This window comes from Streptomyces sp. 12E (assembly GCF_055633275.1).
Genome location: NZ_JBVNCJ010000001.1, coordinates 2,932,501 through 2,989,003, shown reverse-complemented (window position 1 = coordinate 2,989,003; position 56,503 = coordinate 2,932,501). Strand labels below are relative to the sequence as shown.

Here is a 56,503-nt window from a genome sequence, read left to right as displayed (position 1 = left end):
CTGGTCACCAACGACCCCTCCCCGGGCGACTCGTCCCCCCTCGGTCTGGTCCGGGACGCGGCCGTCGTCATCGAGGGCGACCGCGTCGTGTGGACCGGTGGATCAAGCAAAGCACCCGCCACTGACAACCGGGTCGACGCCGGGGGCCGGGCGGTCCTGCCGGGCTTCGTCGACTCCCACTCCCACCTGGTCTTCGCCGGTGACCGCACCGAGGAGTTCAACGCCCGGATGTCCGGCCGCGCCTACAGCGCCGGCGGCATCCGTACGACCGTCGCCGCCACCCGGGCCGCCGGCGACGCGGAACTGGAGGCGAACCTCGTCCGTCTCCTCGACGAGGCGCTCCGCCAGGGCACCACGACCTTCGAGACCAAGTCCGGCTACGGCCTGACCGTCGAGGACGAGGCCCGCGCCCTGCGCCTGGCCGCCCGCCACACCGACGAGGTCACCTACCTCGGCGCCCACGTCGTCCCGCCCGAGTACGCCGGGGACCCGGCCGGATACGTGGCCCTGGTCACCGGCGAGATGCTGGACGCCTGCGCGCCGCACGCCCGCTGGATCGACGTCTTCTGCGAGGAGGGCGCCTTCGACGGCGACCAGGCCCGCGCGATCCTCACCGCCGGGAAGGCGAAGGGCCTGCACCCGCGCGTCCACGCCAACCAACTGTCGTACGGCCCCGGCGTCCGGCTCGCCGTCGAACTCGACGCGGCCAGCGCCGACCACTGCACCCACCTCACCGACGCCGACGTGGACGCCCTCGCCGGCGGGAACACCGTCGCCACCCTGCTCCCCGGCGCCGAGTTCTCCACCCGTGCCGAGTGGCCGGACGCCCGCCGGCTGCTGGACGCGGGCGTCACCGTCGCGCTGTCCACCGACTGCAACCCCGGCTCGTCCTTCACGTCCTCCATGCCCTTCTGCGTCGCGCTCGCCGTGCGCGACATGGGCATGACGCCGGACGAGGCGGTCCGGGCGGCCACCGCGGGCGGCGCCGCGGCCCTGCGCCGTGACGACATCGGCCGGCTGACCCCGGGCGCCTACGCCGACCTCGTCCTTCTCGACGCACCGAGCCACGTCCACCTCGCCTACCGGCCCGGTGTCCCGCTGGTCGCGGGGGTGTGGCGACGGGGCGTACGCAGGGTGTGAACGGTCCGGCGCTCCCCGGACGCGCCGAAGGGGGCGGCCCGGCCGCGGACCGCCCCCGCAGGACGAACGTCACCCGGTGGGGGTCATTCCTCGACCGTGAGTCCCTTGCGCAGCTTCACCAGCGTCCGTGACAGCAGGCGGGAGACGTGCATCTGGGAGATGCCCAGTTCCTCGCCGATCTCGGACTGGGTCATGCCCGCGACGAAGCGCAGGGAGAGGATCCTCCGGTCCCGCGGCGGCAGTTCGGCGATCAGCGGCTTCAACGACTCGACGTACTCGATGCCTTCGAGCCCGTGGTCCTCGTAGCCGATCCGGTCCGCCAGGGCGCCCTCGGTGTCGTCCTCCTCCGGCTGGGCGTCCAGCGAGGAGGCGGTGTAGGCGTTCGACGCCGCCATGCCCTCGATGACCTCTTCGGCGGTGATGCCCAGACGCTCGGCCAGTTCGGCCACCGTCGGAGCCCGGTCCAGCTGCTGGGCCAGCTCGTCACCGGCCTTGGCCAGGTCGAGCCGGAGCTCCTGCAGCCGGCGCGGTACGCGCACGGACCACGAGGTGTCGCGGAAGAAGCGCTTGACCTCGCCGATGATGGTGGGCATCGCGAAAGTGGGGAACTCCACACCGCGCGACGGTTCGAAGCGGTCGATCGCCTTGATCAGGCCGATGGTGCCGACCTGGATGATGTCCTCCATCGGCTCGCTGCGCGAGCGGAAACGGGAGGCGGCGAACTTGACCAGGGCGAGGTTGAGCTCGACGAGCGTGTTGCGTACGTACGAGTACTCCTGGGTGCCTTCCTCCAGCGACTCCAGGCGCTCGAAGAGGGTCTTGGAGAGGGCTCGCGCGTCGACCGGGCCCACCTCGTCGTACGGGGGGATCTCAGGGAGTCCGGCGAGTAGGTCGTCCGGGACGACGCCCGGGTCGTCCTGCTCGATGGGATCCAGATGTTCCGGAGGGAGTGTCGACGTCGCTTTCGGGGTACGCGATGCGTCGAGCCGGGGTGACATGATGTCCTCCATCGTTCTCGGCATATGGCTGCCGAAGCCGATACGTGCACTGCGGTGTGCGGCGCCTCCAAAGCCGGCCGTGTCGGTTGCGTGTCCTTACTAGCCCTACCCGCTTTCCCGAGCCGACCGCAAGTGCGCTCTATTCGCATATGTCCGTTTGCGCGCGATTGTTCGGCTGTCGGAGCGTGGCCATAAGGCGTAATGTTCGAGGACGTCAGCAGGCAGCCACGACGTCGGGAGAGAGAGACGGCATGGACCGCGGGACGGTCGGCAGCGCACAGTCTGGCCGGCTTCTGGTCGAGGTGCGAGAAGAGGGCCCCAGTGCCGTCGTGACTCCGGCGGGTGAGTTGGATCACCACACCGCCGATCTGTTGCGGGAGCCACTGGAGGACTGCCTCGCCAAGGGATTCAAGCGGCTTGTCATCGACTGCTCCCGGCTGGAGTTCTGTGACTCCACGGGGCTGAACGTGCTGCTCGGTGCCCGGTTGAAGGCCGAGGCGGCCGGAGGCGGGGTGCATCTCGTGGGGATGCAGCCCGTCGTCGCGCGCGTCTTCGAAATCACGGGAGCGGACGCGGTGTTCGCCGTCCACGACACGCTCGAGGCGGCGCTGGCCGACGATTCCGCGTGACGCGCGCGGGCAGGCCCGGCCGGGCCCTCGCGCCGCCCTCACGGACGGAGGGCCGCTTCCGCCGCGCCTTTTCGTGCGAATACGGGGGTGTCCCCTCGGCCCGCCCGGGCAGGAGACACCCTGAACGTGTCGGACACGGTGGTCGTGAGGGCTCCGGGAACCGGATGGGCCGTCCACGCGTGACCGATCTAGTACGGGAACTTTTGAATCGTGAACTGGTGACACGGTGAGGTGAAGCGCTGATGAGCACCACCCGGCCCTACTCGCCGGGCGACCGCGGTCCGGAGCCCAGCGGCGCTTCCGGGACGCCCGGGGGCGGCGCGCCGGCGGGGAGCGCCCCCGTCGAGGGCGCCGCCGTGCCCACCGAGCCGTCGGGGTCTTCCGGGCCGCCGGGCGACGGCCAGGTCTACCGGCTGAGTTTCGACGACCAGAGCGGCGTCGTACCGCTCGCCCGTGACTTCACCCGCCAGGCGCTGTACGCGTGGGGCTGGCTGCCCGCCGCCACCGCCGATCGGCGGGCCGCCGCCGAGGACGTCCTGCTCGTCGTCTCCGAACTGGTCACCAACGCCTGCCTGCACGCCGAGGGGCCGGACCATCTGGCCATCACCTGCGACAAGAAGGTGATCCGGATCGAGGTCACCGACCGGGGCACGGGCCAGCCGGCCCCGCGCACCCCGCACCGGGCGGGCCGCCCCGGAGGCCACGGCATGTTCATCGTGCAGCGGCTCTGCCTGGACTGGGGAGTCGTCCGGGCCGCGGACGTCGCGGGCAAGACGGTCTGGGCGGAACTCGGGGCGCCGGCGTAAGCCGGACTCGGGGCACCGCGCACGCCCGGGGCTTCACGAGGGCCGGGGCGTGCACGGCCCGGACCCGGCGCGCCCCGCCGCACCGACCCGCAGCACCCGGCGTCCGAGCCCGTCGCAACGCCCGAAGGCCCCTGGAAACCGGCGGTTTCCAGGGGCCTTCGCGTCGAGCCGTGGGGGGAAGGCTCAGCGCACGTCGCCCATGAGGGCCTTGACCTTGTTGCGGTACATCCACACCGCGACACCGGCGACCACCGCGAGGCCCGCCTCCATCGCGACGATGCCCGTCTTGTTCAGGTCGACACCGGCGATGGAGAGCAGACCGGTCGTGGCGTCACCGGCGGTGACGGCCAGGAACCAGACGCCCATCATCTGCGAGGCGTACTTCGCGGGCGCCATCTTCGTGGTGACCGACAGGCCCACCGGGGAGAGCAGCAGCTCACCGACGGTCTGCGTGAAGTAGATCGCCACCAGCCACAGCGCCGCGGCCTTGTGCCCGCCCTCGGCGATCGACAGCGGGGCCAGGAAGAGGAAGAAGGACGCGCCGACCAGCACCAGGCCGGAGGAGAACTTCACGATCGTGCTCGGCTCCTTGCCGCGCCGGTTCAGCGCCAGCCAGAACCAGGCGAAGACCGGGGCCAGCGCCATGATCAGGACCGGGTTGACCGACTGGTACCAGGAGACCGGGAACTCCCAGCCGAGGACGGTGTTGTCGGCCGACGCGTCGGCGAAGATCGACAGCGTCGAGCCGCCCTGGTCGTAGATCATCCAGAACACGGCCGCGGCGACGAAGAACCAGATGTACGCGGACATCTTCGACTGCTCGGCGCGGTCGAGCTCCCGGTCGCGCTTGATGCGGACCAGCACCATCACCGGGATGATCACACCGAGCAGCGTCAGCGGGACCAGGACCCAGTTCAGCGTGTAGTGGCCGGAGAGGCCGAGGGCGGCGTAGGCGACGACGGCGATGCCCGCCCAGAGGGCGGCCTTGCGCAGGGTGGAGGACTTCTCCGCGGCCGACAGGGGCTTCGGTACGACGCTGGAGTGCGCGTCCAGGTGACGGCTGCCCAGCAGGAACTGGACCAGGCCCAGACCCATGCCCAGCGCGGCGAGCGCGAAGCCCAGGTGCCAGTCGACGCTCTCGCCGATGGTGCCGATGATCAGCGGCGCGGCGAAGGCGCCCAGGTTGATGCCCATGTAGAAGACGGTGAAGCCACCGTCCCGGCGCGGGTCGTCCGGACCCTTGTAGAGGTGGCCGACCATGGTGGAGATGTTGGCCTTCAGCAGGCCGGAGCCGATGGCGACCAGACCGAGGCCCGCGTAGAAGGTGCCGGAGGACGGCAGGGCCAGCGTCAGATGGCCCAGCATGATGACGCCGCCGGCGACGGCGACGGTCTTGCGGGGACCCCAGACGCGGTCGCCGAACCAGCCGCCGGGCATGGCGAGCAGGTACACCAGCGACACGTACACCGAGTAGATCGCCGTCGCGGTGCCGGCGCTCAGGGCCAGGCCGCCCGGCGCGACGAGGTACAGCGGGAGCAGAGCCCTCATGCCGTAGTAGGAGAAACGCTCCCACATCTCGGTCATGAAGAGAGTGGCCAGTCCGCGGGGGTGGCCGAAGAAGGTCTTCTCGGAGCCGGGGGTGCCCGGTGTGACCGAGTCCTTCGTCAGGCTGGACGCCATGGTCGATCCTTGCTGGTCGGGACGCGTCGCGCGAGCGTGTACGCGCCCGGTGGGGGGCGGCCGGCACCGGCGGGTCCGTACCGTCCACCCCACGCCCGGGGGAGGCCGTTCCGGGTCGCGGAACGGCGGACGGCGACCACCGGGATCCACGCCTCCACGCGCGTCAGTGCGCGGTGAGGCCCGGCCACAGGTCATTCCTTCCGGAGCCGGCGGAGAAGCCGGCCCGCACGCAAAAGAGACCCTCGGCGTCGACTGCGCCAAAGGCCCCCGTGGTGCAACAGGCGTTGATTCACCATACGGCAGGACAGTGCCGGATATGGAAGGACTTGAGACACGGATCACAGGTTTCACTGGAACCGCGGTCACCCATTCGAAGGTCCTTCCCAGGTTCGCACCTCACAGCCGCAGGCGCGAACCGGGAGCGCCGTGGGTGAGAAACGGGTATGCCGGAGGTAAGGGACAACGCCCGCGATCACACCCCGGGCCCCCGGGCGGCGGGACTACCATCACTGCATGACCCGTGTACTGCTCGCCGAGGACGACGCGTCCATCTCGGAGCCGCTGGCCCGCGCCCTGCGCCGGGAGGGCTACGAGGTCGAGGTGCGTGAGGACGGACCCGCCGCGCTCGAAGCGGGCATGCAGGGCGGGGTCGACCTGGTGGTGCTGGACCTCGGACTGCCCGGCATGGACGGTCTGGAGGTCGCCCGTCGGCTCCGCTCCGAGGGGCACACGGTTCCCCTGCTGATCCTGACCGCGCGCGCCGACGAGGTGGACACGGTCGTCGGCCTGGACGCGGGCGCCGACGACTACGTCACCAAGCCGTTCCGGCTCGCCGAGCTGCTGGCCCGGGTCAGGGCCCTGCTGCGGCGCGGTTCCGCCGAGCCCCAGCAGCCGACCGCCACCCACGGGGTGCGCATCGACGTCGAGTCGCACCGGGCGTGGATGGGTGACGAGGAGCTCCAGCTGACCGCGAAGGAGTTCGACCTGCTGCGGGTCCTGGTGCGGGACGCGGGCCGGGTCGTCACCCGCGACCAGTTGATGCGCGAGGTCTGGGACACCACATGGTGGTCCTCCACCAAGACCCTCGACATGCACATTTCCTGGCTGCGCAAGAAGCTGGGCGACGACGCGGCCAACCCCCGCTACATCGCGACCGTGCGCGGCGTGGGCTTCCGGTTCGAGAAGAGCTGACCCCCGTCCGTCGGGGTCCGCCAGTGAGTAAGAGGACATGCGCCGCCGTCTGATCCAGTCCACGCTCGCCGTGGTGCTCGTCGTGATCGCCGTCTTCGGCGTCTCCCTGGTGATCGTCGAGACCCGCACCATCAGTGAGAGCGCCAGGGAGCGGGTGGAGTCCGAGGCGGTGCGGCTGGCCAGCATCGTCGACAGCCGGCTGATCGTCGAGGACCAGGTCACCGCCGAGATCCTCAGCAACCAGGTCACCGAGGACCGGTACGCCGTCATCCGGATCCCCGGCAAGCCGCCCATCGAGGTCGGCACCAAGCCGGACGGGGACGTCATCAGCGGCTCGGCCCCCGGCGAGGAGGGCGAGACGGTCACCGTCCAGGAGCCGCGCTCCTCGGTGACCCGGGAGGTCGGCCGTACGCTGCTGATCATCGGCCTGGTGGCGCTGCTCGCGGTGATCGCGGCGGTGCTGCTGGCGGTACGCCAGGCCAACCGGCTCGCCTCCCCGCTGACCGACCTCGCGGAGACCGCCGAGCGCCTCGGCTCCGGCGACCCGCGCCCCCGCCACCGCCGCTACGGCGTTCCCGAGCTGGACCGGGTCGCGGACGTGCTGGACCGCTCCGCCGAGCGCATCGCCCGCATGCTGACCGCGGAGCGGCGGCTGGCCGCGGACGCCTCCCACCAGCTGCGCACGCCCCTCACCGCCCTGTCCATGCGGCTGGAGGAGATCACCCTCACCGACGACCTGGAGACGGTGAAGGAGGAGGCGACGATCGCGCTGGCGCAGGTGGAGCGGCTGACGGACGTGGTGGAGCGGCTGCTGACCAATTCCCGCGACCCCCGCACCGGCTCCGCGGTCACCTTCGACCTCGACGAGGTCATCAAGCAGCAGCTCGCCGAGTGGCGTCCCGCCTACCGCAGCGCGGGCCGGGCGATCGTCACCTCCGGCAAGCGGGAGCTGCGGGCGGTGGGCACGCCGGGCGCGGTCGCCCAGGTGCTGGCGGCGCTGATCGAGAACTCGCTGATGCACGGGGGCGGCACGGTCGCCCTGCGCACCCGGGTCACCGGCAACCAGGTGGTGGTCGAGGTCACCGACGAGGGTCCGGGCGTCCCCGCCGACCTGGGCTCGCGGATCTTCGAACGGGCGATCAGCGGTCACAACTCCACCGGCATCGGCCTCGCCGTCGCCCGCGACCTGGCGGAGGCGGACGGCGGACGGCTGGAGATGCTCCAGGCCAGTCCGGCCGTCTTCGGCCTGTTCCTCTCCCGCACGCCGCCGCAGAAGTCCCCGGAGGACGAGTCCCGCCGGACGGTGCGCTGACGGCTACGGCACGCGCTGCGTCGTGCGGGAGCCCTCGGGGCGCGCGGCGCCCCGCGTCACCGGCTCCCGGACCGGCAGCGCGCGGAACACCCAGGTGCGGTACGACCAGAAGCGGAACAGGGTCGCCACGCCGATGCCGAAGAACTTGAAGATGTTGCTCTGCAGTGGGCTGTCCCAGCCGAAGCCGTACGTCGCCGTGTACAGCACGCCGTTCTCGATCACCAGGCCGACCGCGCTGAACAGCAGGAACAGCGACATCTCCCGGGTGCGCCCGGACTTGTCGCGGTCCCGGTAGGCGAAGTAGCGGAAGCCGATGTAGTTGAAGACGATCGCGACGACGGTCGCTATGACGCTCGCCCGCACCACCTGGAGGTCCGTCACCTGCCGGACCAGGTTGAACACGAGGAGGTTGACCAGCAGACCGGCTCCGCCGACCGCGCCGAACTTCGCCACCTCACGGACGATCCGGTCGATCCGTTCCCGCACGCCGCCGCGCGGCGGTGCCGGGGCCGTGGCCGGAGGTCCTGAGGAACCGCGTCCCATGGTCGTGCTGGCCCCCGTCCCTGGGTCGGCGTCAATCAGACCATGCTAACCACCCGTCCCCGTGATCTTCCTGCGGACGAGGATCCCGGCCGCGGACGGTCCTGGGGAGGCCGGTAAACCGGCCACGGTGGCCCGGCCGATACCCTGGGGGCGTGACGTTCCCGGTAGTCGGCATGGTCGGCGGTGGCCAGCTCGCTCGTATGACACACGAGGCGGGCATCCCGCTCGGCATCAGGTTCAAGCTCCTCAGTGACACTCCGCAGGATTCCGCGGCGCAGGTCGTCGGCGACGTCGTCGTCGGCGACTACCGCGACCTGGAGACGCTGCGCGCGTTCGCACGCGGCTGCGACGTGATCACCTTCGACCACGAGCACGTGCCCACCGAGCACCTCAGGGCCCTGGAGGCGGACGGCATTCCCGTCCGTCCGGGCCCCGACGCGCTGGTGCACGCCCAGGACAAGGGCGTGATGCGCGCGAAGCTCGACGCGATCGGCGTGCCGTGCCCGCGGCACCGCATCGTCGCCGACCCCGAGGACGTGGCCGCGTTCGCGGCCGAGGGGGAGGGCTTCCCCGTCGTCCTCAAGACGGTCCGCGGCGGTTACGACGGCAAGGGCGTGTGGGTGGTCGACTCCGTCGAGGAGGCGGCCGAGCCGTTCAAGGCGGGTGTCGCCGTCCTCGCCGAGGAGAAGGTCGACTTCGTGCGCGAGCTGGCCGCCAACGTGGTCCGCTCCCCGCACGGGCAGGCCGTCGCCTACCCCGTCGTCGAGTCGCGGCAGGTGAACGGCGTCTGCGACACGGTGATCGCGCCCGCCCCCGGCCTCGACGAGGACCTCGCGCTGAAGGCCGAGGAGATGGCGCTGAACATCGCGGGGGAACTCGGCGTCGTCGGCCACCTCGCGGTCGAGCTGTTCCAGACCCGCGACGGCCGCATCCTCGTCAACGAGCTCGCGATGCGCCCGCACAACTCCGGGCACTGGTCCATGGACGGCGCGATCACCTCGCAGTTCGCCAACCACGTCCGCGCCGTCCTCGACCTCCCGCTCGGCGACCCCCGCCCGCGCGAGAAGTGGACGGTCATGGTCAACGTCCTCGGCGGCGACTACCCGGACATGTACTCCGCGTACCTGCACTGCATGGCCCGCGACCCCCAGCTGAAGATCCACATGTACGGCAAGGACGTGAAGCCCGGCCGCAAGGTGGGTCATGTCAACACCTACGGCGACGACCTGGACGACGTGCTGGAGCGCGCCCGTCACGCAGCCGGCTACCTGAGAGGCACGATCACCGAATGAGTCCCGCCCACCCGTCGCCCGGCCACCACCCCTCGACGAGCGCTGACGCGCGCCCCCTCCCTTCGGTGGGCATCGTCATGGGTTCGGACTCCGACTGGCCCGTCATGGAGGCGGCGGCCAAGGCCCTCGACGAGTTCGAGGTCGCCTACGAGGTCGACGTCGTCTCCGCGCACCGCATGCCCCGCGAGATGATCGCGTACGGCGAGCAGGCCGCGGACCGCGGGCTGAAGGTGATCATCGCGGGCGCGGGCGGCGCCGCCCACCTGCCCGGCATGCTCGCCTCCGTCACCCCGCTGCCCGTCATCGGTGTGCCCGTGCCGCTGAAGTACCTCGACGGCATGGACTCCCTGCTGTCCATCGTGCAGATGCCGGCCGGTGTCCCGGTCGCCACCGTCTCGGTGGCCGGCGCGCGCAACGCGGGCCTGCTGGCGACCCGGATCCTCGCCGTCCACGACGAGGAACTCCTCGACCGCATGCGGGAGTTCCAGCAGGAGCTGAACGACCAGGCCACCGAGAAGGGCAAGCGGCTGCGCGCCAAGGCCGAGGGGTCCGGCGGCGGCTTCGGCTTCGGCAAGTGAGCGGGGTGGGTGCCATGACGTCCCTCGACGACGCCCGCGCGCTGCTGGCCGAGTTCCCCGTCGTCGACGGACACAACGACCTGCCGTGGGCGCTGCGCGAACAGGTCCGCTACGACCTCGGCGCCCGCGACATCGCCGCCGACCAGTCCGCCCACCTGCACACCGACATCCCCCGGTTGCGCGCGGGCGGGGTCGGCGCGCAGTTCTGGTCGGTGTACGTCCGCGCGGACCGGCCCGACCCGGTGCCGGCGACGCTGGAACAGATCGACTGCGTACGGCAGCTGCTGGCCCGTCACCCGCGGGAACTGGCGCCCGCGCTGACCGCCGCCGACATGGAGGCCGCCCGCGGTCAGGGCCGTATCGCCTCCCTCATGGGGGCGGAGGGCGGCCACTCCATCGCCGACTCCCTCGGCACGCTCCGCGGATTGTACGACCTGGGCGTGCGCTATCTGACCCTCACCCACAACTTCAACGTGGCGTGGGCGGACTCGGCGACCGACGAGCCCGGCGTGGGCGGCCTGTCGGCCTTCGGCCGCGAGGTGGTGCGGGAGATGAACCGGCTCGGCATGCTGGTCGACCTCTCCCACGTCGCCGCCACGACCATGCGGGACGCGCTGGACGCCACCTCGGCGCCGGTGATCTTCTCCCACTCCTCCGCCCGCGCGGTCTGCGACCACCCGCGCAACATCCCCGACGACGTGCTGGAGCGGCTGCCCGCCAACGGCGGTGTCGCGATGGTGACGTTCGTGCCGAAGTTCGTGCTCCAGGCGGCCGTCGACTGGACGGCCGCGGCCGACGAGAACATGCGCGCCCACGGCTTCCACCACCTCGACACCACCGCCGAGGGGATGAAGGTGCACCGCGCCTTCGAGGAGGTCCACCCGCGCCCGGTCGCCACCGTGTCCACCGTGGCCGACCACCTCGACCACATGCGCGAGGTCGCCGGCGTCGACCACCTCGGCATCGGCGGCGACTACGACGGCACGGCCTTCACCCCCGACGGCCTGAACGACGTCTCCGGCTACCCGAACCTGATCGCCGAGCTCCTCGACCGCGGCTGGTCGAAGGCCGACCTGGCCAAGCTCACGTGGAAGAACGCGGTACGGGTCCTGGGCGCCGCGGAGGACGTGGCCCGGGACCTCCGGGCGGTCCGGGCGCCCTCCAACGCCACGCTCGAGTCGCTGGACGGCTGAAGGGCGGCCGGGCGCAGCCGTCCGGTCCCGGCCAGGGGTGCGTTGCGGCGGGGCACGAGGGCCTTTCTGGTGCTGGTGCGGATGTCGCGATCCACACCGGGCCAGAAGGCCCTCACCCACTTCGGGACCGATCAGCCGTGAGCCCTGTCACCGTCCACGACCTCCCGGGACGGAACAGCTAGGGCTGTTCGATCCGGCAGAGGCAGAACGGATGCCCCGCCGGATCGGCGTACACCCGGAAGCCCTTGCTCTCGTAGTCCTCCCGGTCCAGCACCCGCGCCCCCAGCGCCAGCACCTTCTCCTCGGCCGCGTCGACCTCCTCCCAGGTCCCGCCGGCGTCGAAGTCGAGGTGGAACTGCTGGGAGTCGTGGTCGGCGCTCGGCCACTTGGGCGGGGTGTGCCCCGGCGCCCGCTGGAAGGCGAGCCGGGGTCCCGCGGGGACCTGCAGCACCACCCAGTCCGGATCCTCCTCCACGGGCGTGCCGCCGCCGACGGCCGCGTAGAAGACGGCCAGTTCGCGCGGGTCGGGACAGTCGAGAACGACGGAACGGAAACGGGCCACGGGGGCCATGGGTCATCCTCCGGGAATCAGCGGGTCAGCAGGCGCACAGGCAGAACGGGTGCCCGGCCGGATCCGCGTAAACCCGGAAGGTCCGCGTGCGGTCGTCCGCGTCCAGCGGCTTCGCGCCCAGCGCCAGCACCTCCTTCTCGGCCGCGTCCAGGTCCTCGACCGTCAGGTCCAGGTGGAACTGCTGCGAGCCGTCGGCCGACGGCCACCGCGGCGGCACGTACCCGGGGGACGACTGGAAGGCGACCACCGGGCCGCCGGGCACCTTGAGGTCCACCCAGTCGCCCTCGTCCACCACCGTGCCGCCCACCACCCCGGCGTAGAAATCGGCCAGTGCGCGCGGATCCGGGCAGTCCAGGACGATGGAGCCCACCTTGGCAACGGGCATGACTTCCTCCTTGTCGTTACCGGTAGAGCCGGTCAACCGGTATCCGTTACCGCATGCTGCCGCACTGGGGGTAACGTCGCAAGGGGAAAGCGGGAGGTACGGTCCGGACATGAGTGAGAGAGCGGCCCCGCCCGGGAAGCTGGCCCTGGTCCAGGCCCTGGTCAACACGCTGGACGTCGAGTCGGGCGCCGACGCGCTGGACACGGCGGACGGCCGCGCGCCCTTCGGGCTCACCGAGGAGACCGCCGCCCCCGCCCGCGAACTGCGCGAGTCCCTGCGCGCCACGCTCCTCGTCCACGCCGGACACCCGCCCCACCGCGCGGTCACCCCGCTCGGCGAGCTGCTCGCCCGGGCGCCCCTGGTGGTCACCGTCGACCCCGCGGACGGCTCCGCGGCCCTCGCCCCCGTCGACGACGGACCCCTGCTCTCCCGCGTGGCCGCCGCCGTCGCCGAAGCGGTCACGGCGGGCACCTGGAACCGGCTGAAGGCCTGCGAGGCCGCCGACTGCCTCTGGGCGTACTACGACCGCAGCCCCGCCGGACGCGGCCGCTGGTGCTCCATGCAGGTGTGCGGGGCCCGCGCGAAGATGCGCCGGTACCGGGCGAAGGGCGCCTGAGCGCTCCGCCGGAGGTGTGTCGCCGGTCGTCCGCGGCGCCTCGTGGCCGGTCGCGCCCACGCGGCGGCAGCCGCACGCCGGTACGGTCCCGTGCCCCTTCGGGGCGTAGCCCCACCGCGCCCGCGCCCGGTGGGGCAGAATGCGGCAGGACGCCGGTTCGGCCGACTGAGCCTCGGCCGAACCGGCGTCACCTGTCCTCGTCTAGGCGGTGGGACGCCCCATCGCGCGGTAGCGCCAGCCGGCCCGCCGCCACGCCTCCGGGTCGAGCGCGTTGCGCCCGTCGAGGATCAGCCGCCGGGCCGCCACCTCGCCCAGCGCCGCCGGGTCCAGCTCGCGGAACTCCCGCCACTCCGTCAGGTGCAGCACGACGTCCGCGCCGCGCACCGCCTCCCGCGCCGAGCCGGCGTACCCCAGGGTGGGGAAGAGGCTGCGGGCGTTGTCCATGCCCTTCGGGTCGTACACCGTGACCTGGCCGCCCTGCAGGTGGATCTGCCCGGCCACGTTCAGCGCCGGCGAGTCCCGGACGTCGTCCGAGTCCGGCTTGAAGGTCGCGCCCAGCACCGCCACCCGCCTGCCCAGGAACGACCCGCCGCCCAGGGCCTGCCTCGTCAGCTCCACCATCCGGCCGCGCTGGCGCATGTTGATCGAGTCGATCTCCCGCAGGAACGTCAGCGCCTGGTCAGCGCCCAGCTCCCCGGCGCGCGCCATGAACGCCCGGATGTCCTTCGGCAGACAGCCGCCGCCGAAACCGATCCCGGCCCGCAGGAACTTCGCGCCGATCCGGTCGTCGTAGCCGATGGCCTCCGCCAGCTTGGCGACGTCGCCGTCCGCGGCCTCGCACACCTCGGCCATCGCGTTGATGAACGAGATCTTCGTGGCCAGGAAGGAGTTCGCCGAGGTCTTCACCAGCTCCGCGGTCGCGAAGTCGGTCACCACGAACGGCGACCCCTCCTCGACCGGCGTGGCGTACACCTCCCGCAGCACCTTCTCCGCCCGCTCGCTGCGCACGCCCACCACGATCCGGTCCGGGTGCAGCGTGTCGCGCACGGCGAACCCCTCACGCAGGAACTCCGGGTTCCACGCCAGCTCCGCGTCCTGGCCGGCCGGGGCGTGCTCGGCCAGGTAGGCGGCCAGCCGGTCGGCCGAGCCGACGGGCACCGTCGACTTGCCCACGACCAGCGCGGGACCCTTCAGGTGCGGCGCGAGCGAGGCGATCGCGGAGTCGACGTACGACATGTCGCACGCGTACTCACCGTGCCGCTGCGGGGTGTTCACGCACACGAAGTGGACGTCGCCGAACTCACCGGCCTCGGCCCAGTCCATCGTGAACCGCAGCCGCCCGCTGGACCCCTCGATCCCGGCGACGTGCCTGCGCAGCAGCTCCTCGAGCCCCGGCTCGTACATCGGGACCTCACCGCGCCGGAGCTTGTCGATCTTCTCCGGAACGACATCGAGACCCAGCACCTCGAACCCCAGCTCCGCCATGGCCGCCGCGTGGGTCGCACCGAGATAACCGGTGCCGATCACGGTGATCTTGAGGGCCATGAGTGCTCCAGGGGTGTGCGGCATGCAGTGCGGGCCCGAGCATAACCGGGGGTCCCGGAGCGCCGGCGGCGGCCTGTCGTCCAGCTCACCTATCCACGAGCGCCGGTGAAGGCCTAACATTTGAGTTACTTAACGGTAGTTAGCGTGATCAGCATCGCAGCGTTTTGGAGCGTGAGAGACCTTGGCCGGATCGGCTGACTTCGACCTGTACCGCCCGTCCGAGGAGCACGACATGCTCCGCGACGCCGTCCGCTCGCTGGCCGAGGCGAAGATCGCGCCGTACGCCGCCGCGGTGGACGAGGAGGCCCGCTTCCCGCAGGAGGCCCTCGACGCGCTGGTCGCGAACGACCTGCACGCCGTCCACGTCCCCGAGGAGTACGGCGGCGCCGGCGCGGACGCCCTCGCGACGGTCATCGTGATCGAGGAAGTGGCCCGCGTCTGCGCGTCCTCCTCCCTCATCCCCGCCGTGAACAAGCTGGGCTCGCTGCCGGTCATCCTCTCCGGCTCCGAGGCGCTGAAGAAGAAGTACATGGCCCCGCTCGCCAAGGGCGACGCGATGTTCTCGTACTGCCTCTCCGAGCCCGACGCGGGCTCCGACGCGGCCGGCATGAAGACCAGGGCGGTCCGCGACGGCGACACCTACGTCCTCAACGGCGTGAAGCGCTGGATCACCAACGCCGGCGAGTCCGAGTACTACACGGTGATGGCCGTCACCGACCCCGCCAAGCGCTCGAAGGGCATCTCCGCCTTCGTCGTCGAGAAGTCCGACGAGGGGGTCTCCTTCGGGGCCCCGGAGAAGAAGCTCGGGATCAAGGGCTCCCCGACCCGCGAGGTCTACCTCGACAACGTCCGCATCCCCGCCGACCGCATGATCGGCGAGGAGGGCACCGGCTTCGCCACGGCGATGAGGACCCTGGACCACACCCGCATCACCATCGCCGCACAGGCCCTCGGCATCGCCCAGGGCGCCCTCGACTACGCCAAGGGCTACGTCAAGGAGCGCAAGCAGTTCGGCAAGCCGATCGCCGACTTCCAGGGCGTCCAGTTCATGCTCGCCGACATGGCCATGAAGATAGAGGCCGCCCGCCAGCTGACGTACGCCGCCGCGGCCAAGTCCGAGCGCGTCGCCGCCGGAGGCGGAGAAGGGGACCTGACCTTCCAGGGCGCCGCGGCGAAGTGCTTCGCCTCCGACGTCGCCATGGAGGTCACCACGGACGCCGTCCAGCTCCTCGGCGGCTACGGCTACACGCGGGACTACCCGGTCGAGCGCATGATGCGCGACGCGAAGATCACGCAGATTTATGAAGGTACGAATCAGGTCCAGCGGATCGTGATGGCCCGCAACCTGCCGTAAGGGCCGGCGGGCCGACGGGGAAGGGCGTCCGCGGGCCGGGCGCCCTTCGCCCTTCCCGGCCGCCGCGCGCCGTCACAGGAAGTGGCGGATCGGCGTGACCGCGGCCTCGGCGAGGCGCGCGGGCAGGGGGCGGCGGCGCCAGCGGGCCGGGTCGACGGGCTCGCTCAGCTCGCGGTCGGCGTCGAAGTCGGCGTCCAGCGCGGCGGTGAAGTCCTCGTCGAGGACGGCCAGCATGACCTCCTCGTCATGCTCCAGGGAGCGGCGGTTGAAGTTGGTGGAGCCGATGAGGGAGCAGACGCCGTCCACGGTGATGATCTTCGTGTGCAGCATGGTCGGCTGGTACTCCCGCACCTCCACGCCCGCGTCGACCAGGGTCTGGTAGTGCTGTCGTCCGGCCAGCAGGCAGGCCCGCTGGTCGGTGTGCGGGCCGGGCAGCAGGATCTCGACGCGCACCCCCCGGCGGGCGGCGTCGGCCAGCAGGCCGATGAAGTAGGGGTCGGGCGCGAAGTAGGCGGTGGAGAGCCGGAAACGCTCCCGCGCCGAGGTGATCACCACGCGCAGCAGCGTCTGCATGTCCTGCCAGCCGAAGCTGGCCGATCCCCGCACCACCTGCACCGTGGCGCTGCCCGGCTGCTCCTGGGCGGTGAAGCGGTCGTGCTCGTCGTACAGGTCGTCGTGGCACTCGGCCCAGTTCTGGGCGAAGGCCGCGGCTATGCCGTCCACGGCGGGTCCCCTGACCTTCACGTGGGTGTCGCGCCACTCGCCCGGGTCGCGGGCGTCACCGCACCACTCCTCGGCGATGCCGACGCCCCCGGTGAAGGCGGTGTGCTCGTCGGTCACCAGGACCTTGCGGTGACAGCGGTGGTTCTGCCGCATCGGGGACACCCGGGCGGGCTTGCGGAACCAGGCCACCTGGACGCCGGCGTCGTCCATGGCGTCCAGCAGCTCCGGCTCGATCTCCTTGGCGCCGAAACCGTCCAGCAGCAGCCGCACCCGGACCCCCGAGCGCGCCCGCTCGGCCAGGGCGTCGGCGAACTCCCGCGCTATGTCGCCGCGCCAGTACACGAACGTCATCATGTCGACGGTGTGTTCCGCGGCGCGGATGGCCTCCAGCATCGCGGGGAAGATCCGGTCGCCGTTGCGCAGCGGCACGAGTTCGTTGCCCTCGGTCGCGGCGATGCCGATGAGCCGCTCCAGCCGTCTGCGCAGCCGCTGTCGCTCCTCCTGTGGTGTCACGTGTGCTCTCCCCTCGGTCGCTCGTCCCGCCCCGTGGCGCGGCCGGCGCGGTCCCGGCCGCCCCTCCTCTCTTTGCCGCTGCCGGAGGTTCCACGCGGGCGCCCCGTGTGTCCTGCCCGACAGGAGGGGGCGGACCGGCGGGCGTCCCGTCTCCTGTGGTGCTCATGGGGCCGGGGGCGTAGGACGGAAGGGCGGGGCCGGAAGCGGTCCCCGCCGTCCCCCGGGAGGAACCATGACCCAGCAGCAGCCGACCATGGAACCGATGAGCAAGGAGATGCAGGACTGCGTCCAGGCGTGCATGGCCTGCCACGGTGTGTGCGAGGAGACCATGAGCTCCTGTCTGCAGATGGGCGGCCAGGCCCAGATGCAGATCATGCGGCCGCTCATGGACTGCTCGGAGATGACCCGCATGTGCGCGGACATGATGATGCGCCGCTCGCCGCTGGCGAACGAGATGTGCACGATGTGCGCGCAGGCCTGCGACATGTGCGCCGAGGCGTGCATGTCCATGCCGGACGACGAGAGGATGACGCGCTGCGCCGAGTCCTGTCGCCGCTGCTCCGAGATGTGCCGCGCCATGGCGGACGCCACGATGTGACGCCGCCGGGCACGTGCGTGGGCGCCCCGCGGGGTGCCCACGACCGGTTCAGTCGCCCTTGACGGTGACCTTCTCGTCGTTGTTCAGCTGGCTCACCAGCTGCTTCACCTTCGCCTTGTCCCAGAGCAGGTTGCCGCCGGTGGAGCCCGCGACCGGCATGTTCATGGACGTGCCCTCGCCGCCGCTGACGCCCTTCATCGACCAGAACATGTCGGCGAGGTCGAACAGGCCCATGTCCTCGTCGACGATCAGGGAGTCCAGGCCGGCGCCCATGGTCGGGTAGAGCTTGAAGGGGTTGAGGACCGTGCCCGGCGTGGCCACCTGGTTGGCGAGGGCGGAGAGGAACTTCTGCTGGTTCTTCGTACGGTCCAGGTCGGAGCCCGCCAGCGCGTAGCGGGTGCGGACGAAGGCCAGGGCCTCCTCGCCGTTCAGGGTCTGCTTGCCCTTCTTGAGGTCGGCGCCGGACTTGGTGTCCTTGATGTCCTGCGGGATGTCCATCTCCACGCCGCCGACCGCGTCCACGATGCTGGCGAAGCCGCCGAAGCCGATCTCCACGTAGTGGTCGATGTACAGACCGGTGTTGAACTCGACCGTGCGGACCAGCAGTTCGGGCCCGTCCTCGGCGTACGCGGCGTTGAGCTTCACCTGCCGGCCGGTCCCCGGGTAGGACTTGCCCGACTCGGAGCCCACGAAGGACGGGATCTCGACGTTGGAGTCCCGGGGCAGCGAGATCAGGGTGGGACCGTTGTCGCCGGTGTGCAGGATCATCATCGAGTCCGTGCGCTTGCCCTCGGCGGACCCGGTGTGCAGCTTCTTCTTGTCCTCGTCGGACATCCCCTCGCGGCTGTCGGAGCCGACGATGAGGTAGTTGGTGCCCTCGCCCTGCTCGGGCCGCTCGATCACCTTCGACAGGTCGACCTCGCGGTTGAGCTTGGAGTCGGCCCAGAAGTAGGTGCCGACGGTCGTCACGACCAGCACCGTCGCCACGGTGATCGCCGTCCACTTGGCGCGGCGGCGCCAGTCCGGCGCGGGGCGCTGCGGGCCGTGGCCGTCCCTGCCCGGCCCGGCGGGTCCGCCGCTGCCGGGAGTGCCGTACACCTGGCCGGTGTTGTAGCCGCTGTCGTAGCCGCCGCCGCTGCCGTGGCCGTCCACGTACGACGGCTGCTGCGGGACGCCGCCGTACGCGGCGCCCTGCCCGGGAGGGGCCGCCGGGCCGCGGCGGACCTGCCGCATGACGCGGGCGCCCTCGGGCTGGGGGCTGGCGCTGCCGCGTCCGTAGCGTCTGCCGCGGTTGTCGTCGGACGGTGCCTCGGGCCAATCACTCATGGGAGACAGTGTGCAGGTCCCGGCCGTGCGCCACACAAGGGTCGTCGGAAAATCAGGTCACCGCTGTTGCGAATCTGACACAAATTCCGCGGGCGCGGCCTCGGCATAAGGTGGAGGCCATGACAGATCAGGCCCCCGCCGCAGCCACGGAGAGTCCGGACATCCCGGGCAAGCCAACCTCGGCGTCCCGTACCACCCTCAGCCACATCATGACCCACAGCGACACCAACCTGCTGGGCACGGTGCACGGTGGGGTGATCATGAAGCTGGTCGACGACGCCGCGGGCGCCGTCGCCGGACGGCACTCCGGAGGGCCTGCCGTCACCGCCTCCATGGACGAGATGGCCTTTCTCGAGCCGGTCCGCGTCGGCGATCTGGTCCATGTGAAGGCCCAGGTCAACTGGACCGGGCGGACCTCGATGGAGGTCGGGGTGCGGGTGCTGGCCGAGCGCTGGAACGAGTCCGCGCCACCCACCCAGGTCGGCTCGGCGTACCTCGTCTTCGCGGCCGTCGACGCCGACGGCAAGCCGCGCCGGGTGCCGCCGGTGACGCCGGAGACCGAGCGGGACCGGCGCCGCTACCAGGAGGCCCAGATCCGCCGCGCCCACCGTCTGGCCCGCCGCCGGGCGATCATGGAACTGCGGGAGAAGCGGGCCGCCGAGGGGTTCGAGGACTGACGGAGGTCAGGAGCAGCCCACCTCGTCGCCCCGCACCACCCCGAACTCGCCCCGCTCCGGGTCCTGCGCCCGCACCTCGCGGACCTTCTCGAAGTCGGCGCCCACGATCACCCTCAGCGTGGCGCCCTGGTCCTCCACCGCGCGCAGCTCGCTGCCGGGAAGGGCCGCCGCGAGGGACTTCGCGGAGCGGTCCCAGCGGGGGTCGTGGACGACGACCGTCCGCCGCACGTCCCGCTCCGCCGCGTTGACCGGGGCGCGGGTGGTGTCGAACCCGGTCGCCGCCAGCGCGGCGTCCACCCGCCGGCCGAGGCCCGTGGTGCGGGTGCCGTTCTCGACCTGGACGCGGATCCGCCGGGGGTCCACCGGGACCGGGAGCGCCGGGTCGGGGGGGCGGTGCGCGGAGAGCGGCTCGTCCCGGCGCAGCGCGTCGAAGACGCGCTCGGACTCGTCGGCGTCCCACCTCAGCGTCGTGCCGACACCCTTCACGGCGTACTTCATGTCGGCGATCGGCACGGTGGCGAACTCGGAGGAGGAGGGCGAGAAGTTCCGCATCGCCCGGCCGAGGTCGAGGAGTTCGCCGGTGCCGAAGCCCTCGTCGGCGCGGACCGAGCCGAGCACCGCCCGGGTCACGTCCCGGAACCTCATCGGGTTCAGCAGGACGCCGGAGGAGGTGACCCGGTCCACCAGGGCCGCCATGAAGTGCTGCTGGCGCCTCATCCGGCTGAGGTCGGAGGCGCCGTCGACGTGCCGGGAGCGGACGTACTGCAGGGCCTGGCCGCCTTCCAGGGTGTGCCGGCCGGCGGGCAGGTCGAGGCCGGTCCGGTCGTCCTTCAACGGCCTGCCGGTGCAGATCTCGACGCCGCCGACCACGTCCACGGTCCTCATGAAGCTGGTGAAGTCGACCTCCAGGTAGTGGTCGATCTTCACCCGGGTCATCTTCTCGACCGTGCGCACGGTCAGCTGCGGCCCGCCCTCCGCGTACGCCGCGTTCAGCTTGAGCGGGTGCCCCTCGTGCCGCTCGCCGCTCACGCGGTCGGTGTGCGGGGGCGTCACGGCGTAGGAGTCGCGGGGCAGGCTGACCACGGAGGCGCGGTCGCGGTCCGCCGAGATGTGCACGATCATGATCGTGTCGGTGCAGTGGCAGGGCACCCCGCCGAGCCGGTACTTCTCCCGCTCCTCCGCGCCGATCCGCTCCCGGCCGTCGGTGCCGACGAGCAGGATGTTCATGCCGTGACCGGCCTCGGGGCGGTTCTTCATGTCGCGGAACGGGTCGACCCGGGCGATGTCCTCGTCGAGGCTGCTCACCACCGCGTGCCCGATCCCCGCGGCCGCGAGCACCACGACCGAGAGCGTGGTGACGGTGCGCACGACCCAGCGCGGCTTGCCGCGCGGCGGCGCGGGCGGTCGCGGGGGACGCTGCGGTGCGGTGCGGGGCCGGGGGGACCGCGACGGCGTGGGCAAGGGGGGACACCTCCGGACGACGGCCGTGCGTGGGATCGTGAGCACGGTAGGCCGATACGATCTGCGGTCCGGCGCATCGTCCCCGGCGCGCGCGTCGGTGTCCCCCGTTCGCGGTAACGTGAGCCCTCTATGAACGCCAATCCCGACGTGCGGCTCCCCGCCGTTTCCGTGATCATGCCCGTCCTCAACGAGGAGCGGCACCTGCGCGGCGCCGTCCGCGCGATCCTCGCCCAGGAGTACGCCGGCGAGATGGAGGTCGTGATCGCCCTCGGTCCGTCCACGGACCGCACGGACGAGATCGCCGCCGAGCTCGTGGCCGAGGACCCGCGGGTGCACACCGTGCCCAATCCGACCGGCCGCACCCCGGCCGCCCTCAACGCGGCGATCCAGGCCTCGCGCCATCCGATCGTGGTCCGCGTCGACGGGCACGGGATGCTCTCCCCGAACTACATCGCGACCGCCGTGCGCCTCCTGGAGGAGACCGGCGCGCAGAACGTCGGCGGCATCATGCACGCCGAGGGGGAGAACGACTGGGAGCACGCCGTCGCGGCCGCGATGACGTCGAGGATAGGCGTGGGCAACGCCGCCTTCCACACCGGTGGCGAGGCCGCTCCCGCCGAGACGGTGTACCTGGGGGTGTTCCGGCGCGAGGCGCTGGAGCAGCAGGGCGGTTACAACGTGGAGTTCATCCGCGCCCAGGACTGGGAGCTGAACTTCCGCATACGCGAGGCCGGTGGGCTGATCTGGTTCTCGCCGGAGCTGAAGGTGTCGTACCGGCCCCGGCCGAGCGTGCGGGCGCTGGCCAAGCAGTACAAGGACTACGGCCGCTGGCGGCACGTCGTGGCCCGCTACCACTCCGGTTCCATCAACCTGCGCTATCTGGCCCCGCCGACCGCGGTGTGCGCGATCGCGGCCGGGATCGTGGTGGGCGCGGTGCTCACCCCGTGGGGCTTCGTGGTGCCCGGCGGCTACCTCGCGGCGATCGTGCTGGGCTCCGTCCCCGCCGGCAAGGGGCTGCCGCTCAAGGCGCGGCTGCAGATCCCGGTGGCGCTGGCCACCATGCACATGTCGTGGGGCTGGGGCTTCCTGACCAGTCCGAAGGCGCTGGCGCGCAAGGTGATCGCGAGCCGGCGCCCCCCGGTCCGCGCGGACGCCGCCCCGCACTGACCGGACGCCGCCGACGGGCCCCTCTCCCCTCCGGAGAGGGGCCCGTCGGCCGTTCTCACCAGGTGAACGCGGGGTTCACCTTCATGCAGGCCTCGTCGTCCGCGCCGTTGAGCGCCTCGGCGGACTCCGGAACCTCGTCGTCCTCCTTCGGGGCCCGGTACGTCGTGCCCTCGCGCCAGTCCGCGCCCACCACGAGCGTGACCCCGGAGACGTCGGTCGACCTGCGCACCGCGCCCGGCTCGAGCCCCAGCGCCTCGGCGACCGCCTCGGCGTCGCCCTCCAGGTCCGCGCTGGGGTAGCGGACGACGGTCGTCTTCTCGCTCAGGGACGCGCCCGGATCGGCGACCGCCTTGGCGAACCCCTCGTCCACGAGCAGATCCGCCACGTCGCCGGCCTGTCCGCTCGCCAGGCCCAGCGTGTCGGTGCGGGTGCCGTTCTGCACCAGGACGGCGATCTCGGCGATCTCGGCGTCCTCGGCCGCCGGGGCGTCCGGGCCCCGGTCCTCCGGCGCCGGGGCGGTCTCCTTCTCCGTGTCCCCGCCGTCCAGGGCGATGTCCTCGCGCACCATCCGGAAGAGCTGTTCGGCGTCCTCCGTGGGCTCCACCCGGGCGCCCACGTACCGGTTCGGCATGGTGGTCATGGTGATGCGCTCCGGCTCCACCTTCCGCAGCTCGATGCTGAGGTCGTAGAGCTTCTTGACCGAGTTCAGGCCCGGGTCGACGGTGAGCGCCTCGGTGGCCTTCTCGGCGAGCCTGCGCAGCTTGTTCGGGTTGCTCAGGGTGGCGTTCTCGCGCAGCTCCCGGACCATCGAGTTCATGTACATGTGCTGGGCCTTGGCCCGCGCCAGGTCGCTGCCGTCCTCGAAGCCGTAACGGGTGCGCAGCCACTGCAGGGCCTGCTCGCCCTTGACCGGGTGGGTGCCCTTCTCGAGCTTCAGGCCGGAACCGTGGCCCTGGCTGTCGCGCGAGTGGATGTTGGCGTCGACGCACACCGGTACGCCGCCGACGGCGTCCGCCATCGCCACCACGCCCGCGAAGTCGACCATGAGGAAGTGGTCGATGTGGATGCCGGTGAGCTCCTGCCAGGTGGCGACCGTGCAGCCCGGACCGCCGTGTCCGAGGCTCTGGTTGGTCATCACCCGCCCGTTGCTCGCCGGGTACACCGTGCCGTCGTCGGGGTCGGTGCACTTCGGGATCTGTACGAGGGTGTCCCGCGGCATGCTGACCACCGACATGTTGCTGCGGTCGGCGGACAGGTGCACCAGCATCTGGACGTCCGCCAGCGGTGTGGAGCCGAACGTCTCCCGGGCGCCGCCGAGTTCCTGGTTCTCCTTGCTGTCCCGCGCGTCGGAGCCGATGAGCAGGATGTTCAGCGGGGTCTGCCCCGCGGCGTTCGGTGTCGGCTCCGGAACCCTCGTGTCACCGAGGTTGAGTTCCTGCTGCTCGATGTTGGCGTTGAGATGCCGGTAGTAGAGGTATCCGGCGCCGGCCGTGCCCGCTATCAGCACCGCCAGCACCAGCGCCGACCACCGGAGCACCCGGTGCTTGCGCGGCGCCCTGCGCCCGCCGTCGCGGCCCTCGCCGCTCCCCTCCTCCGCGACGGCCTCGTCCTCGGCGGCCGGCACGGCCTCCTGCACACTGTCCTGCGTCAACTTGCAAGTCCTCCCCAGGACTCAACGCCCCTCGGCGCCCACGGCACGGGCCCGTCGTACGTCCTGGAGACATGCGACGGGCCCGTGAGGTTGCGCTACGGACTCAACTGGCGCACTGAACTTTGTCGGCCGTGGACTTCTCCACCTCGGGCGTCTCGATCGACGCGGCGTCGAGTTTGACCCCGGCGCCCTTGAAGTCCTTGCCGAGGGTGAGGGTCATGGTGGGCAGGCCCTGGGCGTTGTCGACGCTTTCGCCGGGTTTCATGGCGGAGCCGGACAGGCCGAGGATGTCGGCGAGGCGGCGGGCCTGGTCGGCCTGGTCGGGGGCGTATTCGAGGGTGGTCTTCTTCAGGGCCTGGGGGGCGTTGCCGGCGTTCTCGGACTTGGTGACGCCGGCCTCGTTCTGGAGGTAGTTGAGTTCGTCCTGGGCGCTGCCGGAGGGGGCGCCGCCGTTGAGGATGCGGACGCGGACCTCGCCGGGGTCGGACTTGGCGCCCTTCAGACGGGCGGCGACCGCGGCGGCCTCCTTCTTCTCCTTCTTCTTGACCTCGGTGAAGGAGACGTCGTTCGCGATCATCTCGAAGACCCGGGGCGCCTTCGCCTGGTCGGGGACGACCGTCGCCTTGACCTGCTCGGCCGGGTTGTCGACCACCGGCACCGTCAGGAACGTGATGTTCTTCGTCGGCACCTTCTTCAGCTCCAGGGCGATGTCCTTGAGCGTTCCCACCTTGCCGATGGCGCTGTCCACGGTGAGCGCCTCGGTCGCGGCCTCGGCCAGATTGATCAGCTTGGTGGGGCTGGTGAGGGTGTCGCTGGAGGACATCTGCCGCATGAGGGAGCCCAGGAACTGCTGCTGGACCTTGATGCGGTCCAGGTCGCCCTCGTTGCCGAAGGAATGCCGGGTGCGGAGGAAGGCCAGCGCCTGCTCGCCCTCGATCTCGGACTCGCCCGCGGGCAGCTTCAGATGGGACTTCGGATCGTCGACGGCGTGCTCCACACAGACCTTCACGCCGCCGACGGCCGTGGTCAGCGTCTTGACCGCGTTGAAGTCGGCCATCATGAAGTGGTGGGGCTGGATGCCGGTCGCCTCCTTCACCGTGCGCATGGTGCAGCCGGCGTCCCGGCCGCTCTCGCCGAGGCTGCGGTTGAAGCGCACGCCCCGCTGTCCCGGAACGACCTTCTCCGTCCCGTCCTCCAGGGTCGTCGGGCAGTCGGGGATGTCGACGATCATGTCGCGGGGGATGCTGAGCGCGGTGGCGTTGGAGCGGTCCTCGGCGACGTGCAGCAGGATCGTGGTGTCCGCGTGGCCGGCACTGCCCGCGTCGCCGTAGCCCTCGTTGCCCTCACCGGTGCGCTTGTCGGTGCCGACGATGAGGATGTTGAAGGCCTCGTCCTTCTTGAAGCTGCTGCTGCCCGCGTCGCCCACGTCCGTCGTCGTGACGTTGCCCTCGAGGTGCTTGAGGTACAGGTAGCCGCCGACGCCGGTGGCGAGGACGACGAACGCCATGGTGCCGCCGGTCCACATCAGGACCTTCTTGCCGCGGGACTTCTTCTTCGCCGGGCGGCGTCCGCGCCGCCCGGGCGCCGGTTCCTCGGGCGCCGTGCGGCGCCGCCGCTGGGGCGGGACCTCACGGCCGGGCGCGGCCGTACGACGGCCTCTCGCGCCGTCCGCGGTGTCACCGGGGGAGGACCTGCGCGGGCCCGGGACGGACGACTGCGGTGCGGAGGGTGACAGCCGCATCTCGTATTCGCCGGTACGCGGATTCAACACCCACTGGTCCGCGGGATCCACGTCGTCTGCCCGCCCACGTCCTTGCGCGTCCACGGTCTTCCCATCCTCCGTCAGGGCCACGCGGCGCCTGCTCCGAAGGCGCACGGTAAAAGTCGGCACGTGCACTGCGCCAGAGCGGACCTCATGGCGGGCACGGGGGTGCTCACACTATCTGCCAAGTTGAGAGTCGAACGGTACAGGTGACGTATCCGACGTTCCCGCCCCCGGTGCGATCTCTCGTTTGTGCCGAATTCCTACCATCGGTAAGGCTTGTACACGTCCATGTGCGTGCCCGTCCCCGATCCGTTCCGGGCGTCGCCGCTGTCGGGCAGGTCACCGGCCTGCGGCTTCTTCCGCCGGGGATACGGCGCTCCCGGGCGCCGGTCTGCTCCGGCGTCGACCGTGACGCCGGACACGTCCGTCGGCTTCCGCGTCGCGCCCGCCGGAACGCCCGGCGCCTCGGCGGCCCGCAGGGCGTCCCCGGCCGGCTCGTCGCCCGTGCCGGGACCGTCCCCTCAAAAGCGCCGCCCCGGCGGGCCGGACCGTATCCGGCCGTGCTCCCGCTCCCCCGGACCGGTCGCCCCGGGCCGCAACAGGGCCGCTGCGCAGGACGGGTGACGGGCCCGTCGGATCACTCGGCGCACTTGACCTTGTCCGCCGTGGACTTCCGGACCCCCTGCGGGGTCTGTCCGGAGGTGGCGTCGATTTTGATCCCGGCGCCCTTGAAGTCCTTGCCGAGGGTGAGGGTCATGGTGGGCAGGCCCTGGGCGTTGTCGACGCTTTCGCCGGGTTTCATGGCGGAGCCGGACAGGCCGAGGATGTCGGCGAGGCGGCGGGCCTGGTCGGCCTGGTCGGGGGCGTATTCGAGGGTGGTCTTCTTCAGGGCCTGGGGGGCGTTGCCGGCGTTCTCGGACTTGGTGACGCCGGCCTCGTTCTGGAGGTAGTTGAGTTCGTCCTGGGCGCTGCCGGAGGGGGCGCCGCCGTTGAGGATGCGGACGCGGACCTCGCCGGGGTCGGACTTGGCGCCCTTCAGACGGGCGGCGACCGCGGCGGCCTCCTTCTTCTCCTTCTTCTTGACCTCGGTGAAGGAGACGTCGTTCTTGATCATGTCGAAGACCCGCTGGGCGGGGGTCTCCTTGAGGACGACCGTCGCCTTGACCTGCTCGGCCGGGTTGTCCTCCACCGGCACCGTGGTGAAGGTCAGGTTCTCGGTGTTGAGCTTGCCCAGTTCCAGACCGAGGTCCTTCAGCTTGCCGATGCTGTCCAGCCGGGAGTCGACGGTCAGCGCCTCGGTGCCCGCCTCGGCGAGCTTCAGCATCTTGGACGGGCTGGTGAGGGTGTCGTTGGACTTCAGCTTGCGCATCAGCGCGCTGAGGAACTGCTGCTGGATCTCGATGCGGCTCAGATCGCCGCCGAAGCCCACCGAGTGCCGGGTGCGCACGAAGGCCAGCGCCTGCTCGCCCTGGATGGTGTGGGTGCCCGCCGGCAGCTTCAGGTGCGAGTCCGGGTCGTCGATGTCCTTCGCCAGGCACACCTCGACCCCGTCGACGGCCGTGGTCAGCGTCTTGACCGCGTTGAAGTCGGCCACCATGAAGTTGTCGGGGGTGATGCCGGTCAGCTCGGTGACGGTCCGCATGGTGCAGCTGGGCGTACGGCCGTCCTGGCCGAGGCTCGTGTTGAAGCGGACGCCGGTGGAGCCGGGGATGACCTTCTCCGTTCCGTCCTCCTGCGTGGTCGGGCAGTCGGGGACGTCGACGATCAGGTCGCGGGGGATGCTGAGCGCGGTGGCGTTGGAGCGGTCCTTGGCGACGTGCAGCAGGATCGTGGTGTCCGCGTGGCCGGCACTGCCCGCGTCGCCGTAGCCCTCGTTGCCCTCACCGGTGCGCTTGTCGGTGCCGATCAGCAGGATGTTGATGGCCTTGTCCTTCTGGAAGCCACCGGTGCCGGCGCCGTCGTCCGGGAGGGACTGGATGTTGTCGTTGAGGTGCTCCAGGTAGAGGTAGCCGCCGACGCCGGTGGCGAGCACGACGAACGCCATGGCGCCGCCGGTCCACAGCAGGACCTTCTTGCCGCGGGACTTCTTCCGTGCCTTCTTCGCCGGGCGGCGTCCGCGCCGCCCGGGCGCCGGTTCCTCGGGTGCCGTGCGGCGCCGCCGCTGGGGCGGGACCTCACGGCCGGGCGCGGCCGTACGACGGCCTTTCACGCCGTCCGCGGTGTCCACGGTGTCCCCGGGGGCGGGTCCGCGCGGCCCCGGGACGGTCGGCCGCGGTGCGGAGGGGGACAGTCGCAGTTCGTATTCGCCGGTACGCGGATTCAGCACCCACTGGTCCGCGGGGTCGACGTTCTCCGTCCGCTCACGTCCTTGCGCGTTCACGCCTGTCCGCATCCTCCGTCGGGGCCACGCGGTGCGCCCTCCCCTCCGGACGCCCGGTCTCGGTCTTCCCGGCGCGCGCTCCACCGCGTGGCGGGGCCTCTCGGGCGCAGGCGCACCGGACCGTCACATTAACCGCCCGGTTCGCCGCGGGGCGACGGCGGACGCGCATTCTCAGATTCCTTACAGCGGGCAATGCGTGCGTTTCCCGAACCAAGGGGCCATCGTTCCGGGCCGGTCCGGTGCCGGACCTGTGCCGGCCCCGGATCCCGCCTCACCCGCAGAGGTCCTCGGCGGCGGAGTTGCCGGAGAACGTGGGCGCCGGAGAGGCGCCGCCGGGACCGCCGTCCGGAGCGGAATCGCGCGCGGTCGGCGCGACCACCACGGGCCGGTCCGTGCGCAGCCGGGCGAACAGCTCCTCCGCCGCGGGCTGTGCGAGCTGGTCACGATCGGGGTCCCCGGTGTGCGGTTCCCGCGGGACGGTCAGGAAGCGCACCCGTTCCGTGGGGATCTCGCGCAGTCCGCGCGCGAGTTCGTACAGGCCCCGCAGGCTCGCCAGCGCCGGGTCGGTGGTGAGCGACGAGGTGGCCGCGTCCAGCACGGGGTACAGCTTCACCGGATTCAGCAGCACGTCATTGCCGCCCACCTCGTGGGCGAGCGCGCCGAGGAAGCGCTGCTGCCGCTCCATGCGGCCGGTGTCGCTGCCGTCGCCGAGGGTCTTGCGGGCGCGGACGTAACCGAGCGCCTGCTCCCCGTTCAGCGTCACCCGGCCCGCCGGCAGTCTCAGTCCGGCGTCCTCGTCGTCGACGGGCTCGCGCAGGCACAGCTCGACCCCGCCCACCGCGTCGACCATGTCCTTGAAGCCGCCGAAGTCGACGACGACGTGGTGGTCGACGCGGATGTCCGTGAGTTTCTCCACCGTTCGGATGGTGCAGGCCGAACCGCCCACCGCGAAAGCCGAGTTGAACAACGTGAACACCGGTTCGGAACGCGATCCGTCGGGGCGGCGGCAGCCGGGCACGACCACCATCAGGTCCCGGGGGACGGACACCGCGGTGGCGCTGTGCCGGCCCGCCGACAGGTGCAGCAGGATCACGGTGTCCGAACGCCCGGTCCCCGCGTCCCGCCCGTGGCGGGCGTTCTCGTCCCCGGAGCGCGAGTCCGAGCCGATCAGCAGGATGTTCCTGGCGTCCTCGACGAGCGCCGTGGGCCGTTCCTTCTCGAACCGCCCGAGTTCGGCCGCCGCCGCCTCGTCCGGGGTGATGTTCCCCTCCAGCTTCCGGTACACCGCCCACCCGGCGCCCCCGGCCGCGAGCAGCGCGACGGCGACGGCGAGCCCGGTGCCGCACGCCCAGCGCCGCCGTCGCCGCCGGGCCCGCCCCCGCCCGCTCGCCGAGGACCCCGTCCCCGGGCCGAGGGCGCGGCCGACCTCCGGCCGCGCGGAGGACGCGCCTGCGGTGTCGCTCATGACCGGGTCCACCCCTCACTGCGTACGGCGTGTGGTGGTGCCGTTGCGTACGACGATGACCCGGGACGGCGGTCCGGGGCGGGTGGTGGTGCGCCGGACGGGGGAGGGAGCGGGGCGGACGGGGGTGTCGTGGGGGGACGGTCCCGGCGGGGTGGTGGGGAGCGCGTCGGCCGGGGCGGAGGGCGGCGCCTCTCACGGCCCGGCGGGCGGCGACGCCCTCACCGGGCGATGACCGTCACCCGTTCGCTCTCCACCCGCTTGTCCAGGGCGTCGCCCCCGAGGCGGTCCAGGTTCCGGCACAGCACCACGGAGCCGCCGGCCGCCAACGGCCCGTACAGGCCCGTGTTCAGGCCCTCCCACGTGTCGTACGGCCGTCCCGACAGGATCCGCGAGCCCGGTCCGGTCAGACCGATCTCCGGCGCCTCTGCCCGGGCCCGCTCGACCACCTCCGCCCCGGTGAACTCCCGGCCCGCCACGATCAGCGCCGGCTCCTCGGGGTCGACCGGCGCGTACGGCACGAAGCGGTCGCCCTGCCCCGGTACCTCGACGGCGTAGTCGGCGAAGCCCTCCGGCGGTTGCGGGAAGCGCCCGCCGAGCGGCCTGAGCGCCAGCGCGATCCTGGCCCCCGAGCAGGCCCGCGCGGCCTCCAGCGACTCCGGCTCCGGACCGCTCACGGCCACGTCGGCCGCCGCCGGGTCCCCGGCCACGTCCGCGACCGCGCCCACCGACGCGCACGCCAGCAGCCAGACCGCCGTCTGCCAGTGCGCGGGCAGCAGCAGGGCCACCCGGTCGCCGGGTTCCACGGACAGTTCGTCCTGGAGGAGGTTGGCGGTCTTGGCCACCCAATTGGCGAAGGTGGCCACGGACAGTTCGACGCGTTCGCCCGTGGCGTCGTCGTAGAAGGTCACCAGGGGGCGTCCCGGGTCCGCGGCGAGCGCGGAACCCAGCAGGTCGGCAGGGGTGCGATCGGTGGCGTTCACCCGCGCAAGCGTACGCGGACCCGTCCGCGCGCACCGCCTGCCGGGGGCACCGGTTCGGGGGAACGGGTCCCGACAGGCCGTCAACTTCCCGATGGACAGATTTGTCTGACCATGTCCAAGCTCAGGAGCATGCGTGGAATTCTTGCTTCCTCAATCGGCGTCACCTGCGCCGCCACCCTCGCCCTCCCGCTCGGCCCGCCCGCCACCGCGGCGGACGCGGAACCCGTGCCGAGGGCGGGAGCGGCCACGCGCACAGCGGTGACGGCCCGGCCCGACGTTCCCGGCAGCACCCAGTCGCTGCCCCTGAGACCCCTCGCCCGTGACCGCGCCTCCGGCGCCGCCGTCCTCGGCCTGGCCCCGCGGGCCGTACGTCCCTTCTCCCTCCTCGGCGTCGTCTGGGACGACCCCGCCACCGAACTCCACGGCCGCGTCCAGGTCCGCACCCGGGCGGCGGACACCGGAGCCTGGTCCGGCTGGCGGGACGTCGAGACGCACCACGCCGACCACGGGGCCGGCCCGGGCAGCGCGGAGGGCGCCGCGGACGGGGTCCGCGGCGCCACGGCGCCGTTGTGGGTGGGGGAGTCGGACGGGGTGGAGATCCGGGTTCTGCCGGAGCCCGGCGAGGGTGAGCACGAGGGCGAGGAGGGGGCCGGGGGCGGTGCGTTCGGGCTCGACGAGCCGGGGGCCGGCGAACCCGAGGACGGCGCCGGCCCGGGGGTGCCCTCCGGGCTGCGGCTCGAACTCGTCGACCCGGGGGAGGAGACCCCGGACGGCCCGAGCACCGGCGCCATGAGCGCCGAGGCGACCGCCGCCTCCGAGGCCAACTCCGCACTCGCGCCCCTCGGCGCCCTGGAGATCCCCGCACTGGACGACGAACAGACCCGGCAGGAGTACCTCACCCTGCGCGGGGCCGAACTGACCGGGCGGCAGCGGGCCGAGCCGTACGTCGGGCCGCGCCCCGCCATCGTCACCCGGCGCGGCTGGGGGGCCGACGAGAGCCTGCGGGGGAAGCGGTTCGTGTACACCGGCAAGGTCAAGGCGGCCTTCGTGCACCACACCGCCTCCGGCAACACCTACACGTGCGCGCAGGCCTCTTCGCTCGTCCGCGGGTTCTACCGCTATCACGTGCGGAGCCTGGGCTGGCGGGACATCGGCTACAACTTCCTCGTCGACAAGTGCGGCAGGATCTACGAGGGCCGGGCCGGGGGAGTGGCGAAGCCGGTCAAGGGGGCGCACACCCTCGGGTTCAACACCGACACCACGGGGATCGCGGTGATCGGTTCCTACGGCTCCAAGAAGCCGTCCTCCTCCGCCGTGAAGGCCGTCGCCCGGCTCGCCGCGTGGAAACTCGGACTGCACGGGATGAATCCGCGCGCCAAGACATATCTGAAGTCCGCCGGTGGCAATCTCTACCGAAAAGGTAAGAAGGTGCGACTGAACGTGATCTCCGGTCACCGGGACGGGTTCAACACCTCGTGCCCAGGGGGGAAGCTGTACAAGAAGCTCGGCACCGTGCGTTCCACGGCGGCTCGTCACCAGGGCCGCTGAGGCGGGCCGGGCGCTCCTTCCTGCTGGAGACGGTCTGCATACACTGGCCGGCCGAAAGACAGTTCGGCCGGTCCCGGCAGGAAGCAGAGACGACAGGTGACAGAAGCGATCCTCCTGGTCGGCGGCAAGGGCACGCGGCTGCGGCCGCTCACGGTCCACACGCCCAAGCCCATGGTCCCGGCGGCCGGGGTGCCCTTCCTCACGCACCAGCTGGCGAGAGCGAGGGCGGCGGGCGTCGAGCACATCGTCCTGGCCACGTCCTACCTGGCCGAGGTCTTCGAGCCGTACTTCGGCGACGGGGCGGCCCTCGGGCTGCACATCGAGTACGTGACGGAGGAGGAACCACTCGGTACGGGCGGCGCCATCCGGAACGTCGCGTCCCGGCTGCACTCGGGGCCGGACGAGCCGGTGCTGATCTTCAACGGGGACATCCTGACGGGGCTGGACATCCGGGCGCTGGTGCGCACCCACGAGACGACCGGCGCGGACGTCTCGCTGCACCTGACGAAGGTGACGGACCCGCGGGCCTACGGGCTGGTGCCGACGGACGACACGGGGAGGGTGCTCGCCTTCCTGGAGAAGCCGCAGACGCCGGAGGAGATCGTCACCGACCAGATCAACGCGGGGGCGTACGTCTTCCGCCGGTCGGTGATCGACACGATCCCGGCGGGACGGGTGGTGTCGGTGGAGCGGGAGACGTTCCCGGGGCTGCTGGCGGCGGGGGCGCATCTGCAGGGGATGGTCGACTCCACGTACTGGCTGGACCTGGGGACCCCGGCGGCCTTCGTGCGGGGCTCGGCGGACCTGGTGCTGGGCCGTGCTCCGTCGCCGGCGGTGCCCGGGCGCTGCGGGGACCGGCTGGTGCTCCCCACGGCGACCGTGGCGCCGGACGCGAAGCTGGCGGGCGGGACCGTGGTGGGCGAGGGCGCGTTCGTGGCGGAGGGCGCGCGCGTCTTCGGCAGCACGATCCTGCCGGGGGCGGTGATCGAGCCGGGCGCGGTCATCACCGACTCGCTGATCGGTACGCGGGCACGGGTGGGCGAACACACGGTCCTCACCGGCACGGTCATAGGCGACGGCGCGGTCGTCGGCCCCCGCAACGAACTCCGCGAGGGCGCCCGCGTCTGGTGCGACGCGACCATTCCGGCAGGCGCCCTCCGGTTCTCCTCGGACCGGTGACCGCCCGGTCCGGCGGCGCCTGCGCCGGGGCGTCCGTCCTCGGACCGGCGCGGATCACGTCCGCTGGAAGGGGCGCGGGGCGCGGGGCGCGGGGCGCGGACGCGCCGGCCACTGCGGGCGGCCGCCCCCACCCCCTCCCTGCCGTACACGACCACCTGCCGTCGTCCTCGCGCCGGCCGCGGGCAGTCGTGCCTCCCAGTGCCTCGAGGGCCTGGGAGGCACCCCCAGGGCGATGGAGGAGGGAGGATGCGGCGGCACCCCGCAGGCGCCGGGCCGAGCCCCCCGGCCCGCACCGACGCCGGGCACCCCGCAAGGCGCCGGGCGGTGAAGCCACCCCCGGCCCGCACCGACGCCGCGCACCCGCGAACACCGGTGCCGCCGGACCTCACAGCCGCCCGATGTCCCCGTACGGCATCCGCGGCGCCCGCCGCTCCGGCACCTTCCCGCTCAGCAGGACCAACCGCGCGGCCCGGTGCCGCTGCCCCGCGTACGGCTCCAGCAGCGACAGCATCACCGCGTCGTCCGCATACCGGTCCCCCGCCAGAGCCCATCCCACGATCCCCGGCAGATGCAGGTCCCCCACGGTCACCGCGTCCACCGCCCCATGACTCCGCTGCACCGTCTCCGCCGACGTCCACGGCCCGATCCCCGGCACCAGCTCCAACCGCGCCTGCGCTTCGGCGGGAGGCATCCCCACCGCCTCCTCCAGCCGCGCGGCGACCCGCACCGCCCGCAGAACCGTCGACGCCCGTTTGTCGTCGACCCCGGCCCGATGCCACTCCCAGGAGGGAATCAGCGCCCACGTCCGGGGCGCAGGCATCACCGACATCCGCTCCGGCGCGGGCCCGGGCGCCGGCTCCCCGTACTTCCGTACCAGCAGCCGCCAGGCCCGGTACGCCTCACCCGTCGTGACCTTCTGCTCCAGGATCGACGGGATCAGCGACTCCAGCACCAGCCCGGTCCGTGTCAGCCGCAGTCCCGGACGCCGGTGCCGGGTCAGCGCCAGCAGCCTGTGCCGGGGCACGAAGGCGGACGGATCGTCGGCGGCGCCGAGCATCTCCGGCAGCCTGTCCAGGAGCCAGTCGGCGCCCGGCCCCCACGCCTCGCCCCGGATCCCGTCCGGACGCGCCGTCACCCGCAGCGTCCCCGGTCCCGCCGGAGTCAGGCTGGCCCGCCACACGGAACCGTCCGGCAGCGCCCGGAAGGTCGGGTCCCCGGGCCCCCGTCGCAGCGGCCCGAGGACCAGCCCGAGGTCCAGGGGCCCCTTTGGCGCCCACGTCCGCACGCGGGCGGGGACCGGCGCCCGGCGGGGGACCCCGGCGGACACGGCGACCTGCCCGCCGCGTACATCCGTACGTGCCGGGCGGGGTGCGAAACGTCCTGCCACGAGAGATCCCAGGGGTGGAGGTGGAGCGGGGCCCTATGAGGGTAGGCGCACGCTCACCGCACCTCGATGAAACCGCCCGCGTCCCGCTCCGGCCGCGGACGCGGGTCCTGCGCCGGGTGGCCGATCGCCACCGCGCCCATCGGGTCCCAGTCCGCGGGCAGGTCCAGGACCTCGCGGACCACCTCGCGGCAGAACATGGTCGACGACACCCACGCCGAGCCCAGCCGCTCCCCGGCCAGCGCGACCAGGAAGTTCTGCACGCCGGCGCCCGTGGCGACCACGAACATCTCCCGCTCCGCGCCGTCCCGCCGCGCGTCCCCGTAGGTGTGCGAGCCGTCCATGACCAGGCAGGGGACGGCCAGGTACGGCGCATTGCGCAGGACGTCGCCGCGGCGGACGCGCTTGGCGATCGACTCCTCGGTCTTGCCGTCGCGGCGCAGGTCGGCGATCCAGGCCTCGCGCATGGCGTCCAGGAGACGGGTGCGGGACCCGGGTGACTCCAGCAGCACGAACCGCCACGGCGTGGTGTGGTGGGGGGCCGGCGCCGTGACCGCCGCGGCCACCGCGCGGCGTACGGCTCCGGGGTCGACCGGCTCGTCCGTGAAGGCCCGCACCGTACGGCGCTGGGTCACCGCCCGGCGTACCGCCTCGGACGTGCCGAGGCGGAACATGTCGTCGCGCGCGCCGCGGACCATCGCCCGCGCGCCCTCGCCGTCGTCGGCCGCCACCACGTGCGGCAGTCCGCGGACCACGGCCACCGGAAGGCCGGACGCCTTGCCCTTGACCAGGTCGCCCGCCGCGGCGAGTTCGTCGGCCGTGGCGACGACCGTGGCGCCGAGCGGATTGCCGTGCGCGTCGGTGCCGCCGCGCAGGTCGTCCAGCACCCGGACGCCCGCCGCGCCGATCGCGACATCGGTCAGTCCCGCGCGCCAGGGCCGGCCGAAGGTGTCGGTGACGATCACGCCGACCTCGACGCCGAGCGCCTCGCGCAGGCCCTGACGGATCGTCCGCGCGGAGGCGTCCGGATCCTCGGGCAGCAGCAGGACCGTACCGGCGGGAGTGTTGGAGGCGTCGACCCCGGCCGCGGCCATGACCAGGCCCTGCCGGTTCTCCACGATGCGCAGCGCGCCGCGCCGGGCCACCACGCGCACCGTCTCCGCGTCGATCGCGGCCTCCCGGTCCGCCGCCTCGACGATCCGGCCCTCCGCCTTGGAGACGATCTTCGAGGTGACGAGGAGGACGTCGCCGTCGGACAGGTCCGGGGCGGCGGCCGCGATCAGCTTGGCCAGGTCGTCGCCCTCGCGGATCTCGGGCAGGCCCGCCACGGGCCAGACCCGGTAGCCCGTGCCGCTCATACCGCCCGGACCTCCTCCGCCAGCGTCAGCGCCTCCCGTGCCATCCGCGCGGCCGCGTCGACGTCGGTCATCATCAGCGGTACGGCCCGGCAGCGGATCCCGGCCGCCTCGACGCGCTCCACGCAGCCCGCGTCGACCGTGTCGACCAGCCAGCCGTCCAGCAGGCCCGAGCCGTAGTGCTCGGCCACCGCCGGAGCCGTGGACTCCACGCCGACGGCCGCCAGCACCTTGTCGGCCATGCCGCGCACCGGCGCGTCCCCGACGATCGGCGACAGGCCGATCACCGGCACGCCCGCGTCGGCGATCGCCTCCCGGATGCCGGGGACGGCGAGGATGGTGCCGACGGAGACCACGGGATTGGACGGAGGGAAGAGGATCACGTCGGCCCCGGCGATCGCCTCCAGGACGCCCGGCGCCGGCTTCGCCTGCTCCGCACCGACCGGCACGACCGCCTCGGCCGGCACCGAGGCCCGCAGCCGCACCCAGTACTCCTGGAAGTGGATCGCCTTGCGCTCGCCGTCCAGCTCGACCGCCACATGGGTCTCCACGCGGTCGTCGGTCATCGGGATGAGGCGCACGCCGGGCTTCCAGCGGTCGCAGAGCGCCTCCGTCACCGCGCTGAGCGGAAAACCGGCGCCGAGCATCTGCGTCCGCACGATGTGCGTGGCGAAGTCCCGGTCACCGAGCCCGAACCACTCCGGGCCGACGCCGTACGCCGCGAGCTCCTCCTTGAGGTGGAAGGTCTCGTCGGTCCGCCCCCAGCCCTGTTCCTCGTCGATACCGCCGCCGAGCGTGTACATCACCGTGTCGAGGTCCGGGCAGACCTTCAGCCCGAAGAGGTGGATGTCGTCCCCGGTGTTGCCGATGACCGTGATGTCCGCGTCCGGCACGGCCCGCTTCAGACCGCGCAGGAAACGGGCACCGCCGATGCCGCCTGCCAGAACCACAATGCGCATGGGTCCATCCTCGCAGGCCGCTACGGCCTCGCGTCAGGCAGTCACCGGGCCGGGCGCCGTGCGCGCCTCGCAGTGGGGGGAGGCGTGCATCGGCATCTCGGTGAGGCCCGGGTAGTAGATGTGCAGGCTGACCGCGGGTTCCAGCGCGTCGTTGACGACCTCGTGCACGTAGCCGGGTGCGAAGACGCGCTGCGCGCCGGCCGTCAACGCGCGCGTGCCGCGCTCCGTGCGTTCGGTCAGGGCGCCGTCCAGGACGGTGAGCACGCCGGCGGAGCGGCCGTGGTCGTGCGGTCCGCTGCCCTGGCCGGGCACCCAGGACAGCAGCCACACCTCGTAGCCGGGGCCGGTGCGCAGCCGGTGGTACCAGCGGCTGGTGGCGTCGTAGCGGACGAGGTGCTCCCACTGGGAGCGGTCGGCGGCGAGGGAGCGGGCCAGGCCGGCGAACTCGGCCACGGTGGCCGGGTGCTCGCGCGGGGGCTGGAGCAGGTGCGGGACTTCGAGGATGTCGCCGGCGATCTGGAGGTCGCTGTCGCTGTTCATGGATGCGGAGGTTCCTTGGCGGATAAGCGGTGGGGAGAGGGTGTCGCGCCGCGTGTGCCCGGATCGCGGACGGCGGCGAGGAGCGCCCTGATGGGGAGCGAAGGAAACAGGGGCCGGGTCTGTGGACCCGGCGAGGGCTGGAGCTACGGAAGAGGGCTCAACAGCCGGAACAGCGACAGCTACAGCGAGCGCGGGCAGCACCGAGGAACCCGGCGGGGCGGGTCGAGGTGAGTGCCGAATTCGCGAGCATGCCCACTAGGACAGCGGTTCACTCCTCCACTGTCAACCCGGCACCTGGTGTGCGGGACATGGTTCACCTCATCCGGTTCATCTCACAGGTGAAAGGTTTGCTCAGTCGTTTCCCGGGACACATGGAGCCCACGACCGGGCACCCCGCGCGTCGTTGCGATCCCGTGATCCGACTGTGATCCGCTTCGCTTCGATGCGGGTGTCGCAACGAGATCGGCCCTCCGGGCGTCCTCCCCCAGGGGACTCCGCATGGGGTGGGAGGCCCGCGCGGGTCCCGTACGTGTGCCAAGGTTTAGGACGATTTGAACACTTTCGGCTCGGCCTTGGTTCCGCAGAGTGAATAAGGGGCCCAATAGCAGATCTCGGCTTGACTCGCCCGGAGCAGCACACTTGTAATTTCACTCGTGTCGTTCAGCCGGGATCGGTAACGGCTGGATCACGGGGACGCGAAGGACGGACGAGGGGCGCACATGACCGAGCTGGTGCAGCAACTGCTGGTCGACGACGCGGACGAGGAGCTCGGCTGGCAGGAGCGCGCGCTGTGCGCCCAGACCGACCCCGAGTCCTTCTTCCCCGAGAAGGGCGGCTCGACCCGGGAGGCGAAGAAGGTCTGCCTCGCCTGCGAGGTCCGCTCCGAGTGCCTCGAGTACGCCCTCGCCAACGACGAGCGCTTCGGCATCTGGGGCGGCCTGTCCGAGCGGGAGCGCCGTCGGCTGAAGAAGGCCGCCGTCTGACGGACCGGCGCATCGCCGCCGCACGCGCGGCGCGCACACCAAGTCGTACATACGTCACTTAAGGCCCGTCGCGGGTGGGTTGTCCACAGGCGGCGGGCCGCTCTGGTGGCCAGCCGATAGTGTGGTCGCTCGTCCGAGACGCCTCGCTGTCCCCGTCGGGCACAGGCGTTCCCCCCAGACCACCGAACCGGGGCCCGTACCTCGATGTCCGTGCACAGCCACACGGCAGCCCGGCAAGACCTCGCTGCCACCCCTGAGTTCCCGCGTCACGTGGTGACGGCGGTCCTCGTCTCCCACGACGGCGCCCGCTGGCTGCCCGACGCGCTCGCCGGGCTGCTCGGCCAGGAGCGCCCCGTCCAGTTCGCCATGGGCGCCGACACCGGCAGCGCGGACGACTCCGCCCGGCTGGTCGCCGAGGCCCTCGGCGACGAACGCGTGCTGCACCTCGCCCGGCGCACCGGCTTCGGCCAGGCGGTCGAGGAGTGCCACCGCAGCGCCCCGCACCTCACGCCGGACGACCTGCCGTACCTGAAGCGGCCGAGCGGCTGGGACCCGGCCACCCGCAGCTGGCGCGACGACGCCTACGACCTGCCGGATCTCCCGCACGGGGAGCCGGTCCAGTGGCTGTGGCTGCTGCACGACGACTGCGCGCCCGAACCCGACGCGCTGGCCCAGATGCTGCGCGTCGTGGAGAACGAGTACGAACTCGGCCGTGACGACGTGGCCGTCGTCGGCCCCAAGCTCCGCGGCTGGTACGACCGCAGACAGCTCCTCGAGGTCGGCGTCTCCATCGCCAACTCCGGCCGCCGCTGGACCGGCCTGGACCGCCGCGAACAGGACCAGGGCCAGCACGACCACGTACGGCCCGTGCTGTCGGTGTCCACCGCCGGCATGCTGGTCCGCCGTGACGTCTTCGACCGGCTCGGCGGATTCGACCGGCACCTGCCCCTCATGCGCGACGACGTCGACCTGTGCTGGCGCGCCCACTCCGCGGGACACCGGGTCCTGGTCGCCCCCGACGCGGTCGTCCGGCACGCCGAGGCCGCCTCCCGCGAGCGCCGCACCGTCGACTGCGTGGGCCGCACCTCCGCCTCCCCGCACAAGGTGGACAAGGCGGGCGCCGTCTACACCCTGCTCGTCAACGCCCGCACGGCCGCCCTGCCCTGGGTGCTGCTGCGCGTCGTCCTCGGCACCCTGCTCCGCACCCTCGCCTATCTCGTCGGCAAGGTCCCCGGGCAGGCCGTCGACGAGATCCGCGGTCTCGTGGGCACCCTGCTCCGGCCCGAACGGATCCTCGCCGGGCGGCGTCACCGCGGCAGCCCGCGGACCGACAAGGGCGAGATGCGGCCGCTGTTCCCGCCGCCCGGCGCGACCGTCCGCGTCACCGTGGAACAGGTCGCGAGCAGCCTCGTCGGCCGCTCCGACCCCGAGGCCGCCTCCGGCGCCGGACGCCACGGCGGCGTCGTCGAGTCCGGACCCGGCGGCGACGACGCCGACTTCCTGGAGGTCGAGCAGTTCGCCCGCCTCAAGCGCATCGCCCGCAAGCCCGGCCCGGTGCTCTTCCTGGTGCTGCTGCTGGTCTCCCTCGCGGCCTGCCGCCAGCTCCTCGGCGGCGGCGCGCTCGCGGGCGGCGCCCTGCTCCCCGTGCCCGGCGGCGCCGGTGAGCTGTGGGCCCGTTACACCGACGCCTGGCACACCGTGGGCGCCGGCGGCACCGGATCCGCGCCGCCCTACCTGGCGATCGTCGCGGTCCTCGCCTCCCTCCTGCTCGGCTCCACCGGTCTCGCCGTCACGATCCTCCTGGTCTGCTCGGTACCGCTGGCCGGCCTCAGCGCGTACTTCGCCTCCCGCCCGCTCGTCGAGTCCCGGCTGCTGCGCGCGTGGGCGGCCGTCGCCTACGCCTTCCTCCCCGCCGCGACCGGCGCCCTGGCCGGCGGCCGCATCGGCACCGCCGTACTCGCCGTGCTGCTGCCGCTGACCGCCCGCGCGGGCGTCGCCGCGAGCGGCCTCGCGAACCCCGGGGACACCCGCGGCAGCTGGCGCGCCACCTGGGCGTACGCCCTGCTGCTGACGATCACCACGGCGTTCACCCCGATCGTGTGGCCCATCGCCCTGGTCCTCGGCGTCGGCGTCCTGGCCCTGCGCAGGACCGACCTCCCGGCCTACGGACCGCGCTTCCTGGCCCAGCTGGGCACCCCCCTGCTGGTCCTCGCCCCGTGGTCGTTCTCCCTCCTCCCCTTCGGTTTCTTCCGGGAAGCGGGCCTGGAGTACGGCCCCTCCGCCGCCTCCGCGCTCGACCTGCTCGGCGCGAGCCCGGGCGGCCCCGGCACCGTCGGCGGCCCGCTGCTCATCGGCCTGGTGCTCGCCGCGCTCGCGGCCCTGCTCCGCTCCGAACGCCGGACGGCGATCACCACCGCGTGGACGGCCGTCCTGGTGGGCCTCGTCTTCGCGGTCCTGTCCAACAACTCCGCATGGGCGGGCCCCGCCACCCTCGTCTACGGCATCGCCGTCCTGGCCGCCGCCGTGCTCGGCGCCGACGGGGCACGGGCGCGTGTCGCCGAGCAGAGCTTCGGCTGGCGCCAGCCGGCCGCCGCGCTGATCGCCCTCGCCTGCGCGATCGGCCCGCTGGTCGCCGTCGCGGGCTGGATGATCCGCGGTGCCGACGGACCGGTCGAGCGACGCGACCCCGTCCAGGTGCCCGCGTTCGTCGCGGAGGAGAGCGGCACCCGCGACCAGGCCCGCACCCTCGTCCTCGACAGCGACTCCACCGCCCGGGTCGGCTACGTCCTGGTCCGCGGCTCCGGCGCCCGCATGGGCGACGCGGAGATCGCCGCGGTGAACGGCGAGAACACCGTGCTCGACAAGGTCGTCGCCAACCTCGTCGCCGGCTCCGGCGCCGACCAGGCCGACCAGCTCGGCGGCTTCGCCGTCCGCTACGTCCTCGTCCACCCGGGCGCACCGCGCGAGGTCTCCCGCGTCCTGGACGCCACTCCCGGCCTGTCCCGGCTCAGCCAGCGGGCGGGCGGCGCGCTGTGGCGGGTGGACCGGCAGGTCGCGCGCGCGAGCATCGTCCCCGCCAAGGACGGCGGCGACGGGCCCGTGCCCGTGGCGGCAGGCCCGGTCGAGATCCACACCGAGATCCCGAACGGGGCCGAGGGCCGCGTCCTGCGCCTCGCCGACACCGCCGCCGAGGGCTGGACCGCCACCCTGGACGGCAAGCCGCTGACCCGTACGACGGTCGACGGCTGGGCCCAGGGCTTCGAACTCCCCGCCTCCGGCGGCACGCTGGACGTCACCTACGACGCCCCGGTCACCCACACCGCCTGGCTGTGGGCCCAGGGCCTGCTCGCCGTCGTGCTCGTCGTCATGGCCCTGCCCGGCCGCCGCCGCGACATCGACGACGACCTGCCCGAGGAGCCGGCCGTCCCCGCCGAGGCGATGGCCGGTGAGGGCCGCCGCGCCCGCCGCCTGCGCGCCCAGGCCGAGGCGGAGGCCGCCGCCGGACGACCGGGCGCAGAAGAGCCGGCCGCCGGGGAACCGGGCGCGGACGAGGACTTCCCCGACCCGTCCGAGCAGCCTCCCGCCCCCGTCCCGCACCAGCCCGAGCACGGTGACTGGGACGCGGCGGCGCAGTACCCGGACGCCTACCCGGACGATCAGTACCGGCAGTACCCGGTGGACGCCTACGGCCGGCCCTACCAGGCGGAGGCCTATCCCCAGGGCGGCGGCGAGTACGACCCGTACGCCTACGGCGCCCAGCAGACGCCGTACGACCAGGCCTACACCCAGGGCTACGACCAGAACTACGCGCAGGGCTACGACACGTCGTACGACCCCCACGGCACGGGCAGCGAGCGTCCCGACGGGAGCCAGCAGTGAACCGCACCACCCTGTCCCTGATCGCGGGCGCGACCGCGCTCGCCGCCGTCACCGGCTTCGCCGCGGTGTCCTCACCGGGCGCCGAGGCCACGGACGGGACGGCGAAGGCGGCGGCCCACCTCCCCGTGGAACGCACGAGCCTGGTGTGCCCCCCGCCCAGCACCTCCGACCTGGCCGAGACGACGTACACGTCCTTCACACCGGTCACGAAGGGCACGGACGACGAGGGCAGGACCGAACTCCGGGCGGCCGCGGAGCGGAAGCCGGACGAGTCGAAGTCCGAGGATGCCAAGGAAGACAAGGACGCCAAGGACGCCAAGCCCGTGCTGGAGCCCGGGGAGCCCGGCAAGCCGGTCACCGGGGAGACGACCGGCGGCGATTCCTCCGCCCTCCTCGGCACCGCCGAGGGCCGCTTCGCGCCGGGCTGGACCGTGCAGCAGACGTCGACGGTCACCGCGGGGACGGGCCGGGGCATGTACGGCGTCACCTGCACGGCCCCGGACACGGAGTTCTGGTTCCCCGGCACGAGCACCGGCGACGACCGCACCGACTACGTCCACCTGACCAACCCCGACGACGCGGCGGCGGTCGTGGACATCGAGCTCTACGGCAAGGACGGCGCCCTCGAGACGACGGTGGGGGAGGGCATCACGGTCCAGCCGCACTCCTCCGAGCCGGTCCTGCTCTCGACGCTCACCGACGAGAAGCAGACCGATGTGACCGCGCACGTGGTGGTCCGCAGCGGCCGGGTCGGCGCCGTCGTCCAGGCCCTGGACGACGGGCTGGGCGGCGACTGGCTGCCCGCGACGACCGACCCGTCCGGCAGCCTCGTCCTGCCCGGCATCCCGAAGGACGCCACCGCCGTACGCCTGGTCGCCTTCACCTCCGGCGACGCCGGCGTCGACCTGAAGGTGCGCCTGGCCTCCCCCTCCGGTCTGATCACTCCGGCCGGCCACGACACCCTCCACGTGAAGGGCGGCACGACGACGGCCGTCGACCTGGGCGACGTCACGCGCGGCGAGGCGGGCTCCCTGGTCCTGACGGCGGCGGACGGCTCCGTCCCGGTCGTGGCGGCGGTACGGGTGCTGCGCGGCAAGGGCGACGACCAGGAGTCGGCCTTCATCCCGGCCGCACGACAGGTCGGCACGCGTGCCACGGCCGTGGGCAACACGGCCAAGGGCACGACGCTCTCGGTGACGGCTCCCGAGGGCACGGCGAAGATCAAGGTCACGGCCTCGGCGGGCACCGAGGGCGGTACGGCGGCCTCGAAGACGTACACGATCAAGTCGGGCACCACGCAGGACGTCGAGGCGCCGGTTCCGGCCGGGGTGAAGGGCACGTACGCCCTCACGCTGGAACCCCAGTCGGACACGCCGGTCCACGCGTCCCGGACGCTGACGACGACGGAGAACGGCGTCCCGTTCTTCACGGTCCAGCCCTTCTCGGACGACCGGGGGACGGTGGCGGTACCGGAGTCGAACGAGGACCTGTCGATCGTGCAGTGACCCCGCCCGCAAGCGCCGGGCCGCGCGAAGACCCCCCGGCCCGCACCGACGCGGCGCACCCGTGACACCCCGGGTGCAGGCGCGACCGCGCCTGCACCCGCACCGGCCCCGTCAATCCTCCCCGTACCGGGGATCCACCGTCTCCGGCGTCAGCCCCAACAGCTCCGCCACCTGCTCGACCACGACCTCATGCACGAGAGCCGCCCGCTCGTCCCGACCCTTGGTGCGGATCTCCACCGGCCGCCGATAGATCACCACCCGCGCCGGCCGCTCCTCACCAGCGGCCACGGTCCCACCCAGCGGCACCGCATCATCGCTCCAGGCCCTCCCGCCGTCCAGCCGCGGCACGTCCAGCACCAGGAAATCGACGTCGGCCAACTGCGGCCACCGCCGCTCCAGCCGCTCCACCGAGTCCTGCACGAGATCCGCGAACGTCTCCGCACGGCTCGCGGCGAGCGGCACCTGCGGAGGCGCGATCGGGCCGCGCATGCCCCGGCCGTGGCGATCACGGCGTCGGGGTCCGGGGCCGGGGCCGGATCCGGCGGCACGGGGCGTCACAGAGCTGTCCATCACCGCGAAGCGTAGTCGTCACGTCGCCGCCCCGCCCGATCCCCGTACGCCTTCCGGCCGACCCGCACGGCATGCCACAACATGACCATTCCGGCCAAGGTAGGGCTCGATTCCGCATCTCTCCGAGACCGATGGACTCAAGGCAATTGACGGTGTTTGTACCAACTGGTGACCGGAATCAGTGTCGACCAGCCCCTCGAACCCTCATGTCCACCCAGCTCGGCAAGGTATGCCCAAAGGGACATGTGGGGCGTTTCCCGCCGCGACACGGTGGAGTGACCTGGTGGAGAGTCGTCGCGGCCCGCTCAAGAGTGCGGTACCGTCCAACATCGTGAGCCCTGTACGTCGCTGTTCGCGCACCGCCTGCGGCCGTCCCGCCGTCGCGACGCTGACGTACGTCTACGCCGATTCGACCGCGGTCCTCGGCCCGCTCGCCACCTACGCGGAACCCCACTGCTACGACCTGTGCGCGGAGCACTCCGAGCGCCTCACCGCACCGCGCGGCTGGGAGGTCGTCCGCCTGCTCGACGGTTCGGCCCCGGCCCAGCCCAGCGGAGACGACCTGGAAGCGCTTGCGAACGCGGTGCGTGAGGCCGCCCGCCCCCAGGAGCGCGCGGCGGGAGGGGCCGGCGGTCCCCGCACGGCGGATCCCATGGAGGTCGCACGCCGCGGCCACCTGCGCGTCCTCCGCTCCCCGGACAACTGACCGGGGCGGACCTCGCCTTCCCGTCCCCGGTCCCCGGCTGGTTCGGAGGCGCCGTCTCCGGCTCCGACACCTCCTCCGACGCCCTCTTCGGCGCCCTCCTGGTGACCGCCGCCCAGCAGCCCGGACCGTCGCCCGAGCTGCTCGCCGCCGCCCACAGCTGCGGCGGCGTCCTCGGCAGGACGATCTCGCCGCAGAACCTCACCACCGCCTGCGCGGCCGCCCAACCGGCGGCCCGCGAGGGCGGCCCGCCGCTCGTGATGTGCCTGATCGTGGTGGGCCTGAGCACGGCGGCGCTCGGCCGGATGCCGCCCTGGGCCTCCATGACCTCCGAAGGCCCGTTCGGTGGCCCCGACCGGAGCGTCACCCCCTACGGGTAGTTTGTGGTGACCGACAGGACTTCCGGAAGGGCTGGCCGTGGCTGCTGATCTGTCGCAGATCGTGAAGGCGTACGACGTGCGCGGAGTCGTTCCCGACCAGTGGGACGAGTCCCTCGCCGAGCTCTTCGGCGCCGCCTTCGTCCGGGTGACCGGCGCGACCGCCGTCGTCACCGGTCACGACATGCGTCCGTCGTCCCCCGGCCTGTCGGGCGCCTTCGCGCGCGGGGCGGCGGCCAGGGGCGCCGACGTCACCGAGATCGGCCTGTGCTCCACGGACCAGCTCTACTACGCCTCGGGCGCCCTGGACCTCCCCGGCGCGATGTTCACGGCCTCGCACAACCCGGCGCGGTACAACGGCATCAAACTGTGCCGCGCGGGCGCCGCCCCCGTCGGCCAGGACACCGGTCTGGCCGAGATCCGGGAACTCGTCGAGCAGTGGAGCGGGACGGGCGCCCCGGAGCCGGCCGGCACCCGGGGGACGATCACCCGGCGCGACACCCTGGACGACTACGCGGCGCACCTGCGCTCGCTCGTCGACCTGACCTCCGTCCGCCCCCTGAAGGTCGTCGTCGACGCGGGCAACGGCATGGGCGGGCACACGGTCCCGACGGTCTTCTCCGGCCTGCCGCTCACCCTCGTCCCGATGTACTTCGAACTCGACGGCACCTTCCCCAACCACGAGGCCAACCCCCTCGACCCGGCCAACCTCGTCGACCTGCGGAAGCGGGTCCGCGAGGAGGGCGCCGACCTCGGCCTCGCCTTCGACGGCGACGCCGACCGCTGCTTCGTCGTCGACGAGCGGGGCGAGCCGGTCTCCCCGTCCGCGATCACCGCCCTGGTCGCCTCCCGCGAGCTGGCACGCAACGGCGGCAAGGGCACGGTCATCCACAACCTGATCACGTCCTGGTCGGTCCCCGAGGTCGTACGGGAGAACGGCGGCACCCCCGAGCGCACCCGCGTGGGCCACTCCTTCATCAAGGCCGAGATGGCCAGGACCGGCGCGATCTTCGGCGGCGAGCACTCCGCGCACTACTACTTCCGCGACTTCTGGAACGCCGACACGGGCATGCTGGCCGCCTTGCACGTCCTCGCCGCCCTCGGCGGCCAGCAGGGCACGCTGTCGGCCCTGGTCGCCCAGTACGACCGGTACGCGGGCTCCGGCGAGATCAACTCCACCGTCGACGACCAGACCGCCCGCCTCGCCGCGATCAGGGCCGCCTACGAGGGCCGCGACGGCGTCACCCTCGACGACCTGGACGGCCTCACCGTCACCTCTCCCGACTGGTGGTTCAACGTCCGCCCCTCCAACACGGAACCCCTCCTCCGGCTGAACGCGGAGGCCAGGGACGAGGCGACGATGACCAGAATCCGCGACGAGGCCCTGGGAATCATCCGGTCGTAACCCCGTGGCCGCGGACAGTCGTGCGGCCGGGGCGGCACGGGAGGGCGCGACGGCACCCCGTCCGCGCCGGTCGCGCGACCACCCCCGGCCCACACCGGCGTGGCGCACCCGGCAGGCACCGGCTCGCGCCGCTCACCGCCCACCGGCGGTACCCTGACCAGCACATCCACCCAGCGAAGGGACCCCCATGCCACTCGAAGCCGGCCTCCTGGAGATCCTCGCCTGCCCGGCCTGCCACTCCCCCCTCAAGGAGCAGGACACGGAACTGATCTGCACCGGCCAGGACTGCGGCCTGGCCTACCCCGTCCGCGACGGCATCCCGGTACTCCTCGTCGACGAGGCCCGCCGCCCCGAGTGACCGACGCGCGTCCACCGCCCCGCGCACCGACGACGCCCCGCCGATCGGAGATCGGAGCCTGCCGCCCATGCTCGACGAATCGCTGCTCGACTCACCGGAGGGCCTCGCCGAGGCCGACCGCCACGCCCTGCTCCGCGGCGCCGCCGAAGCCGGCGCCCGCGTCCGCACCGCCGTACGGCACGCCGCCGAGGCCGGCGTCAACGACCTGAAGCCCGACGGCCGCCCCCGAGCCGTGCTCATCGCCGGCCCCGGCGCCGCCGCCACCCAGACCGCCGACCTCCTCGGCACCCTGGCCGGAGCCGGCAGCCCCGTCACCCGCCTCGCACCCACCGGCGTCGCCCCCGCGGCAGGCGCTCTGCGCTGGGACCTGCCCGGCTGGGCCGGCTCCGTGGACCTGCTCCTCATCGCCACCCCGGACGGCACCGAACCGGGCCTGTCCGTGCTCTTCGAGCAGGCCTACCGCCGCGGCTGCACCGTCGTCGCCGTCGCCCCCGCCCGCACCCCGCTCGCCGAGGCCGTCGGCGGCTCCCACAGCCTGTTCGTCCCCATGGCCGCCGCGCCCTACGACCAGGACGAACCCCTCGCGGCCTCCACCCCCGGCGTCCTGTGGGCGCTGCTCACCCCGCTGCTCGCACTCCTGGACCGCACCGGCCTGCTCACCGCCCCGCCGGACGCCCTGGAGAAGATCGCCGACCGCCTCGACGGCATCGCCGAACGCTGCGGCCCGGCCATCGCGACGTACAGCAACCCCGCCAAGACCCTGGCCGCCGAACTCGCCGACACGCTCCCCGTCGTATGGACCGAGGGGACCTCGGCCGGGCCCGCGGGCCGCCGCTTCGCCGCCGCCCTCGCCGAACTCTCCGGCACCCCCGCCGTCGTCGCCGAACTCCCCGAGGCACTCGCCGCGCACAGCGCCCTGCTGGCCGGCCGGCTCGCCGCCCGTGCGGACCCGGACGACTTCTTCCGCGACCGCGTCGAAGAGGCGCCCGCCCTGCACGCGCGCGTGGTGCTGCTCCGCGACCGTCCCATCGGCGGCCTCACCGCCGCCCCCGCCGCCCGCGACCTGGCCCTCACCCACGACACGCCGATCAGCGAGCTGGAACCGGAGGCGGGCGGCGAACTGGAGACCCTCGCGGAACTGATCGCCGTCACGGATTTCGCCGCCGTTTACCTGGCGCTCGCCTCGAGAGCCTGATCATGCCCGGGAACACCTGATCCTCCCTCCGCGCGGACGCACGGCCCGCACCGCGCCTGCCCGCACGAGAACCGGCAGAAGGAACGCAGAGAACCCCATGGACCGCCTCGACAACACCATCCGCCCCTACGCCTGGGGTTCCACCACCGCCATCCCGCGGCTGCTCGGCACCGAACCGACCGGCGAGCCGCAGGCGGAGATGTGGATGGGCGCCCACCCCGGCGCGCCCTCGCGCACCGGCCGGGGCACGCTCGTCGAGGTCATCGACGCCGACCCGGAGCGGGAACTCGGCCCGGACGCGGTCGCCAGGTTCGGCCCCCGCCTGCCCTTCCTGCTCAAACTCCTCGCCGCCGGAGCCCCGCTCTCCCTCCAGGTCCACCCCGACCTGACCCAGGCGAAGGAGGGCTACGCGGACGAGGAGCGCCGCGGCATCCCCGTCGCCGCCCCGCACCGCACCTACAAGGACGCCAACCACAAGCCCGAGCTGATCTGCGCCCTCACCGAGTTCGACGGCCTGTGCGGTTTCCGCGACCCGCGGCGCGCCGCCGAACTCCTCGACGGCCTCGGCGTCGACTCCCTCAAGCCGTACGTCGACCTGCTGCACGCCCATCCCGAAGAGGCGGCCCTGCGCGAGGTCCTCACCGCCGTCCTCACCGCCGACCCCGACGAGATGAGCCGCACCGTCACGGAGGCGGCCGCCGCCTGCGACCGCCTCGGCGGCGCGTACGCCCCGTACGCCGACATCGCCCACCACTACCCGGGCGATCCCGGCGTCATCGCCGCCATGCTCCTCAACCACGTCCGGCTCCAGCCCGGCGAGGCACTCTTCCTCGGCGCCGGCGTCCCGCACGCCTACCTCGACGGCCTCGGCGTCGAGATCATGGCCAACTCCGACAACGTCCTGCGCTGCGGCCTCACCCCCAAGCACGTCGACGTCCCCGAGCTCCTGCGCATCGTCCGCTTCGAGGCCGGCGACCCCGGCGTACTGCGCCCGGAGGCCGGCCCGGACGGCGAGGAGGTCTACGAGACCCCCATCGACGAGTTCCGCCTCTCCCGCTACGTCCTCCCCGCGGGCGGCACCACCCACGACCTCACCCTGACCGCCCCGCAGATCCTGCTCTGCACCGCCGGCTCCGTACGGGCGGGCGAGCACGAACTGACCCCGGGCACCTCCGTCTTCGTCCCTTCGGGTGAAAAGGCCGAGGTGTCGGGTACCGGAACCCTGTTCAGGGCCACCGTCGTCGTCTGACCGTCCTGTGACGGCTCCCTGACACGCCGTCGCAGAACCGGGCTGCAACAATGGCCCACCGTCGAAGGACGGACGAGACCCCGGGCAGGCGTGCACCCACGTCCGCCCGGGCCCACACGGAGTACGAAGGGACAACGCGGACACATGAGCGCGTCAGGCGGCACCAAGGCGATCGTGGCGGCACTCGCCGCCAACCTCGCGATCGCGGTAGCGAAGTTCGTGGCGTTCCTCTTCAGCGGCTCCTCGTCGATGCTCGCCGAGTCCGTGCACTCGCTCGCCGACTCCGGCAACCAGGGGCTGCTGCTGGTGGGCGGCAAGAGGGCCCAGCGCCGGGCGACCCCGCAGCACCCCTTCGGCTACGGCCGCGAGCGCTACATCTACGCCTTCCTCGTCTCCATCGTGCTGTTCTCGGTCGGCGGCATGTTCGCCCTCTACGAGGGCTACGAGAAGATCAAGCACCCGCACGAGCTGGAGCACTGGTACTGGCCGGTCGGCGTCCTCGTCTTCGCGATCATCGCCGAGAGCTTCTCCTTCCGCACCGCCATCAAGGAGTCCAACGCCCTGCGCGGCGGGCGCTCCTGGAAGGAGTTCGTGCGCCATGCCAAGGCGCCCGAGCTGCCGGTCGTCCTCCTCGAGGACCTCGGCGCGCTCGTCGGCCTGATCCTCGCCCTCGGCGGTGTCGGCATGGCCCTGGCCACCGGCGACAGCGTCTGGGACGGCATCGGCACCCTCTGCATCGGCGTCCTGCTCATCCTGATCGCCCTGGTCCTCGCCGTCGAGACGAAGTCGCTGCTGCTCGGTGAGGCGGCGGGCCCCGAGGCGACCCGGAAGATCGAGGCCGCCGTCGTCGACGGCGACACCGTCACCCGCGTCATCCACATGCGCACCCTCCACATCGGTCCCGAGGAACTGCTGGTCGCCGCGAAGATCGCCGTCCGGCACGACGGCACGGCCACCGAGATCGCCTCCGCCATCGACGCCGCCGAGTCCCGTATCCGCGAGGCCGTCCCGATCGCCCGCGTGATCTACCTCGAGCCCGACATCTACAGCGAGACCGAAGCCGCCAAGGGCGCCGACCCCGAGGCCACCCCCGGCGGCCCGGCGCCGCACGGCACCGCCCACTGAGGCCCGACCCCGCGGGGAACCGCAGGACCGCACGACGGAGGGGCCCGCCGCACCGGCGGGCCCCTCCGTCGTCCGGAGCGGCGCCGCGCGTCAGAAACGCGCGGACCGCCACCGCGTACCGCACTCCGCCGGCCGCAGCCCGCCCGCGGGCACACCGATCAGGCCCGCGATCGCCATCGGCGGACCGGACAGCGTGACCCTGGTGAGCAGCACCACATCCAGGCGGTCCTCCCTCACCCGGTTCCGCACCGCCCGCACGGGCGCCGTGCCGCACGGCCCGTCCGCACGGGGTGCGGCCGGCGGGAAAGGGGGCGGGACGCTCGCCAGATCGGCCTGATGTGTACGCGGGCAGACTGGGGTCGGCCCGGCCGGTCGGTGTAGCTTGGGACGGAGCCAGACGTCGCTGCTGATGGCGGTCGGGCGGTCCACCGCGGACCGGCCGAGGGAGAGAGGGCCTCCGACGGACTGCGCTGCGCGCACGCGGGCATGCCTGTGTCCTCCTCGGGCACTCCTGTGTCCGCCGCCGCGCAGACCAGCCGTACCCACCTCGACCCACACCCCGAGGAGCAGCTCGCAATGACGACTGTCGACAGCCGACAGGACTTCAAGGTCGCCGACCTCTCCCTGGCCGAGTTCGGCCGCAAGGAGATCACCCTCGCCGAGCACGAGATGCCCGGCCTGATGGCGATCCGCAAGGAGTACGCCGACGCCCAGCCCCTGGCCGGCGCCCGCGTCACCGGCTCCCTGCACATGACCGTGCAGACCGCCGTCCTCATCGAGACCCTGGTCGCCCTCGGCGCTCAGGTCCGCTGGGCGTCCTGCAACATCTTCTCCACCCAGGACCACGCCGCGGCCGCCATCGCCGTCGGCCCGAACGGCACGCCCGACAACCCCCAGGGCGTCCCCGTCTTCGCCTGGAAGGGCGAGACCCTCGAGGAGTACTGGTGGTGCACGGAGCAGGCGCTGACCTGGCCCGACAGCCCCACCGGCGGCCCCAACATGATCCTCGACGACGGCGGTGACGCCACCCTCCTCGTCCACAAGGGCGTCGAGTACGAGAAGGACGGCAAGGCCCCCTCGCCCGACACCGCCGAGTCCGACGAGCACCGCGTCATCCTCGAACTGCTCAACCGCACCCTGGGCGAGAACCCGCAGAAGTGGACCCAGCTCTCCTCCGAGATCCGCGGTGTCACCGAGGAGACCACGACCGGCGTCCACCGCCTGTACGAGATGCAGCGCGACGGCACCCTCCTGTTCCCGGCGATCAACGTCAACGACGCCGTCACCAAGTCGAAGTTCGACAACAAGTACGGCTGCCGCCACTCCCTGGTCGACGGCATCAACCGCGCCACCGACACCCTGATCGGCGGCAAGACCGCGGTCGTGTGCGGCTACGGCGACGTGGGCAAGGGCTGCGCGGAGTCCCTGCGCGGTCAGGGAGCCCGCGTCATCGTCACCGAGATCGACCCGATCTGCGCCCTGCAGGCCGCGATGGACGGCTACCAGGTCACGACGCTCGACGAGGTCGTCGACAAGGCCGACATCTTCGTCACCACGACCGGCAACAAGGACATCATCATGGCCTCGGACATGGCCAAGATGAAGCACCAGGCCATCGTCGGCAACATCGGCCACTTCGACAACGAGATCGACATGGCCGGTCTCGCCAAGGTCCCCGGCATCGTCAAGGACGAGATCAAGCCGCAGGTCCACACCTGGACCTTCCCCGACGGCAAGAAGATCATCGTCCTCTCCGAGGGCCGCCTGCTGAACCTGGGCAACGCCACCGGCCACCCGTCGTTCGTGATGTCCAACTCCTTCGCGGACCAGACCCTGGCCCAGATCGAGCTGTTCACCAAGCCCGACGAGTACCCGACCGGCGTCTACGTGCTGCCCAAGCACCTCGACGAGAAGGTCGCCCGCCTCCACCTCGACGCACTCGGTGTCAAGCTGACCACGCTCCGCCCGGAGCAGGCCGAGTACATCGGCGTGCAGGTCGAGGGCCCGTTCAAGCCGGACCACTACCGCTACTGAGCCCACGCTCCCACCCCGGGGAGCCCGTCCGAGCACGGACGCGCTCCCCGGCAGCAGGTCCTTCGAGGCAGGCCCCCGCACCCCCGTGCCGGGGGCCTGCCCCATGCGCGGACCGGAGACCGGCCCAGCCCGTCACGACCCAGGACCCCCATGCCCCGCGGCCGCTATTCGCTCCACGATCCGCACGATCACACCCCCCTCGCAGAAGAACACTTCCACTGCGCCCCCGGCCCTTCCGGCTGGCGCTACGTCTCCCAGCTCACCGCCCCCTCGGGCGATCACCTGGGCTCGGTCGACCTCGCCCTCGACGAACTCGGCCGCCCCATCCGCCTCGAACTCCACGCCGCGAGCTGGCAGGTCCGCGGCGCCGCCCTCGACGGCGTCACCTGGGTCCGCACCGACCCCACCGGAGACCACGCCACCGAAGGCAATGCGCGCGCCCACGCCTTCACCGGCTCGTCCCCCGCCTTCCTCGTCGCCACCGCCCGCCTCCTGCGCCTCACCCCCTCGGCACCGGCCACCCGCGTACGCCTCGTCGCCTTCACGGACCCGGTTCTCGCCCCACGCACCCTGGACCAGTCCTGGGCGCTGGTGAAGAGAGAAGCACACACCACTGACAACGGCCCCCTGACCGTGGACGAATACCAGGTCACAGCCCTGGACACGGGAGAGCAGCACTCCGTGCACCTCGCCGGGGACGTGGTCCTCGCGGCTCCCGGCATCGAGCTGGAAGACCTCGAATCGCCCCCGTCGGTGTTCGACTGACCGGTGCCTTTCGAAGACACCTACGCCGGTGGTGCGAACCCCGTCGACGGCCGCTCGGCCGACGGTCCCTCCTGCGGCGGCACGGCCCGCTCCCCACGCACCACGGCTCCTGGATCCGCCGACGGATACGGGGCCGGCCGCGCATCCGGTGCCACGGTCGCAGCGGGATACGCCGGCGGGACATGGACGCCCGCCGAACCAGCCGTCCCTGCGGCCGCGCCGTCCCCGGCCGGTCCGTGTCCGAACGCCCGCCGGGCCTCCCGGACCTGCCGTTCCTGCACCACCGCCGCGAGATACGCCGCAGGGGGCACTCCCGGCGGCACCGGCGCCCCCGTGCGCTCGGCCAGGTCCACGGCCAGCCGCTCCGCCATCGACCAGCCGACCTGCGGATCGAGCTGCCCCATCCGCGTCAGGTACTGCCGGACGGCGAGCCACAGGCCATCGGGCACCGCAGACAGATCGAGTCCCGAGAAACGCCCGGCCAACCACGGCGGAGGCGGCGCCACGAACCCCGCCTGCCCGGCCGGCACCCGCTCCCGCACGACCAGGGTCCCCGCGAACACGTCCCCGAGCCGTCGCCCCCGCGCCGACACCAGGGACGCGACGCAGGCCACGACCCCGAGCGTCATCAGGATCTCGATCACACCGATCAGGCCCCGCACCAGCGCGTGCCGGAACCGGATCGGCCCCCCGTCGTCCCGCACCACCCGCAGCCCGCAGGCCATCTTCCCGAGCGACCGTCCATGGCTGAGCGTCTCGACCAGGATCGGTCCACCGACCAGCACGAGGACGAACAAGGCGATCGAGATCGCCGCCCGCGCCGCCTCGTCCAGCGAGGCCGTGGCAGCCACCAGAGCGATGGTCACCACGATGTAGACGGCCACGGCCGCCACCAGATCGAGCAGCACGGCCAGCGCCCTGCTGGGCAGCCTCGCGGGGCGCAGTTCCAACGCCACCGCCTCGCCCGTCACCAGCTCACTCACGCCCGTCACCCTTCCCCGCCTGCCCCGGACACCGCCAGTCTGCCAAGCTGATGGCACATCGCACCGCAGTACGACCAGCCGATCAAGCTGATCATCCTTCCACCAGTCAGGCCGACTGCCGACGAACAGCCGAGGAGCAGGCACACCGATGGACCTCGACGTCTTCGTCTCCGCCCACCGCGCGGAGTGGGACCGCCTCGACGCCCTGCTCCGGCGCCAGCGCCGCCTCACCGGCGCGGAGGCCGACGAACTCGTCGTCCTCTACCAGCGCACGGCCACCCATCTCTCCCTGATCCAGTCGGCGGCCCCCGACCCGCAGCTGACCGGCCGGCTCAGCCAATTGGTGGCACGCGCGCGCAGTGCCGTGGCAGGCGCCCGCCGCGCCTCCTGGCGGGACGTCACCGACTTCCTGTCCCACAGCTTCCCGGCCGCCGTCTACAAGGCACGCCACTGGTGGGTGCCCACAGCACTCCTCTCCACAGCTGTCGCGGCCCTCCTCGGCTGGTGGATAGGCACCCACCCCGAAGTGCAGGCGTCCATAGCGGCTCCCAGCGAGCTGCGCGAGCTCACCCGCCCCGGCGGCCAGTACGAGACGTACTACTCGAGCCACCCCGCGGCCTCCTTCGCCGCCCAGGTCTGGACGAACAACGCGTGGGCCGCGGCCCTCTGCCTGATCCTGGGAGTCTTCCTGGGCCTGCCGGTCCTCTGGGTCCTCTTCCAGAACATGCTCAATCTGGGTGTCGGCTTCGGTCTGATGTCCTCCGCCGGCCGTCTCGACACCTTCCTCGGTCTCGTCCTGCCGCACGGTCTCCTGGAACTCACCGCGGTCTTCGTCGCAGCCGGCACCGGTCTCCGCCTCGGCTGGACCGTCATCGACCCGGGTCCCCGCACCCGGCGCACAGCCTTGGCGGCAGAAGGCCGGGCAGCCCTGGCCATGGCGATCGGCCTCGCCCTGGTCCTCTTCGTCTCCGGCGCCATCGAAGGCTTCGTCACTCCGTCGGGCCTGCCCACCTGGGCGCGCATCACCATCGGAGTCGTCGCCGAGCTGGCCTTCCTGGCCTACGTCTACATCCTGGGCGGACGTGCGGCGCGCGCCGGTGAGACCGGTGACCTGGAGGCATTCGAACGCAGCGCCGACGTGCCCACGGCTGCCTGATGTGCATGAGGGTCCGCTGAGCTGCTAGTCTCCTCTTCGCCCCGCAGGAGCCGTTGACACGGGTCCGGTGGGGAGGTAGATTCAAACAGTTGCCTGGAGACCGGGTCTGACCCGGAAGGCGACAGTGAGCATCTGTCGGCTTCTCGTCGAAACGTTGATTTCGAAGAAGCACCTCCCGATAAATCGGAAAACGAAGGCCGGTCAGCCCGTCCTGAAACTTCTGATAAAGTCGGAACCGCCGGAAAGGGAAACGCGGAAGCGGGACCCCGGAAAGCACCGAGGAAATCGGGTCGGAAAGATCTGATAGAGTCGGAAACGCAAGACCGAAGGGAAGCGCCCGGAGGAAAGCCCGAGAGGGTGAGTACGAAGGAAGCGTCCGTTCCTTGAGAACTCAACAGCGTGCCAAAAGTCAACGCCAGATATGTTGATACCCCGACCCGGTCGGTTCGATCGGGTTGAGGTTCCTTTGAAGAAACACACAGCGAGGACGCTGTGAACCGCCGGATCATTCCTCCGGTGGTTCCGCTCTCGTGATGTGCAACCCGATCACGGGTAAACATTCACGGAGAGTTTGATCCTGGCTCAGGACGAACGCTGGCGGCGTGCTTAACACATGCAAGTCGAACGATGAACCACTTCGGTGGGGATTAGTGGCGAACGGGTGAGTAACACGTGGGCAATCTGCCCTGCACTCTGGGACAAGCCCTGGAAA

General features: G+C 72.2%; 48 protein-coding genes, 1 rRNA gene and 1 pseudogene (2 of these 50 running past the window's edge). 29 read left to right on the top strand and 21 right to left on the bottom strand.

What is annotated here, in order from left to right:
• A protein-coding gene (hutI, locus tag ACZ8ZB_RS13900) for an imidazolonepropionase (protein WP_470738028.1) crosses the window boundary here: on the top strand, positions 1–1,140 show its 3' portion. The gene continues 33 nt to the left of window position 1, outside the view; only the last 1,140 of its 1,173 coding nucleotides appear in the window; the start codon falls outside the window, past its left edge; the stop codon is at positions 1,138–1,140.
• A gap of 83 nt (positions 1,141–1,223) precedes the next feature.
• Here the strand turns inward: hutI and ACZ8ZB_RS13895 are convergent, their stop codons facing one another.
• A complete protein-coding gene (locus tag ACZ8ZB_RS13895; protein ID WP_470738027.1) occupies positions 1,224–2,150 on the bottom strand; it encodes an RNA polymerase sigma factor SigF in 927 nt (308 codons plus the stop codon).
• A 239-nt stretch (positions 2,151–2,389) separates the two neighbouring features.
• Here ACZ8ZB_RS13895 and ACZ8ZB_RS13890 point away from each other — a divergent pair, with 239 nt between their 5' ends.
• Both ACZ8ZB_RS13890 and ACZ8ZB_RS13885 read left to right on the top strand, forming a co-directional pair.
• Positions 2,390–2,767 carry an STAS domain-containing protein gene (locus ACZ8ZB_RS13890; protein ID WP_030821652.1) on the top strand — a complete coding sequence of 126 codons (378 nt, stop codon included), beginning with the start codon at positions 2,390–2,392 and terminating at the stop codon, positions 2,765–2,767.
• A 242-nt stretch (positions 2,768–3,009) separates the two neighbouring features.
• The gene (locus ACZ8ZB_RS13885; RefSeq protein ID WP_470738026.1) at positions 3,010–3,573 is read left to right on the top strand and encodes an ATP-binding protein; all 564 of its coding nucleotides are present in this window, start codon (positions 3,010–3,012) and stop codon (positions 3,571–3,573) included.
• 183 nt (positions 3,574–3,756) lie between these two features.
• On the opposite strand, the gene ACZ8ZB_RS13880 is transcribed toward ACZ8ZB_RS13885, so the two are convergent.
• Positions 3,757–5,253, bottom strand: a complete 1,497-nt coding sequence (locus tag ACZ8ZB_RS13880) for an oligopeptide:H+ symporter (protein WP_470738025.1) — start codon at positions 5,251–5,253, stop codon at positions 3,757–3,759.
• 513 nt (positions 5,254–5,766) lie between these two features.
• Here ACZ8ZB_RS13880 and ACZ8ZB_RS13875 point away from each other — a divergent pair.
• Together ACZ8ZB_RS13875 and ACZ8ZB_RS13870 are read left to right on the top strand one after the other, a co-directional pair.
• The gene (locus ACZ8ZB_RS13875; RefSeq protein ID WP_470738024.1) at positions 5,767–6,444 is read left to right on the top strand and encodes a response regulator transcription factor; all 678 of its coding nucleotides are present in this window, start codon (positions 5,767–5,769) and stop codon (positions 6,442–6,444) included.
• Between the two features lie 37 nt (positions 6,445–6,481).
• The gene (locus tag ACZ8ZB_RS13870) at positions 6,482–7,756 is read left to right on the top strand and encodes an ATP-binding protein (RefSeq protein WP_470738023.1); all 1,275 of its coding nucleotides are present in this window, start codon (positions 6,482–6,484) and stop codon (positions 7,754–7,756) included.
• A 3-nt stretch (positions 7,757–7,759) separates the two neighbouring features.
• Here ACZ8ZB_RS13870 and ACZ8ZB_RS13865 read toward each other — a convergent pair whose 3' ends face one another.
• A complete protein-coding gene (locus tag ACZ8ZB_RS13865) occupies positions 7,760–8,299 on the bottom strand; it encodes a GtrA family protein (protein ID WP_470738022.1) in 540 nt (179 codons plus the stop codon).
• 152 nt (positions 8,300–8,451) lie between these two features.
• On the opposite strand from ACZ8ZB_RS13865, the gene ACZ8ZB_RS13860 reads away from it, so the two are divergent.
• From ACZ8ZB_RS13860 to ACZ8ZB_RS13850, 3 genes are all read left to right on the top strand, one after another.
• Positions 8,452–9,591, top strand: coding sequence for a 5-(carboxyamino)imidazole ribonucleotide synthase (locus ACZ8ZB_RS13860; RefSeq protein ID WP_470738021.1), 1,140 nt, complete (start codon positions 8,452–8,454; stop codon positions 9,589–9,591).
• A gap of 77 nt (positions 9,592–9,668) precedes the next feature.
• Positions 9,669–10,169: a 5-(carboxyamino)imidazole ribonucleotide mutase gene (gene purE / locus ACZ8ZB_RS13855; protein ID WP_470741476.1), complete on the top strand. Its 501-nt coding sequence runs from the start codon at positions 9,669–9,671 to the stop codon at positions 10,167–10,169.
• Between the two features lie 14 nt (positions 10,170–10,183).
• Positions 10,184–11,362 (top strand): dipeptidase, encoded by a 1,179-nt coding sequence (locus ACZ8ZB_RS13850; RefSeq protein WP_470738020.1) that lies wholly within the window; start codon positions 10,184–10,186, stop codon positions 11,360–11,362.
• A 178-nt stretch (positions 11,363–11,540) separates the two neighbouring features.
• Here ACZ8ZB_RS13850 and ACZ8ZB_RS13845 read toward each other — a convergent pair whose 3' ends face one another.
• A complete protein-coding gene (locus ACZ8ZB_RS13845) occupies positions 11,541–11,933 on the bottom strand; it encodes a VOC family protein (RefSeq protein ID WP_470738019.1) in 393 nt (130 codons plus the stop codon).
• 25 nt (positions 11,934–11,958) lie between these two features.
• A complete protein-coding gene (locus tag ACZ8ZB_RS13840) occupies positions 11,959–12,318 on the bottom strand; it encodes a VOC family protein (RefSeq protein ID WP_470738018.1) in 360 nt (119 codons plus the stop codon).
• Between the two features lie 109 nt (positions 12,319–12,427).
• Here ACZ8ZB_RS13840 and ACZ8ZB_RS13835 point away from each other — a divergent pair, with 109 nt between their 5' ends.
• Positions 12,428–12,934 carry a CGNR zinc finger domain-containing protein gene (locus tag ACZ8ZB_RS13835; RefSeq protein WP_470738017.1) on the top strand — a complete coding sequence of 169 codons (507 nt, stop codon included), beginning with the start codon at positions 12,428–12,430 and terminating at the stop codon, positions 12,932–12,934.
• Positions 12,935–13,135: 201 nt separating this feature from the next.
• On the opposite strand, the gene ACZ8ZB_RS13830 is transcribed toward ACZ8ZB_RS13835, so the two are convergent.
• Positions 13,136–14,479, bottom strand: a complete 1,344-nt coding sequence (locus tag ACZ8ZB_RS13830) for a UDP-glucose dehydrogenase family protein (protein ID WP_470738016.1) — start codon at positions 14,477–14,479, stop codon at positions 13,136–13,138.
• Between the two features lie 181 nt (positions 14,480–14,660).
• Here ACZ8ZB_RS13830 and ACZ8ZB_RS13825 point away from each other — a divergent pair, with 181 nt between their 5' ends.
• A complete protein-coding gene (locus ACZ8ZB_RS13825) occupies positions 14,661–15,833 on the top strand; it encodes an acyl-CoA dehydrogenase family protein (RefSeq protein ID WP_470738015.1) in 1,173 nt (390 codons plus the stop codon).
• Positions 15,834–15,905: 72 nt separating this feature from the next.
• On the opposite strand, the gene ACZ8ZB_RS13820 is transcribed toward ACZ8ZB_RS13825, so the two are convergent.
• Positions 15,906–17,069 carry a phospholipase D-like domain-containing protein gene (locus tag ACZ8ZB_RS13820; protein WP_470738014.1) on the bottom strand — a complete coding sequence of 388 codons (1,164 nt, stop codon included), beginning with the start codon at positions 17,067–17,069 and terminating at the stop codon, positions 15,906–15,908.
• Between the two features lie 232 nt (positions 17,070–17,301).
• On the opposite strand from ACZ8ZB_RS13820, the gene ACZ8ZB_RS13815 reads away from it, so the two are divergent.
• Positions 17,302–17,667: a four-helix bundle copper-binding protein gene (locus tag ACZ8ZB_RS13815; protein WP_470738013.1), complete on the top strand. Its 366-nt coding sequence runs from the start codon at positions 17,302–17,304 to the stop codon at positions 17,665–17,667.
• Positions 17,668–17,715: 48 nt separating this feature from the next.
• Here ACZ8ZB_RS13815 and ACZ8ZB_RS13810 read toward each other — a convergent pair whose 3' ends face one another.
• The gene (locus ACZ8ZB_RS13810) at positions 17,716–18,993 is read right to left on the bottom strand and encodes an LCP family protein (RefSeq protein WP_470738012.1); all 1,278 of its coding nucleotides are present in this window, start codon (positions 18,991–18,993) and stop codon (positions 17,716–17,718) included.
• Between the two features lie 119 nt (positions 18,994–19,112).
• On the opposite strand from ACZ8ZB_RS13810, the gene ACZ8ZB_RS13805 reads away from it, so the two are divergent.
• Positions 19,113–19,670, top strand: coding sequence for an acyl-CoA thioesterase (locus ACZ8ZB_RS13805; protein WP_470738011.1), 558 nt, complete (start codon positions 19,113–19,115; stop codon positions 19,668–19,670).
• Positions 19,671–19,676: 6 nt separating this feature from the next.
• Here ACZ8ZB_RS13805 and ACZ8ZB_RS13800 read toward each other — a convergent pair whose 3' ends face one another.
• Complete coding sequence (locus tag ACZ8ZB_RS13800) at positions 19,677–21,131, bottom strand: LCP family protein (RefSeq protein WP_470738010.1); 1,455 nt, start codon at positions 21,129–21,131, stop codon at positions 19,677–19,679.
• 129 nt (positions 21,132–21,260) lie between these two features.
• Here ACZ8ZB_RS13800 and ACZ8ZB_RS13795 point away from each other — a divergent pair, with 129 nt between their 5' ends.
• The gene (locus ACZ8ZB_RS13795; RefSeq protein WP_470738009.1) at positions 21,261–22,298 is read left to right on the top strand and encodes a glycosyltransferase family 2 protein; all 1,038 of its coding nucleotides are present in this window, start codon (positions 21,261–21,263) and stop codon (positions 22,296–22,298) included.
• A gap of 55 nt (positions 22,299–22,353) precedes the next feature.
• Here ACZ8ZB_RS13795 and ACZ8ZB_RS13790 read toward each other — a convergent pair whose 3' ends face one another.
• From ACZ8ZB_RS13790 to ACZ8ZB_RS13770, 5 genes are all read right to left on the bottom strand, one after another.
• Complete coding sequence (locus ACZ8ZB_RS13790) at positions 22,354–23,949, bottom strand: LCP family protein (protein ID WP_470738008.1); 1,596 nt, start codon at positions 23,947–23,949, stop codon at positions 22,354–22,356.
• A gap of 103 nt (positions 23,950–24,052) precedes the next feature.
• The gene (locus ACZ8ZB_RS13785; RefSeq protein WP_470738007.1) at positions 24,053–25,774 is read right to left on the bottom strand and encodes an LCP family protein; all 1,722 of its coding nucleotides are present in this window, start codon (positions 25,772–25,774) and stop codon (positions 24,053–24,055) included.
• A 577-nt stretch (positions 25,775–26,351) separates the two neighbouring features.
• Positions 26,352–28,094 (bottom strand): LCP family protein, encoded by a 1,743-nt coding sequence (locus tag ACZ8ZB_RS13780; RefSeq protein WP_470741475.1) that lies wholly within the window; start codon positions 28,092–28,094, stop codon positions 26,352–26,354.
• A gap of 271 nt (positions 28,095–28,365) precedes the next feature.
• Positions 28,366–29,559, bottom strand: coding sequence for an LCP family protein (locus tag ACZ8ZB_RS13775; protein ID WP_470738006.1), 1,194 nt, complete (start codon positions 29,557–29,559; stop codon positions 28,366–28,368).
• Between the two features lie 218 nt (positions 29,560–29,777).
• A complete protein-coding gene (locus tag ACZ8ZB_RS13770) occupies positions 29,778–30,539 on the bottom strand; it encodes a TIGR03089 family protein (RefSeq protein ID WP_470738005.1) in 762 nt (253 codons plus the stop codon).
• Between the two features lie 129 nt (positions 30,540–30,668).
• Between ACZ8ZB_RS13770 and ACZ8ZB_RS13765 the strand changes: the two genes are divergently transcribed.
• Positions 30,669–32,087, top strand: a complete 1,419-nt coding sequence (locus ACZ8ZB_RS13765) for a peptidoglycan recognition protein family protein (protein WP_470738004.1) — start codon at positions 30,669–30,671, stop codon at positions 32,085–32,087.
• A gap of 96 nt (positions 32,088–32,183) precedes the next feature.
• Complete coding sequence (manB, locus tag ACZ8ZB_RS13760; RefSeq protein WP_470738003.1) at positions 32,184–33,266, top strand: mannose-1-phosphate guanylyltransferase; 1,083 nt, start codon at positions 32,184–32,186, stop codon at positions 33,264–33,266.
• A gap of 385 nt (positions 33,267–33,651) precedes the next feature.
• Here manB and ACZ8ZB_RS13755 read toward each other — a convergent pair whose 3' ends face one another.
• From ACZ8ZB_RS13755 to ACZ8ZB_RS13740, 4 genes are read right to left on the bottom strand one after another with little or no spacing between them, the layout of a single operon-like run.
• Positions 33,652–34,653 (bottom strand): DNA-3-methyladenine glycosylase family protein, encoded by a 1,002-nt coding sequence (locus ACZ8ZB_RS13755; RefSeq protein WP_470738002.1) that lies wholly within the window; start codon positions 34,651–34,653, stop codon positions 33,652–33,654.
• Between the two features lie 53 nt (positions 34,654–34,706).
• Positions 34,707–36,008, bottom strand: a complete 1,302-nt coding sequence (locus tag ACZ8ZB_RS13750) for a coenzyme F420-0:L-glutamate ligase (protein ID WP_470738001.1) — start codon at positions 36,006–36,008, stop codon at positions 34,707–34,709.
• Positions 36,005–36,964: a 2-phospho-L-lactate transferase gene (gene cofD / locus ACZ8ZB_RS13745; RefSeq protein ID WP_470738000.1), complete on the bottom strand. Its 960-nt coding sequence runs from the start codon at positions 36,962–36,964 to the stop codon at positions 36,005–36,007. The genes ACZ8ZB_RS13750 and cofD overlap by 4 nt, the downstream gene beginning before the upstream one ends.
• A gap of 33 nt (positions 36,965–36,997) precedes the next feature.
• A complete protein-coding gene (locus tag ACZ8ZB_RS13740; protein WP_470737999.1) occupies positions 36,998–37,504 on the bottom strand; it encodes a cysteine dioxygenase in 507 nt (168 codons plus the stop codon).
• A 719-nt stretch (positions 37,505–38,223) separates the two neighbouring features.
• Here ACZ8ZB_RS13740 and ACZ8ZB_RS13735 point away from each other — a divergent pair.
• The 3 genes from ACZ8ZB_RS13735 (at position 38,224) to ACZ8ZB_RS13725 (ending at position 43,871) form a co-directional block, all read left to right on the top strand.
• On the top strand, positions 38,224–38,487 hold the full coding sequence (locus tag ACZ8ZB_RS13735) for a WhiB family transcriptional regulator (protein ID WP_003975777.1): 264 nt from the start codon (positions 38,224–38,226) through the stop codon (positions 38,485–38,487).
• A 204-nt stretch (positions 38,488–38,691) separates the two neighbouring features.
• Positions 38,692–42,366 carry a glycosyltransferase family 2 protein gene (locus ACZ8ZB_RS13730; protein ID WP_470737998.1) on the top strand — a complete coding sequence of 1,225 codons (3,675 nt, stop codon included), beginning with the start codon at positions 38,692–38,694 and terminating at the stop codon, positions 42,364–42,366.
• Complete coding sequence (locus tag ACZ8ZB_RS13725; protein WP_470737997.1) at positions 42,363–43,871, top strand: DUF5719 family protein; 1,509 nt, start codon at positions 42,363–42,365, stop codon at positions 43,869–43,871. Before ACZ8ZB_RS13730 ends, ACZ8ZB_RS13725 begins: the two co-directional genes overlap by 4 nt.
• 111 nt (positions 43,872–43,982) lie before the next feature.
• Here the strand turns inward: ACZ8ZB_RS13725 and ACZ8ZB_RS13720 are convergent, their stop codons facing one another.
• Positions 43,983–44,441, bottom strand: coding sequence for a metallopeptidase family protein (locus ACZ8ZB_RS13720; RefSeq protein WP_470737996.1), 459 nt, complete (start codon positions 44,439–44,441; stop codon positions 43,983–43,985).
• Between the two features lie 283 nt (positions 44,442–44,724).
• On the opposite strand from ACZ8ZB_RS13720, the gene ACZ8ZB_RS13715 reads away from it, so the two are divergent.
• From ACZ8ZB_RS13715 to ACZ8ZB_RS13685, 7 genes and pseudogenes are all read left to right on the top strand, one after another.
• Entirely contained in the window at positions 44,725–45,147 is a 423-nt protein-coding gene (locus tag ACZ8ZB_RS13715) for a DUF3499 domain-containing protein (RefSeq protein ID WP_381230604.1), read from the top strand.
• 2 nt (positions 45,148–45,149) lie between these two features.
• A pseudogene (locus ACZ8ZB_RS13710) lies at positions 45,150–45,524 on the top strand (L-lactate permease); the annotation flags it as partial.
• Between the two features lie 37 nt (positions 45,525–45,561).
• Positions 45,562–46,926 (top strand): phosphomannomutase/phosphoglucomutase, encoded by a 1,365-nt coding sequence (locus ACZ8ZB_RS13705; protein ID WP_470737995.1) that lies wholly within the window; start codon positions 45,562–45,564, stop codon positions 46,924–46,926.
• Positions 46,927–47,113: 187 nt separating this feature from the next.
• Positions 47,114–47,284, top strand: a complete 171-nt coding sequence (locus ACZ8ZB_RS13700; protein WP_470737994.1) for a Trm112 family protein — start codon at positions 47,114–47,116, stop codon at positions 47,282–47,284.
• Between the two features lie 67 nt (positions 47,285–47,351).
• The gene (locus ACZ8ZB_RS13695) at positions 47,352–48,479 is read left to right on the top strand and encodes an SIS domain-containing protein (RefSeq protein WP_470737993.1); all 1,128 of its coding nucleotides are present in this window, start codon (positions 47,352–47,354) and stop codon (positions 48,477–48,479) included.
• A gap of 97 nt (positions 48,480–48,576) precedes the next feature.
• Positions 48,577–49,728 carry a mannose-6-phosphate isomerase, class I gene (manA, locus tag ACZ8ZB_RS13690; protein WP_470737992.1) on the top strand — a complete coding sequence of 384 codons (1,152 nt, stop codon included), beginning with the start codon at positions 48,577–48,579 and terminating at the stop codon, positions 49,726–49,728.
• A gap of 144 nt (positions 49,729–49,872) precedes the next feature.
• The gene (locus ACZ8ZB_RS13685; protein ID WP_470737991.1) at positions 49,873–50,853 is read left to right on the top strand and encodes a cation diffusion facilitator family transporter; all 981 of its coding nucleotides are present in this window, start codon (positions 49,873–49,875) and stop codon (positions 50,851–50,853) included.
• Positions 50,854–50,943: 90 nt separating this feature from the next.
• Here ACZ8ZB_RS13685 and ACZ8ZB_RS13680 read toward each other — a convergent pair whose 3' ends face one another.
• Positions 50,944–51,090, bottom strand: a complete 147-nt coding sequence (locus tag ACZ8ZB_RS13680) for a hypothetical protein (RefSeq protein WP_470737990.1) — start codon at positions 51,088–51,090, stop codon at positions 50,944–50,946.
• Positions 51,091–51,429: 339 nt separating this feature from the next.
• Between ACZ8ZB_RS13680 and ahcY the strand changes: the two genes are divergently transcribed.
• Both ahcY and ACZ8ZB_RS13670 read left to right on the top strand, forming a co-directional pair.
• Positions 51,430–52,887 (top strand): adenosylhomocysteinase, encoded by a 1,458-nt coding sequence (gene ahcY / locus ACZ8ZB_RS13675; protein ID WP_470737989.1) that lies wholly within the window; start codon positions 51,430–51,432, stop codon positions 52,885–52,887.
• Between the two features lie 150 nt (positions 52,888–53,037).
• On the top strand, positions 53,038–53,652 hold the full coding sequence (locus ACZ8ZB_RS13670; protein WP_470737988.1) for a hypothetical protein: 615 nt from the start codon (positions 53,038–53,040) through the stop codon (positions 53,650–53,652).
• 20 nt (positions 53,653–53,672) lie between these two features.
• On the opposite strand, the gene ACZ8ZB_RS13665 is transcribed toward ACZ8ZB_RS13670, so the two are convergent.
• Entirely contained in the window at positions 53,673–54,635 is a 963-nt protein-coding gene (locus ACZ8ZB_RS13665) for an RDD family protein (RefSeq protein WP_470737987.1), read from the bottom strand.
• A 148-nt stretch (positions 54,636–54,783) separates the two neighbouring features.
• Here ACZ8ZB_RS13665 and ACZ8ZB_RS13660 point away from each other — a divergent pair, with 148 nt between their 5' ends.
• On the top strand, positions 54,784–55,791 hold the full coding sequence (locus tag ACZ8ZB_RS13660; protein ID WP_470737986.1) for a stage II sporulation protein M: 1,008 nt from the start codon (positions 54,784–54,786) through the stop codon (positions 55,789–55,791).
• Positions 55,792–56,350: 559 nt separating this feature from the next.
• Positions 56,351–56,503 (top strand): 16S ribosomal RNA (locus tag ACZ8ZB_RS13655) (it continues 1,374 nt past the right edge of the window).

Excerpts from the sequence above, each read along its gene's own strand:
- ACZ8ZB_RS13835 (WP_470738017.1), top strand. The coding sequence starts at position 12,428 with ATGAGTGAGAGAGCGGCCCCGCCCGGGAAGCTGGCCCTGGTCCAGGCC.
- ACZ8ZB_RS13805 (WP_470738011.1), top strand. The coding sequence starts at position 19,113 with ATGACAGATCAGGCCCCCGCCGCAGCCACGGAGAGTCCGGACATCCCG.
- ACZ8ZB_RS13810 (WP_470738012.1), bottom strand. The coding sequence starts at position 18,993 with ATGAGTGATTGGCCCGAGGCACCGTCCGACGACAACCGCGGCAGACGC.
- ACZ8ZB_RS13830 (WP_470738016.1), bottom strand. The coding sequence starts at position 14,479 with ATGGCCCTCAAGATCACCGTGATCGGCACCGGTTATCTCGGTGCGACC.
- ACZ8ZB_RS13660 (WP_470737986.1), top strand. The coding sequence starts at position 54,784 with ATGGACCTCGACGTCTTCGTCTCCGCCCACCGCGCGGAGTGGGACCGC.
- ACZ8ZB_RS13840 (WP_470738018.1), bottom strand. The coding sequence starts at position 12,318 with ATGCCCGTTGCCAAGGTGGGCTCCATCGTCCTGGACTGCCCGGATCCG.
- purE (WP_470741476.1), top strand. The coding sequence starts at position 9,669 with ATGGGTTCGGACTCCGACTGGCCCGTCATGGAGGCGGCGGCCAAGGCC.
- ACZ8ZB_RS13695 (WP_470737993.1), top strand. The coding sequence starts at position 47,352 with ATGCTCGACGAATCGCTGCTCGACTCACCGGAGGGCCTCGCCGAGGCC.
- ahcY (WP_470737989.1), top strand. The coding sequence starts at position 51,430 with ATGACGACTGTCGACAGCCGACAGGACTTCAAGGTCGCCGACCTCTCC.
- ACZ8ZB_RS13735 (WP_003975777.1), top strand. The coding sequence starts at position 38,224 with ATGACCGAGCTGGTGCAGCAACTGCTGGTCGACGACGCGGACGAGGAG.
- ACZ8ZB_RS13865 (WP_470738022.1), bottom strand. The coding sequence starts at position 8,299 with ATGGGACGCGGTTCCTCAGGACCTCCGGCCACGGCCCCGGCACCGCCG.
- ACZ8ZB_RS13740 (WP_470737999.1), bottom strand. The coding sequence starts at position 37,504 with ATGAACAGCGACAGCGACCTCCAGATCGCCGGCGACATCCTCGAAGTC.
- ACZ8ZB_RS13815 (WP_470738013.1), top strand. The coding sequence starts at position 17,302 with ATGACCCAGCAGCAGCCGACCATGGAACCGATGAGCAAGGAGATGCAG.
- ACZ8ZB_RS13700 (WP_470737994.1), top strand. The coding sequence starts at position 47,114 with ATGCCACTCGAAGCCGGCCTCCTGGAGATCCTCGCCTGCCCGGCCTGC.
- ACZ8ZB_RS13720 (WP_470737996.1), bottom strand. The coding sequence starts at position 44,441 with ATGGACAGCTCTGTGACGCCCCGTGCCGCCGGATCCGGCCCCGGCCCC.
- ACZ8ZB_RS13775 (WP_470738006.1), bottom strand. The coding sequence starts at position 29,559 with ATGAGCGACACCGCAGGCGCGTCCTCCGCGCGGCCGGAGGTCGGCCGC.
- ACZ8ZB_RS13850 (WP_470738020.1), top strand. The coding sequence starts at position 10,184 with ATGACGTCCCTCGACGACGCCCGCGCGCTGCTGGCCGAGTTCCCCGTC.
- ACZ8ZB_RS13870 (WP_470738023.1), top strand. The coding sequence starts at position 6,482 with ATGCGCCGCCGTCTGATCCAGTCCACGCTCGCCGTGGTGCTCGTCGTG.
- ACZ8ZB_RS13765 (WP_470738004.1), top strand. The coding sequence starts at position 30,669 with ATGCGTGGAATTCTTGCTTCCTCAATCGGCGTCACCTGCGCCGCCACC.
- ACZ8ZB_RS13730 (WP_470737998.1), top strand. The coding sequence starts at position 38,692 with ATGTCCGTGCACAGCCACACGGCAGCCCGGCAAGACCTCGCTGCCACC.
- ACZ8ZB_RS13795 (WP_470738009.1), top strand. The coding sequence starts at position 21,261 with ATGAACGCCAATCCCGACGTGCGGCTCCCCGCCGTTTCCGTGATCATG.
- ACZ8ZB_RS13895 (WP_470738027.1), bottom strand. The coding sequence starts at position 2,150 with ATGGAGGACATCATGTCACCCCGGCTCGACGCATCGCGTACCCCGAAA.
- ACZ8ZB_RS13670 (WP_470737988.1), top strand. The coding sequence starts at position 53,038 with ATGCCCCGCGGCCGCTATTCGCTCCACGATCCGCACGATCACACCCCC.
- manA (WP_470737992.1), top strand. The coding sequence starts at position 48,577 with ATGGACCGCCTCGACAACACCATCCGCCCCTACGCCTGGGGTTCCACC.
- ACZ8ZB_RS13875 (WP_470738024.1), top strand. The coding sequence starts at position 5,767 with ATGACCCGTGTACTGCTCGCCGAGGACGACGCGTCCATCTCGGAGCCG.
- ACZ8ZB_RS13685 (WP_470737991.1), top strand. The coding sequence starts at position 49,873 with ATGAGCGCGTCAGGCGGCACCAAGGCGATCGTGGCGGCACTCGCCGCC.
- ACZ8ZB_RS13845 (WP_470738019.1), bottom strand. The coding sequence starts at position 11,933 with ATGGCCCCCGTGGCCCGTTTCCGTTCCGTCGTTCTCGACTGTCCCGAC.
- cofD (WP_470738000.1), bottom strand. The coding sequence starts at position 36,964 with ATGCGCATTGTGGTTCTGGCAGGCGGCATCGGCGGTGCCCGTTTCCTG.
- ACZ8ZB_RS13890 (WP_030821652.1), top strand. The coding sequence starts at position 2,390 with ATGGACCGCGGGACGGTCGGCAGCGCACAGTCTGGCCGGCTTCTGGTC.
- ACZ8ZB_RS13750 (WP_470738001.1), bottom strand. The coding sequence starts at position 36,008 with ATGAGCGGCACGGGCTACCGGGTCTGGCCCGTGGCGGGCCTGCCCGAG.
- ACZ8ZB_RS13885 (WP_470738026.1), top strand. The coding sequence starts at position 3,010 with ATGAGCACCACCCGGCCCTACTCGCCGGGCGACCGCGGTCCGGAGCCC.
- ACZ8ZB_RS13880 (WP_470738025.1), bottom strand. The coding sequence starts at position 5,253 with ATGGCGTCCAGCCTGACGAAGGACTCGGTCACACCGGGCACCCCCGGC.